The 56590-nt window shown below is 68.4% G+C and carries 54 protein-coding genes, 3 tRNA genes and 1 pseudogene (1 of these 58 cut by a window edge); 31 read left to right on the top strand and 27 right to left on the bottom strand.

Features of this window, described 5'->3' with window-relative positions; translation table 11 throughout:
* Together C469_RS01045 and C469_RS01040 are read right to left on the bottom strand one after the other, a co-directional pair.
* A protein-coding gene (locus C469_RS01045) for an NADP-dependent malic enzyme (RefSeq protein WP_008003051.1) crosses the window boundary here: on the bottom strand, positions 1-1345 show its 5' portion. 908 nt of this gene lie to the left of the window's left edge; 1345 of the gene's 2253 nt are visible here — the first part of the coding sequence; its start codon is at positions 1343-1345; its stop codon lies off the left edge, out of view.
* A gap of 164 nt (positions 1346-1509) precedes the next feature.
* Positions 1510-2661, bottom strand: coding sequence for a DUF7544 domain-containing protein (locus C469_RS01040; protein ID WP_008003049.1), 1152 nt, complete (start codon positions 2659-2661; stop codon positions 1510-1512).
* Between the two features lie 132 nt (positions 2662-2793).
* Here C469_RS01040 and C469_RS01035 point away from each other — a divergent pair, with 132 nt between their 5' ends.
* Both C469_RS01035 and C469_RS01030 read left to right on the top strand, forming a co-directional pair.
* Positions 2794-3624, top strand: coding sequence for a DUF7117 family protein (locus C469_RS01035; protein ID WP_008003047.1), 831 nt, complete (start codon positions 2794-2796; stop codon positions 3622-3624).
* Positions 3625-3694: 70 nt separating this feature from the next.
* Positions 3695-3922, top strand: coding sequence for a DUF7385 family protein (locus C469_RS01030; RefSeq protein WP_008003046.1), 228 nt, complete (start codon positions 3695-3697; stop codon positions 3920-3922).
* A gap of 107 nt (positions 3923-4029) precedes the next feature.
* On the opposite strand, the gene C469_RS01025 is transcribed toward C469_RS01030, so the two are convergent.
* On the bottom strand, positions 4030-5748 hold the full coding sequence (locus C469_RS01025) for an MATE family efflux transporter (protein ID WP_008003044.1): 1719 nt from the start codon (positions 5746-5748) through the stop codon (positions 4030-4032).
* Between the two features lie 80 nt (positions 5749-5828).
* Positions 5829-6950: a mechanosensitive ion channel domain-containing protein gene (locus C469_RS01020; protein WP_049910888.1), complete on the bottom strand. Its 1122-nt coding sequence runs from the start codon at positions 6948-6950 to the stop codon at positions 5829-5831.
* Between the two features lie 173 nt (positions 6951-7123).
* Between C469_RS01020 and C469_RS01015 the strand changes: the two genes are divergently transcribed.
* From C469_RS01015 to C469_RS00995, 5 genes are all read left to right on the top strand, one after another.
* A complete protein-coding gene (locus tag C469_RS01015) occupies positions 7124-7864 on the top strand; it encodes a proteasome assembly chaperone family protein (protein WP_008003042.1) in 741 nt (246 codons plus the stop codon).
* 73 nt (positions 7865-7937) lie between these two features.
* Complete coding sequence (trmB, locus tag C469_RS01010; protein WP_008003041.1) at positions 7938-8990, top strand: HTH-type sugar sensing transcriptional regulator TrmB; 1053 nt, start codon at positions 7938-7940, stop codon at positions 8988-8990.
* Positions 8991-9067: 77 nt separating this feature from the next.
* On the top strand, positions 9068-10036 hold the full coding sequence (locus C469_RS01005) for an aldo/keto reductase (protein ID WP_008003040.1): 969 nt from the start codon (positions 9068-9070) through the stop codon (positions 10034-10036).
* A gap of 100 nt (positions 10037-10136) precedes the next feature.
* Positions 10137-10859, top strand: a complete 723-nt coding sequence (locus tag C469_RS01000) for a hypothetical protein (protein WP_008003039.1) — start codon at positions 10137-10139, stop codon at positions 10857-10859.
* A 61-nt stretch (positions 10860-10920) separates the two neighbouring features.
* The gene (locus C469_RS00995; protein ID WP_008003038.1) at positions 10921-12861 is read left to right on the top strand and encodes a DEAD/DEAH box helicase; all 1941 of its coding nucleotides are present in this window, start codon (positions 10921-10923) and stop codon (positions 12859-12861) included.
* Positions 12862-12886: 25 nt separating this feature from the next.
* On the opposite strand, the gene C469_RS00990 is transcribed toward C469_RS00995, so the two are convergent.
* Positions 12887-13651 carry a sugar phosphate isomerase/epimerase family protein gene (locus C469_RS00990; RefSeq protein ID WP_008003037.1) on the bottom strand — a complete coding sequence of 255 codons (765 nt, stop codon included), beginning with the start codon at positions 13649-13651 and terminating at the stop codon, positions 12887-12889.
* A gap of 130 nt (positions 13652-13781) precedes the next feature.
* Between C469_RS00990 and C469_RS00985 the strand changes: the two genes are divergently transcribed.
* The 3 genes from C469_RS00985 to C469_RS00975 all read left to right on the top strand — a co-directional run bounded on the left by C469_RS00985 (position 13782) and on the right by C469_RS00975 (position 17978).
* Entirely contained in the window at positions 13782-15524 is a 1743-nt protein-coding gene (locus C469_RS00985; RefSeq protein ID WP_008003036.1) for a thiamine pyrophosphate-binding protein, read from the top strand.
* Positions 15525-15622: 98 nt separating this feature from the next.
* Entirely contained in the window at positions 15623-16693 is a 1071-nt protein-coding gene (locus C469_RS00980) for a Gfo/Idh/MocA family protein (RefSeq protein ID WP_008003035.1), read from the top strand.
* Positions 16694-16775: 82 nt separating this feature from the next.
* Complete coding sequence (locus C469_RS00975; protein WP_008003032.1) at positions 16776-17978, top strand: DUF418 domain-containing protein; 1203 nt, start codon at positions 16776-16778, stop codon at positions 17976-17978.
* A gap of 101 nt (positions 17979-18079) precedes the next feature.
* Here the strand turns inward: C469_RS00975 and C469_RS00970 are convergent, their stop codons facing one another.
* The 3 genes from C469_RS00970 to C469_RS00960 form a co-directional block, all read right to left on the bottom strand.
* Positions 18080-19858, bottom strand: a complete 1779-nt coding sequence (locus tag C469_RS00970) for an ABC transporter ATP-binding protein (RefSeq protein ID WP_008003030.1) — start codon at positions 19856-19858, stop codon at positions 18080-18082.
* 60 nt (positions 19859-19918) lie between these two features.
* Entirely contained in the window at positions 19919-20848 is a 930-nt protein-coding gene (locus C469_RS00965) for a glycosyltransferase family 2 protein (protein ID WP_008003028.1), read from the bottom strand.
* A 65-nt stretch (positions 20849-20913) separates the two neighbouring features.
* Positions 20914-21822: an aldo/keto reductase gene (locus C469_RS00960; RefSeq protein WP_008003027.1), complete on the bottom strand. Its 909-nt coding sequence runs from the start codon at positions 21820-21822 to the stop codon at positions 20914-20916.
* Positions 21823-22490: 668 nt separating this feature from the next.
* Between C469_RS00960 and C469_RS00955 the strand changes: the two genes are divergently transcribed.
* On the top strand, positions 22491-23384 hold the full coding sequence (locus C469_RS00955; RefSeq protein WP_008003024.1) for a hypothetical protein: 894 nt from the start codon (positions 22491-22493) through the stop codon (positions 23382-23384).
* A gap of 125 nt (positions 23385-23509) precedes the next feature.
* Complete coding sequence (locus C469_RS00950) at positions 23510-24955, top strand: glycosyltransferase family 2 protein (RefSeq protein WP_049910885.1); 1446 nt, start codon at positions 23510-23512, stop codon at positions 24953-24955.
* Positions 24956-25010: 55 nt separating this feature from the next.
* Here C469_RS00950 and C469_RS00945 read toward each other — a convergent pair whose 3' ends face one another.
* The 4 genes from C469_RS00945 to C469_RS00930 form a co-directional block, all read right to left on the bottom strand.
* Entirely contained in the window at positions 25011-25730 is a 720-nt protein-coding gene (locus C469_RS00945) for a fumarylacetoacetate hydrolase family protein (RefSeq protein ID WP_008003019.1), read from the bottom strand.
* A gap of 123 nt (positions 25731-25853) precedes the next feature.
* The gene (locus tag C469_RS00940) at positions 25854-26279 is read right to left on the bottom strand and encodes a hypothetical protein (protein ID WP_008003017.1); all 426 of its coding nucleotides are present in this window, start codon (positions 26277-26279) and stop codon (positions 25854-25856) included.
* Complete coding sequence (locus C469_RS00935) at positions 26279-26620, bottom strand: hypothetical protein (RefSeq protein WP_008003015.1); 342 nt, start codon at positions 26618-26620, stop codon at positions 26279-26281. The genes C469_RS00940 and C469_RS00935 overlap by 1 nt, the downstream gene beginning before the upstream one ends.
* Positions 26617-26898, bottom strand: a complete 282-nt coding sequence (locus C469_RS00930) for a ubiquitin-like small modifier protein 1 (protein WP_008003013.1) — start codon at positions 26896-26898, stop codon at positions 26617-26619. The genes C469_RS00935 and C469_RS00930 overlap by 4 nt, the downstream gene beginning before the upstream one ends.
* A 118-nt stretch (positions 26899-27016) precedes the next feature.
* Between C469_RS00930 and C469_RS00925 the strand changes: the two genes are divergently transcribed.
* Positions 27017-28546, top strand: coding sequence for a GMC family oxidoreductase (locus C469_RS00925; RefSeq protein ID WP_008003011.1), 1530 nt, complete (start codon positions 27017-27019; stop codon positions 28544-28546).
* A gap of 55 nt (positions 28547-28601) precedes the next feature.
* Here the strand turns inward: C469_RS00925 and C469_RS00920 are convergent, their stop codons facing one another.
* The 4 genes from C469_RS00920 to C469_RS00905 form a co-directional block, all read right to left on the bottom strand.
* Entirely contained in the window at positions 28602-28985 is a 384-nt protein-coding gene (locus C469_RS00920) for a hypothetical protein (RefSeq protein WP_008003008.1), read from the bottom strand.
* 36 nt (positions 28986-29021) lie between these two features.
* Positions 29022-29786: an alpha/beta hydrolase gene (locus C469_RS00915; RefSeq protein WP_008003005.1), complete on the bottom strand. Its 765-nt coding sequence runs from the start codon at positions 29784-29786 to the stop codon at positions 29022-29024.
* Positions 29783-30781, bottom strand: coding sequence for a phosphate signaling complex PhoU family protein (locus C469_RS00910; RefSeq protein ID WP_008003002.1), 999 nt, complete (start codon positions 30779-30781; stop codon positions 29783-29785). Before C469_RS00910 ends, C469_RS00915 begins: the two co-directional genes overlap by 4 nt.
* A gap of 275 nt (positions 30782-31056) precedes the next feature.
* Positions 31057-31272, bottom strand: coding sequence for a hypothetical protein (locus C469_RS00905; RefSeq protein WP_008003000.1), 216 nt, complete (start codon positions 31270-31272; stop codon positions 31057-31059).
* A 272-nt stretch (positions 31273-31544) separates the two neighbouring features.
* Here C469_RS00905 and C469_RS00900 point away from each other — a divergent pair.
* From C469_RS00900 to C469_RS00890, 3 genes are all read left to right on the top strand, one after another.
* Positions 31545-31655 (top strand) — tRNA-Glu (locus C469_RS00900).
* A gap of 102 nt (positions 31656-31757) precedes the next feature.
* Positions 31758-32966, top strand: coding sequence for a cystathionine gamma-synthase (locus C469_RS00895; RefSeq protein WP_008002995.1), 1209 nt, complete (start codon positions 31758-31760; stop codon positions 32964-32966).
* Between the two features lie 96 nt (positions 32967-33062).
* Positions 33063-34010: a D-2-hydroxyacid dehydrogenase gene (locus tag C469_RS00890; protein ID WP_008002994.1), complete on the top strand. Its 948-nt coding sequence runs from the start codon at positions 33063-33065 to the stop codon at positions 34008-34010.
* Positions 34011-34052: 42 nt separating this feature from the next.
* Here C469_RS00890 and C469_RS00885 read toward each other — a convergent pair whose 3' ends face one another.
* Both C469_RS00885 and C469_RS00880 read right to left on the bottom strand, forming a co-directional pair.
* Positions 34053-34937: a ferritin-like domain-containing protein gene (locus C469_RS00885; protein ID WP_147587222.1), complete on the bottom strand. Its 885-nt coding sequence runs from the start codon at positions 34935-34937 to the stop codon at positions 34053-34055.
* Positions 34938-35161: 224 nt separating this feature from the next.
* Positions 35162-35728, bottom strand: a complete 567-nt coding sequence (locus C469_RS00880) for a peptidylprolyl isomerase (RefSeq protein ID WP_008002990.1) — start codon at positions 35726-35728, stop codon at positions 35162-35164.
* A gap of 134 nt (positions 35729-35862) precedes the next feature.
* Between C469_RS00880 and C469_RS00875 the strand changes: the two genes are divergently transcribed.
* The 3 genes from C469_RS00875 to truA all read left to right on the top strand — a co-directional run bounded on the left by C469_RS00875 (position 35863) and on the right by truA (position 37495).
* A complete protein-coding gene (locus C469_RS00875) occupies positions 35863-36063 on the top strand; it encodes a XapX domain-containing protein (protein ID WP_008002988.1) in 201 nt (66 codons plus the stop codon).
* Between the two features lie 77 nt (positions 36064-36140).
* Positions 36141-36620, top strand: a complete 480-nt coding sequence (locus C469_RS00870; protein ID WP_049910881.1) for a universal stress protein — start codon at positions 36141-36143, stop codon at positions 36618-36620.
* Positions 36617-37495, top strand: coding sequence for a tRNA pseudouridine(38-40) synthase TruA (gene truA / locus C469_RS00865; protein WP_008002986.1), 879 nt, complete (start codon positions 36617-36619; stop codon positions 37493-37495). Before C469_RS00870 ends, truA begins: the two co-directional genes overlap by 4 nt.
* 7 nt (positions 37496-37502) lie before the next feature.
* Here the strand turns inward: truA and C469_RS00860 are convergent, their stop codons facing one another.
* Positions 37503-38036, bottom strand: coding sequence for an Rrf2 family transcriptional regulator (locus tag C469_RS00860; RefSeq protein WP_008002985.1), 534 nt, complete (start codon positions 38034-38036; stop codon positions 37503-37505).
* A gap of 452 nt (positions 38037-38488) precedes the next feature.
* Between C469_RS00860 and C469_RS00855 the strand changes: the two genes are divergently transcribed.
* The gene (locus C469_RS00855; RefSeq protein WP_008002984.1) at positions 38489-39406 is read left to right on the top strand and encodes an NAD+ synthase; all 918 of its coding nucleotides are present in this window, start codon (positions 38489-38491) and stop codon (positions 39404-39406) included.
* Here the strand turns inward: C469_RS00855 and C469_RS00850 are convergent.
* Positions 39403-40866, bottom strand: coding sequence for a M28 family metallopeptidase (locus tag C469_RS00850; RefSeq protein ID WP_008002983.1), 1464 nt, complete (start codon positions 40864-40866; stop codon positions 39403-39405). The two genes, C469_RS00855 and C469_RS00850, sit on opposite strands and share 4 nt — an antisense overlap.
* A 91-nt stretch (positions 40867-40957) precedes the next feature.
* Between C469_RS00850 and C469_RS00845 the strand changes: the two genes are divergently transcribed.
* Positions 40958-41028 (top strand) — tRNA-Gly (locus C469_RS00845).
* Between the two features lie 333 nt (positions 41029-41361).
* Here the strand turns inward: C469_RS00845 and C469_RS00840 are convergent.
* Entirely contained in the window at positions 41362-41781 is a 420-nt protein-coding gene (locus C469_RS00840; protein ID WP_008002982.1) for a hypothetical protein, read from the bottom strand.
* Positions 41782-42276: 495 nt separating this feature from the next.
* Between C469_RS00840 and C469_RS16590 the strand changes: the two genes are divergently transcribed.
* Positions 42277-42882 (top strand): hypothetical protein, encoded by a 606-nt coding sequence (locus tag C469_RS16590; protein WP_147587221.1) that lies wholly within the window; start codon positions 42277-42279, stop codon positions 42880-42882.
* 322 nt (positions 42883-43204) lie between these two features.
* A complete protein-coding gene (locus tag C469_RS16585) occupies positions 43205-44017 on the top strand; it encodes a hypothetical protein (protein ID WP_147587220.1) in 813 nt (270 codons plus the stop codon).
* 197 nt (positions 44018-44214) lie between these two features.
* Here C469_RS16585 and C469_RS00830 read toward each other — a convergent pair whose 3' ends face one another.
* A complete protein-coding gene (locus tag C469_RS00830) occupies positions 44215-45675 on the bottom strand; it encodes a KaiC domain-containing protein (RefSeq protein ID WP_008002979.1) in 1461 nt (486 codons plus the stop codon).
* Between the two features lie 121 nt (positions 45676-45796).
* Here C469_RS00830 and C469_RS00825 point away from each other — a divergent pair, with 121 nt between their 5' ends.
* The 3 genes from C469_RS00825 (at position 45797) to C469_RS00815 (ending at position 47981) form a co-directional block, all read left to right on the top strand.
* Positions 45797-46624, top strand: a complete 828-nt coding sequence (locus C469_RS00825) for an NAD(+)/NADH kinase (protein ID WP_008002978.1) — start codon at positions 45797-45799, stop codon at positions 46622-46624.
* Positions 46625-46714: 90 nt separating this feature from the next.
* On the top strand, positions 46715-47242 hold the full coding sequence (locus C469_RS00820) for a hypothetical protein (RefSeq protein ID WP_008002977.1): 528 nt from the start codon (positions 46715-46717) through the stop codon (positions 47240-47242).
* Between the two features lie 61 nt (positions 47243-47303).
* Entirely contained in the window at positions 47304-47981 is a 678-nt protein-coding gene (locus C469_RS00815; RefSeq protein WP_008002976.1) for a TVP38/TMEM64 family protein, read from the top strand.
* Positions 47982-48223: 242 nt separating this feature from the next.
* On the opposite strand, the gene C469_RS00810 is transcribed toward C469_RS00815, so the two are convergent.
* The 3 genes from C469_RS00810 to aspS form a co-directional block, all read right to left on the bottom strand.
* Positions 48224-48925, bottom strand: a complete 702-nt coding sequence (locus C469_RS00810; RefSeq protein ID WP_008002975.1) for a DUF4382 domain-containing protein — start codon at positions 48923-48925, stop codon at positions 48224-48226.
* Position 48926: 1 nt separating this feature from the next.
* On the bottom strand, positions 48927-49241 hold the full coding sequence (locus C469_RS00805; RefSeq protein WP_008002974.1) for a hypothetical protein: 315 nt from the start codon (positions 49239-49241) through the stop codon (positions 48927-48929).
* Between the two features lie 307 nt (positions 49242-49548).
* Positions 49549-50853, bottom strand: a complete 1305-nt coding sequence (gene aspS, locus C469_RS00800) for an aspartate--tRNA(Asn) ligase (protein WP_008002973.1) — start codon at positions 50851-50853, stop codon at positions 49549-49551.
* A 538-nt stretch (positions 50854-51391) separates the two neighbouring features.
* On the opposite strand from aspS, the gene C469_RS00795 reads away from it, so the two are divergent.
* A complete protein-coding gene (locus tag C469_RS00795) occupies positions 51392-51703 on the top strand; it encodes a hypothetical protein (protein WP_008002971.1) in 312 nt (103 codons plus the stop codon).
* Between the two features lie 21 nt (positions 51704-51724).
* Here the strand turns inward: C469_RS00795 and larC are convergent, their stop codons facing one another.
* Positions 51725-53107 carry a nickel pincer cofactor biosynthesis protein LarC gene (gene larC / locus C469_RS00790; RefSeq protein ID WP_008002970.1) on the bottom strand — a complete coding sequence of 461 codons (1383 nt, stop codon included), beginning with the start codon at positions 53105-53107 and terminating at the stop codon, positions 51725-51727.
* A 180-nt stretch (positions 53108-53287) separates the two neighbouring features.
* Between larC and C469_RS00785 the strand changes: the two genes are divergently transcribed.
* Entirely contained in the window at positions 53288-54454 is a 1167-nt protein-coding gene (locus C469_RS00785; RefSeq protein WP_008002968.1) for an inorganic phosphate transporter, read from the top strand.
* Positions 54455-54495: 41 nt separating this feature from the next.
* Here C469_RS00785 and C469_RS00780 read toward each other — a convergent pair whose 3' ends face one another.
* Positions 54496-55194 carry an undecaprenyl diphosphate synthase family protein gene (locus C469_RS00780; RefSeq protein WP_008002966.1) on the bottom strand — a complete coding sequence of 233 codons (699 nt, stop codon included), beginning with the start codon at positions 55192-55194 and terminating at the stop codon, positions 54496-54498.
* Positions 55195-55343: 149 nt separating this feature from the next.
* Between C469_RS00780 and C469_RS00775 the strand changes: the two genes are divergently transcribed.
* From C469_RS00775 to C469_RS00765, 3 genes and pseudogenes are all read left to right on the top strand, one after another.
* Entirely contained in the window at positions 55344-55874 is a 531-nt protein-coding gene (locus C469_RS00775) for a hypothetical protein (protein WP_008002964.1), read from the top strand.
* 26 nt (positions 55875-55900) lie between these two features.
* Positions 55901-55984: transfer RNA gene (locus C469_RS00770), tRNA-Ser, on the top strand.
* Between the two features lie 247 nt (positions 55985-56231).
* Positions 56232-56590, top strand: a pseudogene (locus tag C469_RS00765) (superoxide dismutase); the annotation flags it as partial.

Below are 56590 nucleotides of genomic sequence, written 5' to 3'. Positions count from 1 at the left end.
CTTCGGCCAACGCGATACGCTTCGGGTCGCTCTTCGCCTTGTTCAACACGACGCGCATCATCTCGCGGGACTTACCCAGCCGCGCCTCCAGCTGCTCTCGGTACTGCTCGAGATCGATCTCGGTCCGTGCGCAACCCGACTCCATCGCCGCCTTCGCGACGCTCGGGGCGACCTCGAAGAGCACGCGCGGGTCGAGGGGCTTCGGGATCACGTAGTCGGGCCCGAACTGAAGCGGATCGTCGCCGTACGCCTTCACCACCGCGTCCGGCACGTCCTTGCGAGCCAGCTCCGCGAGCGCCTCCGCGGCCGCCCGCTTCATCTCCTCGTTGATCTCCGTCGCGCGCACGTCGAGCGCACCGCGGAACAGGAACGGGAACCCGAGCACGTTGTTCACCATGTTCGGGTAGTCGGACCGGCCCGTCGCCATGATCACCGTGTCGTCGCGGGCGTCCTTCGCGTCCTCGTAGGTGATCTCCGGATCGGGGTTCGCCATCGCGAAGATGATCGGGTCCGCCGCCATCGACTGAACCATCTCCTGCGAGACGATTCCGCCGACCGAGAGGCCGACGAACACGTCTGCGCCCTCCATCGCGTCGGCGAGATCGCCGCCCGGCCCCTCGCTAGCGAACTGACTCTTGTACTCGTTGACGTCGCCGTTCGCGACGCGATCCTCGGTGATGATGCCGGAGGAATCGCACATGGTGATGTTCTCCTTGCGCGCGCCGAGTTCGACGTAGAATCGAGCGGTGGCGATCGCGGACGCGCCGGCCCCCGAGAACACGATATCGATCTCGGAGAGGTCCTTCCCGGAAATCTCCGTCGCGTTCATCAGCGCCGCGCCGGAGATGATCGCGGTCCCGTGCTGGTCGTCGTGGAACACGGGGACGTCCATCTCCTCGCGGAGCCGCTCCTCGATCTTGAAACACTCGGGCGCCTTGATGTCCTCGAGGTTCACGCCGCCGAAGGTCGGTTCCATCGCCTTCACCGCCTCGCAGAACGGGTCGACCTCGTCGATGTCGAGCTCGATGTCAAACACGTCGATGTCGGCGAAGCGCTTGAACAGCACGCCTTTCCCCTCCATGACGGGCTTCGACGCCGACGCGCCGATGTCACCGAGCCCGAGCACGGCGGAGCCGTTCGAGACGACCGCGACGAGGTTCCCCTTCGCCGTGTACTCGAACACCGACTCCGGATCCGCTGCGATGTCTCGACACGGCGCCGCGACTCCCGGGGAGTACGCGAGCGAGAGGTCTCGCTGCGTGTTCGTCGGCTTGGTCGTCTCGATCTCGATTTTTCCCGGCGGCTCCCGCCGGTGGTACTCTCTCGCGTCGTCGTCCAGTCCCATGTCTCCCCCAATTCGGTAACGGAGTAAAAAGGTATGTGAACCCGTCGAATAATAGTTCGACATTCGACGATCCTCAGGGTGGCCCTCAGCGGCGATTCTCGGCAGCGATCCTCGGCAGCGATTCTTAATGGGGATCCTCGACGACGATTCCCCCCCAAACCGAATCAGTTGCGGTCGACGGAGGCCGGATCGTCGTCGTCGTCGGGCCCCGGATCGGGATCAGCGGACCCCGGATCGATATCCGGATGGAACAGCAACAGTTCCGGGTCGATCCCGCCGAGCGTGGCGGCCTCGTACGCGATCTGGTACGTTCTCGTGACGACGCTGACGGGGAGCGTTAGCGCCACCAGCGCCAGTACGGCGATGACCACGACGGTCGCGACGGTCGCGACTCCGGCGGTCGTGCTCACCAACGCACCGAGACCGCCGAGGGCAACGGCCGCGAGCAGAAGCACGCTCCCGGAGACCACGGTCACTGCCGAGCCGACGAGCACGAACGCGATCCCCTCGACGATCGCGGTTCCAAGGCCGACGAAAAAGTGAACCGCGAGGTAGACGACCAGTTCCGGCCACGCTCCGCGTACCGCGCGCCAGACCCGCTGCCAGCCGGCGAGCACGCCGGTCCCCTCGACCACCATCGCGGGGACGACGAGCTCGTAGGTGAACCGGAGCGCGAGCGTCGCGAACAGGACGACGACGGCCCCGAGGAGGCCGACGGCGATCGCGGGACCGATCGAGAGCGACCCCACCGCCGCCGCGAACGAGTCAATCGGCTCCCACCCGATCGGCGTCTCTGCCGCGGCGGCCACGAGCACGGCCAACGCGATCGGGCCGGCGGCGAACGACCAGAGGACCGTGGAAGCGACGAACAGTCCGACCGACTGCCGGAGCCGTCCAAGGAACGGCCGCCACAGCCGGACCTCGTTCGTCCGAAGCGCGTCGTAAAAGACCAACCGAAGCGACAGCGAGACCACCGAGAGCCCGACGATCACAACGACTGCGGCGATCGCGGCGACCGCGACGGCGGCGACCTGCCAGTCGATCGGCACACCAGCAGAGAGATCCGATATCACGGCGTCCGACGCCTCGGCGACGGATTCAGTCCCCGTGCCGGTGCCCCAACTTCCGGAGAATCCCGAAACCCCGCCGACCCGGGCGTCGGGAGCCGCGGAGACCGAGGCGCCGGCGTTCGCGCCGCCGCCCATCAGGAGGACGAGGAGAGCGAGTTTCGCCCAGCGAACGAGACCGAACGGGAACAGGAACCGGCGAGTAGCCTCGACGGCGTCGTCCACGGCCTCGACGGCGTGCCAGCTCATATCCCCGATTCACCGGGAACGCATATATAATGTGACGGGCGCAAGAGAGCCTCCCCAGTCCGACCGGATCGGCTGCCCGGTCGGCCAGCCGCGACCACAGCCCTTTACGCCGAACGCGCCGAAGTGGATCGCATGAAGGTCCGCGGCGAACGGGAGTGCCGGGAGTGCGGCGCGCGCTGGTCGTACTACGAGACGGGGTCCGTCGAGTGTCCCGACTGCGGAGGCCTCAGGAGCGTCGGCGTCGACGACAGGACCGCTCACACCGACGCCCCGGCGACCCTCGACCTCAGCGCGCACCGCGCCCGGTTCGGCGACGCGCGCGGGACGCTCCCCGAGGAGGGCGTCGACGACCTCAAGACCGACCTCCGCGCGTACGCCCGCAAGCGGGGGTTCATTCGCGGCGGCGAACTGCTTCCGCTGGACGACACCTACCTCGCCGCCCGCGAACTGCTGGAGGCGGTCGACATCTACGACCGATTACGCGACCCGACCGACCGCGACCGGGAGTACCTCCTCGCGCTGCTCGCCGGCGCCGACGACGGCGACCGACCGGCGACCGAAGCCGTCCCCGATCCGCTCCGCGAGGCGCGCGGGATGGCCGCCGTCCGCGCGGTGGGCGAGTACCGGACCGACCTCCTCGCGTTCCTCGACGAGCTCGCCGGCACGGAGGGGGTTGAGGGAGCGAACGAGGGCGAAGAGGGCGTTGACGCCGACGCGTCCGGACGCAGCGTCTCCGTCGCCGGTACCGAGCCCCGCTCGCGGATCGATCCCGTTCGCGCGCTCCTCGAACGCCTCCGCGACCGCACGAAACGCGTCGAGGCGCTCACGGGCGACGTGCCGCCGGAAGACGCCGACGCGCTCGTCGACGCCGCTGACGCTCTCGGCGAGTACGTCAGAACCGGCGACGAGACCGCCCTCGACCGCGCTCGCGCTCGGCTCGCGGACGATCCGGACCGGCAGTAGTCTCCCGGACGGAATCACCGCTGATACTCGCGGGGTCACCTTCAACTGTCGACCCGCGGACCCTCGACGCATGCCGCGTTTCGACGTGCACGACCACCGTCACGCGCTGAAACAGCTCAAGGACACGGGCGCGACGAGCCTCTGGGAGAACCGGAAGGACCTCGCCTGTCCGGTGTGTGACGCCCCGTTCGACCGGCTGTTCACCACGCGAGAGACGGGGGCCACGTTCCCGGAGAACGACGGCGCGCGCTTCTGTCTCCTCCGCGACGAGGACGCGATCCACCTGTTCCGTCACTGATTCTCCTCCCGCTTCGCCCGATTCCACTCACGGCCTCCCGCTCCCGACCCCTGACTCGATTCCACTCACGGCCTCCCGCTCCCGACCCCTGACTCCCGCTCCCGACCTCAGTCGTCGCCCGCGGGGTCGATATCCGGCGCCGGGTCGTCGATGTACCGCTCCGTCCACGTCCCGCGCGCGAACCACGCGACGGCGACGGTCGCGCCCAGGATGTTCCCGAGCGCCATCCCGACCCAGATCCCCGTCTCGCCCCACCCGGCGATGAAGACGAGATAGCCCACGCTGGCGACCCGTCCGACCCAGAGGGTGAGGATCGAGATCACCATGGCGGTCTTCGTGTTGCCGGCCCCCCGGAACGCGCCGAGGATGACCTGCGAGACCCCGATGAACGCGAACTCGACGGATCGGATCCGCACGTACTCGACCGCGTACCCGACGGTCGCGGGCGCGTCGGGCACGTCGCCGAGGAAGGCGCCGACGATCGGCTCCGTGAACGTGACGGCGACGACCGCGACGAGGAACATCACTCCGGCACCGGTCGAGGCCGCGAGCTTGACCGAGCGCGCGGCGCGGTCCGCCCGGTTCGCCCCGAGGTTCTGCCCGACCATCGTGTCTATCGCGCGCCCGAGCCCCATCGCGGGGAGGAAGACGAGCGAGATCAGCCGGTTGCCGAGGCCGTAGGCCGCGACGACCGGCGGCGAGAACGTGACGATCATCGCGGTGAGGGTGATCATCGCCAGCGCGCTCGTCGTCTGCTCGACGCTGGAGGGGAGCCCGAGCCGGAAGATGTCCTCGATGAACCCGAGGTCCGGTGCGAGGTGACTCACCGAGACCGCGGGACCGAGCGCCGTGGCGAACAGCAGCCAGAGTCCGATCGCGGTGGCGACCCCTCGCGAGAAGATCGTCGCCATCGCGGCCCCCTCTATCCCGTAGCCGGTGAATCCGGTGGCCGAAAGCAACGCGGCCTCTACCCCGACGGGATCGAGCGCCGCGACGAGCGGCACCGCCGCCAGCCACTCGAACAGCGGATTCGCCGAGAACCCGAAGATGAGGAAGGGGTCGAGCAGCACGTTCAGGAACACCGAGACGATCATCACCGCCATCGGCGTCCGGGTGTCGCCGTACCCGCGCATCAGCGCGGAGAACACGAAGAAGCCGAACATCAGCGGGATGCCGGCGAAGATGACCTCCATGTAGTCGGCCGCCAGCGGGATCACCGTCGCTGCCGTGTCGGGGTCGCTCGGAAGGATCTCGAGCGCCGGCCGCGTGTAGAAGTACCCGCCGACCCCGATGAGTACCGAGAGCACGGCGACGCTGAAGATGGTCTGGCCGGCGACGAGTCCCGCGGACCGGTCCCCGTCGGCGCCGGTGTACTGCGCCACGAGGATAGCGCCCGCGGTCGTGAAACCGCCGGCGACCGCGATAAGCAGGAAGATCAGGGGGAACGCGAGGCTGATCGCGCCGACCGCCTCGGCCGACAGCCGCCCGAGGTACAGCGTGTCGACGACGTTGTACATCACCTGTAACAGCTGGATGACGACGATCGGCCACGCGAGGTGGAACAGCGGCCGGATCAGGCTCCCCTCGGTGATCGACTCCTCCGAGACCCGGTCGTCGGAGCCATCGCCGGAACCGCGGCTGCGGGTATCGCCGGAACCGCCGCCGGCGCCGTCGTCCTCGTCGCTACTGGGCGTTCCGTCGATCGGTCTGTCGTCGTCACCCGTGTCGTCGTCACCCGTATCGCCGTCACCGGCGCCGTCGTCGGGATCGGCGCCGCCGAACTCCGAAGGCGACGCCGGCGGGTCTTCGGAGGGCTCGTCGCTCACTGACTTATAAGCGGGCGCCTCGGTCTATCAGGCTTCCGGTTCCTTGGGAGCGCCCCACAGGGCGTGTCAGACTGGAACAGTCACCGCTCGCCGTCGGACTCGGTGCCGGCCGGGTCACCGGCGCCGCCGGCGTCAATGTCGTCCGCTCCTGTCGGTGAGCCGGCTTCGCTCGGCGTCGCGTCCGCGGTCTCGCTTTCCTCGTTTCCGTCCGTTCGTCCCCCGCCTCTTCCCCGCCCCTCCGGGTCGGGCTTGTCGCCGGCCCGTTCTCCCTCGGGTCGACCGTCCTCCGGACCGCCGACGCGCGCGATCCCGGAGGTGTCGTCGAAGACGAGGTGGCGGTGCGGGTACGCCATCTCCACGTCGGCGTCCGTGAGCCGCTCGCGGATCTGGGTGTTCACGTCGGATTGAACCTTCGCGAGCTTATACGGCTTCTTCACCCAGTACCGGAGGCGGAGGAGAATGCCGTCGTCCCCGAACTCGTGGAGCCGGCAGTCCGGGCTGGCGGTGTAGCGCGCGACGCCGACCCGGATGTCCGGGCCGCCGTCGATCACCGCGTCGCAGTCCCGCGCCGCGCGCTCGATGAGCCGCCGCGCCTCGGAGATGTCGCTCTCGTACGTGACGAGCACCTCGATCGTCCGGCGGGTCCGCTCGTCCTCGGCGGAGTAGTTGGTCACGTCGCGCTCGCGCATCGCGCCGTTCGGCACGACGAGAAACGTGTTGTCGAGCGTGAATATCTTCGTGTACCGGATCGTGATGTCCTCGACGAACCCCGTCGTCCCGTTCTCCAACTCGATCATGTCGCCGATCTCGAACGGCTGGTCCGCGAGGATGAACACGCCGTTGATGAAGTTCCCGACGAGCGGCGCGAGGATGATCCCGATCACGGCGGAGAAGACGGCGGTCCCCACGAGCAGGTCGGTAAAGCGGAATCCGGTCGCCCAGAGACCGACGAGCAGCGAGAGCGTGACCGTCCCGACGCGGACCCCTCTGACGATCGTCTGCGCGACGCTCTGTCTCGACACGCGGCGCGCGACGGGGCGACCGATGAGGCGCACGAGGAACTTCGAGGCGAGGACGCCGGCCGCGACCGAGAGAATCACGAACAGCACCCGTCCGACGGCGGAGCCCGCGAACGCGCCGAACGCGTCCGCGAGCCGCGTGAGCCGCCCCCCGATCGAGGCGAGGACCTCGGGCCGTACCATAGCGAACCCGCCGTCGCCCACCCGAAAAAGCGTTTCTCCCGGCGGCCGAGAGCGCGCCGTCGTCCCAAGTGACCGAGAGCGCGCCGTTTCCCCCCTCTCGACGTATTCGATCCCCGGAGCTGCGAGCCGCCCTCTTGGGCAACCACTAACACCCGTCCCGGCGAAGCGGGCGTATGCCCGAACTCCCACGCGACCGCCCGTCTTTCAGCGTCACACACGACTCCGACCCGAGCGACGTGCTCATTGCGGGATTCTCGTCGTTCGGGCTCGCCGGGCTGACCGCGGTCGACTACCTCGTCAAGAACCTCGACCTCGAGCAGACGGGGCACGTCCGGCCCGAGGGACTCCCGTCGATCACGCCGTTCGAGAAGGGGCGACCGCGGCGCCCGATCCGCCTGTACTCGGACGAGGACCTCGACGTCACCGTGCTCGTGGCCGAACAGTTCGTCCCGCCCGTCCTCGGCGAGCGACTCGCGACGGCGGTCCTCGACTGGACCGAGTCGGCGGGCGTCTCGGAGATCGCGGTCCTCTCGGGAGTCCCGATTCCGCACGGGCCGGACGCGCACCGGACCTTTCACGTCGCGACGGAGGACTACCACGAGCGGCGCCTCGACGACGAGCGGGTCCCGCCGATGGAGTCGGGGTTCCTCGACGGGACGAACGGGTCCCTGCTCGAACGGGGGATCGACTCGCCGCTCGGCGTCGGGGTGTTCGTCACGCCCGTCCACGCGCAGGCGCCCGACGCCGACGCCGCGGTGCGGCTCGTGGACACGATCGACGAGACGTACGAGTTGGGCGTCGACTCCGAGCCGCTCGCCTCGTTCGCCGACGACGTCCGCCGCCACTACGAGGACCTCGCCGAGCGGATCGAGGAGCGCGAGCCGGACGGGACCTACGACCGGATGTACATGTAGGACGCGGCTCTGAAAACGCGTGCTACTCGACCCATAGTAAAAACCTATATCGGAGGGCCGCCTCGTCACGTCCATGACCGACGACCTCCGCGGCACGCTCGATCGCGTCGGGGACCGATTCAACCTCGGCGAGTACGAGATCGACGCGTACCTGGCCGTCCTGGAACACGGCGAGCTGACGGCGAGCGACATCGCCGACCGGACCGACATCCCGCAGCCCCGCGTGTACGACACGGTCCGGAGCCTCTCGGACCGGGGTCTCGTCGAGCTCCGCGAGTCGCGACCGATGAAGATCGTCGCCGTCGACCCCGAGGACGCGTTCGGCGACCTCCGGTCGTCGTTCGCGGAGATGGTCGACGAGCTGGAGGCTCGCTACACCGCGCCCACCCGCGAGACCGAGGCGGTGTCGCTGGTGAAGTCGCGGTCGACGATCCTCCGGTACCTCGAGGAGGTGATCGCCGGCGCCGAGTACGAGCTGGCCCTCTCGCTCACGCCGGGGCTGCTCCGCCGCTTCCGCGACGAGCTCGCCGCGAAGGTACAGGAGGGCGTCAGCGTCGAGCTCCTCGTCACGCCGGCGTCCCGGGCGCCGAATCCCGAGGAGTTCGACTACCTGGAGGTCGCGACCATCGCCCGCGCGCGCCGGGGGATCACCACGCCGATCCTCGCCGTCGGCGACGGCGAGTACTCCGTGTACGCCACGCAGGACGCGCTCCGCGACGACCGCGAGCGGTACGGCGTCATCTTCAACCGGTCCGCGCTCGGGTTCCTCGTCTCCGGCTTCTTCGGCACCGTGCTGTGGACGACCGCCGAGACGCTCGCCGCGGACGGGGCCGCCCGGCCGTTCCCGCGCCGTTACGCCTCGATCCGCCGCGCGGTCAAGGACGTCCGCGAGTTCGGAGACGAGGAGTTCTACGCGACCGTCGAGGGGCGCGACATCGAGACGGGCGACGCGGTGACCGTGCGGGGACGCGTCGTCGACCTCGCGTTCGAGGACACCGAGGAGGTGGCGTCGCTCACCGTCGAGACCGAGACCGGCCGGGTCGACATCGGCGGTCGCGTGGCCGCCCTCGAAGACGTCGAGGGACAGGAGATCGTCATCGGCCGCGACGAGCCGCCGGCGCTGTAGGCGACTCGCGCCCCTTGGGTCGCTCTCGACGAGCCGCTCGCGCCGTGATTTTTAACCCCCGAGGCCGCCCGATACGTATGGAGTACACGACGCTGGGCGACACGGGCGCGACGGTGAGCCGGCTCGCGCTCGGCTGCATGAGCTTCGGGAGCGAACACGAGTGGATGCTCGACGAGGAAGAGGGCAGGGAGCTGATCGAGCGCGCCATCGATCTGGGGATCACGTTCTTCGACACCGCGAACGTCTACTCGAACGGGGAGAGCGAGGAGATCCTCGGCGACGTGCTCGGCGAGTACGACCGCGACCGGTTCACCGTCGCCACCAAGGTGTACGGCGAGATGGACGAGTCGAACCCGAACTCGGGCGGGCTCTCGCGGAAGGCGATCGAACAGGAGTTGGAGAACAGCCTCGACCGGCTCGGCATGGAGACGATCGACCTGTATCAGATCCACCGGTGGGACGACGACACGCCGATCGAGGAGACGCTGGCCGCCCTCGACGACGCGGTGCGACGCGGCAAGGTGCGGTATCTCGGCGCCTCCTCGATGTGGGCCCACCAGTTCGCCGAGGCCCTCCACACCAGCGAGCGAGAGGGGTACGAGCGGTTCGTCACCATGCAGAACCTCTACAACCTCGCGTACCGCGAGGAGGAGCGCGAGATGGTCCCGCTCTGTCAGAAGGAGGGGATCGGGATGGTCCCGTGGAGTCCCGTCGGCGCCGGCTACCTCGCGCGCCCCTACGAGCAGGACGACGCGACGACCCGCGGGGAGCACGAGACGGCGCTCGGACGCCCGTATCGCGAGGGGGGCGGCGAGGAGATCAACCGTCGGATCGAGGAGTTGGCCGAGGAAAAGGGCGTGAAGATGGCCCAGATCGCGCTCCGATGGGTGGCCGGCAAGGAGGTCGTCGACGCTCCCATCGTCGGCACCTCCAGCGTCGAGCACCTCGAGGACGCCGTCGAGGCGCTCGACGTCGACCTCTCGGACTCCGACGTCGAGTGGGTAGAGGAGCCGTACGAGCCGGTCCGCGTCTCCGGCCACGAGTAGCGCGCGACCGCCGTCACTCGCCCAGTCACCCCCGGGACCGCGCGACCGCACCCCTGTGTCGCCGTAACACACTTAAGACCCCGCTCTATACTCACACTCAGTGGCTTCCCGACAGGGCGGGCCGGGGGACGCCGAGTCACCCCGCCCCGGATCGACGGAGCGTCGGACCGCGTCCACGACCGCCCCGGCGGGGGCTCGCCGGCGGGCGTCGGCGAGATCGGATCCCCTCCCGCACGGCCCCGACTCCGGTCCCTCCCGAGGCCGGTCATCGACGGCGGGGAAGCACTCGTCGGCCGGCCGAACCGCCGAGGATCCCCCCGTCCGCGATCCCGGGCTCTACGCCCTCACTGATCACTTCCGCGAGCGGCTGGAACAGCCCGGCCGATACGTCTCGACTCGGACCGTCAGCGAGGCGATTCGACGGGGCCAGCTCCGCTGGAACCGGACCGACGGCTGGCGGTTCGCCCTCGTCGACGGCGGGATACGGTTCGTCGTCGTCGTGAGCGACACCGAGACGAACTCCCCGGTCGTCGTCACCGGGTGGACCGAGGTGGCCGACCGCGAGTCGGCCCTCGACGCCCCGCGCTGGGACCCGGTCGACGTCGACACCATCGCCGTGCGGACGGCGCTGAGCGAGTCCGCCTCGACGCCGATTCCCGATCGGATCCGCCCCCGAACCGTGACGCGCCCGTTCGTCGTCGGCGACCACCGGCTCGAAACCGAGCCCGGCGAACCGTTCGTCCGCTGTACGGCCTGCGGCTGCCGGTTCCGCTCGAAGGACGCGATCACCGGGCGCGGCTGTCACGGTCGCTCCGGTCGCTGAGGCCCCGACACCCGCGAGTCCGGACGCTACCCATTTCACCCTCGCGACCGAATCGGAGGTAATGACCGACGATTCCGGCGACCTTCCCGGCGGCGACGACACCGGTCCCGCCGCCGGCGACGACTCCGGTGGGGGTCCCGATTCTCCGGACGACACCGCCGGCGAAGAGCTCTCGCTCGACCGCTTCCACGAGGCGTTAGAGGCGGAGGAGCGACCGGTCGCCACCGCGAGCGAGGTCGCGCGCCGACTCGGGTCCACGCAGGCGGCCGCGCGCGACGCCCTCGCCGCGCTCGTCGACCGCGGCGACGTGGACCGGCTCGACGTGGAGAGCGACCCCGTCGTCTTCTACCCGACCGACTGGGGACGGCTGGCGACCCGCGAGCGCGTCGTCGCGTTCCCGGACCGCCGGGAGATCGTGGTCGACCGTCCGACGCAGTTCACCCGCGCCCGGCTCTCGCAGTTCGCGCACCTCGTCGACACCACCGGCACCGAACCCGGCACGCGCGGGTACCTCTACCGGATCAGACAGGAGGACGTGTGGGCCGCGCCGTTCGAGGACGCCGACGGCCTCATCGCGAGCCTCCGCTCGGTGCTCCCCCGGCGGTTCGACCACCTCGAGGAGTGGGTCCGCGACCAGTGGCGCCGCGCGCACCGCTTCCGGTTATACACCCACGAGGACGGCTACGTCGTCCTCCGAGCCGCCTCCGAGAGCCTGATGGGCAACGTCGCGGACCAGCACCTCGACGACGACCACCTCCGTGCGCCCATCTCCGAGACCGAGGCGTGGGTCAACGAGGACGCCGTCGCCGCGGTCAAGCGCGCCCTCTACGACGCCGGCTACCCGGTCGAGGACGACCGCGACCTCGACGTGGGCGACCCGGTCGACGTCGACCTGACGACCGACCTCCGGCCGTATCAGGAGACGTGGGTCGAGACGTTCCTCGACGCGCGCTCCGGGGTGTACGTCGGCCCGCCCGGCTCCGGTAAGACCGTCGCCGCCATCGCGACCATCGCGGCGGTCGGCGGCGAGACGCTGATTCTGGTTCCCTCCCGCGAGCTCGCCGGCCAGTGGCGCGAGGAGCTGCTCGAGCACTCCACGATCGATCCGGCCGACATCGGGCTGTACCACGGCGGACAGAAGGAGATCCGGCCGGTCACGATCGCGACCTACCAGATCGCCGGAATGGACCGCCACCGGGCCCTGTTCGACTCCCGGAAGTGGGGGTTGATCTGCTTCGACGAGGCCCATCACATCACAGCCCCAATATTTTCACAATCTGCAGAGTTGCAAGCAAAGCACCGCCTCGGCCTCTCGGCCACGCCGGTCCGCGAGACCGGCAGCGAGGAGGAGATATACACCCTGATCGGGCGGCCGATCGGCGCGGACTGGGACGCCCTCTTCGAGGCCGGCTTCGTCCAGGAGCCGGAAGTCGAGATCCGGTACGTCCCGTGGCGCGACGAGATGGCCCGCAACGAGTACGCCAGCGCCGACGGGCGGGAGCGGCGCCGGCTCGCGGCCGAGAACCCCGCGAAGATCGAGGAGATCCGGTACCTGCTGGCCGCCCACCGCGACAAGAAGGCGCTCGTGTTCATCGAGTACCTCGACCAGGGCGAGGCGATCGCCGACGCGCTCGGCGTCCCGTTTATAAGCGGCGAGACGCCGCACCGCGATCGGAGGGAGTTCTTCCGGCGGTTCCGCGAGGATGGAGACGGACCCTCCGCCGACCGCGACCGCGACGACGTCGACACCCTCGTCGTCTCTCGCGTCGGCGACGAGGGGATCGACCTCCCCAACGCCGAGCTCGCGATCGTCGCCAGCGGGCTCGGCGGCTCGCGCAGACAGGGGTCTCAGCGCGCGGGCCGCACCATGCGACCGGCCGGCTCCGCGCTCGTGTACGTCCTCGCGACTCGCGGGTCGAGCGAGGAGGAGTTCGCCCAGCGGCAGATGCGACACCTCGCGCGCAAGGGGATCCGGGTGCGGGAGACGAACGTCGCGGAGTAGCGGGGAGGTGACGATCAGTCCCGAATCACTCCAGCGCGTCCCGCAGCACCTTCGCCCCCTGCTCGACCGACGCGATCGGGTCCGCGGGGTCGTCGTGCTCGTAGACGAGCCACTCGCAGTCGGCGTTCCGCGCGCTCGCGACGACCGCGTCGAGGTCCACGTCGCCCTCGCCGAGCGCGACCGACTCGCCGCGGTCGACGTCGGCGTCGGCGGCGTGGACGTGCGTGACCCGGTCGGTGCGTCGGTCGATCAGCGCGGCGGGGTCCGACCCGCCGACGAGCGCCCACCCCGCGTCGATCTCGAACCCGACGCGGTCGTCGGTTCGGTCGATCAGCCGCTCTAACGCGGGCGCGTCGCCGACGGTCGCGAACTCCTGATCGTGGTTGTGGTACGCGAGCCGGACGCCCGCCGCGTCGAGAGCGGCCGCGATGTCGTCGAGCCGCGCCGCGGCCGCGTCGACCGCGGCCGCGCTCTCGAAGTGTTCCGCGTCGAGCCACGGGACGACGAGCGTGTCGACGCCGAGCCGGTCGTAGAAGTCGACGGTCTCGTCGAACTCGTCTTCCAACGCCTCGGCCGGAGCGTCTTCCAGCGCCTCGATCGGGACGTGCGCGGACGCGGCGTCCAGGTCGTTCCGCTCGAGGGCGGCGAGCACGTCCTCGACCGGCGACTCGCGGACCCGATAGGCGAACTCCACCCCGTCGTAGCCGGCCTCCCCCACGCGGTCGAGGAGCTCCGGGAGCGAGGCGTCGAGCGAGCGTAGCGTGTACAGCTGAACCGCGATGTCGACCATGTCCGGTCTCTCTCGGCCAGCGACGTATCGGTTCGGGTGTCTCGCGGTCGCGACGGTGGCGTCCGCTCCGAGGGCGCCCCGAATCCCGCGCCGTCGAAGGTTTCAACATCCGGTCCGTCGACCTCGCGGTATGGACACCGACGAGTCCCCGACCGGCACGGATCCGGGCGCGGTCGACGCTCCGACCGTCGCCGAGGCCGTCGTCGACTGCATGCTCGACCGCGGGATCGACGTCGCCTTCGGGATTCCCGGCAAGCAGACCCTCCCGCTGAACCGGGCGCTCGGAGAGCGAGACGCCCGCTTCGTCGTCGCGCGCCACGAGACGGCCGTGACCCACCAGGCGTGGGGGTACGCGGAGACGAGCGACCCCGGCGCGATGGCGGCGTCGATCGTCGTCCCCGGTCCCGGCGACATGAACGCGATGAACGGGCTGAAAAACGCCCTGAACGACTGCGTCCCCCTCCTCCACCTCGCGGTCGAGACCGAGCGGGAGGTCCGCGGCGGCGACGGCATCCACGAGACGCCGCCCGAGACGTACGACACGGTCGTCAAGGAGAACGTCCTCGTCGACTCGCCGGCCGGGGCGGTCCCAGCCGTCGCAGAGGCGATCCGGGTCGCCCGCGAGCACCCGCAGGGTCCGGTCCGCGTCGGGATCCCGAAGGACGTGCTCGCGAGCCGCACGCCACAGCCGGCGATCGGGGAGCGCGAGCCGGCGGCCCCGCCCGCTCCGCCCGCGGAGGCGATCGACCGCGCGACCGGTCTGCTCACCGAGGCCGACGCGCCGGTGATCCTCGCGGGCGGCGGCGTCCGGCGCGCGGGCGCGAGCGACTCGCTCCGGGCGGTCGCGGAGCGCCTCGACGCCCCGGTCGTCACGACGTACAAGGGGAAGGGGACGCTCCCCGAGACGCATCCCCTCTCCGCGGGCGTGCTCTGTGGCGGGTCGAGCGCGGAGCTCCGCGAACTCCTCGCCGACGCCGAGGTCGGTCTCGTCGTCGGCTCCGACCTCGACGCGGTCGCGACCGCCTCGTGGTCGGTGTCGCTGCCCGAGACGTTGGTCCACGTCACGCTCGACGGCGACGACATCGGGTTCGGCTACGAGGCCGACCTCGGGATCGTCGCGGACGCCGATCGGTTCCTCCGCGCGCTCGGGGACCGGCTCGGGGACGAGGGGGAGGCGGTGTCGGCGGACGAGCCGTCGGAATCGTCCCCTCGCTCGACCGGCCCCGAACGGGCCGACGCGGTTCGGTCCGCGGACCGGGAGCGATTCGCCGCGCTCGCCGCCGAGCGCGATCCCGGCGACGCGCTCAGCTCCGTCGAAGCCCTCCGAGAGGTTCGCGAGGCGCTCCCGTCGGAGGCCGTCGTCACCGCCGACGCGGGCGGGTCCCGCCAGTGGGCCCTCGTCTCGTTCCCCGCGGCCGGCCCCGCGCGGTACGTGAACCCCGGGTCGTGGGCGACGATGGGGACCGCGCTCCCGTCGGCGATCGGCGCCCGACTCGCGAACCCCGACCGCGACGCGGTGGCGCTCACCGGCGACGGCGGGCTCATGATGTGCGTCCACGAGCTGCACACGCTGGCCGCGGAGGGGATCGACGTGACCGTCGTCGCGTTCACCAACGACGACTACGCGATCATCAGCGAGGCGGCGTCGCGGACGTACGACCTCCCGGGAGGCGCGTACGGCTGGGCGGAGACCGGGATCGACCTCGTCGCCGTCGCCGAGGGGATGGGCGTCCGCGCCGATCGGGTGACCGAACGGGACGGGATCGGCGACGCGCTCGCGTCGGCGCTGGCTCACGACGGGCCCGCCCTGATCGAGATCGCCACCGACCCGGACGAACCCCAGGCGAGCGAGTGGATGACGCGGGATCAGTGAGAACGAGAAGGAATCGGCGATGAGACGTCGATTCGCGCCGGTATCGCGCTCACGAATCGGAGCGTGAACCTTAACAACTTTCGTTGTGAATTCCGTCCATGACTCACGCGAACGACGTGGCCGTCGGCATCGTCGGTCTCGGCGGAATCGGTCACCACCACGCGAGCAAGCTCGTCGACCGCGGCGCCACCCTCGTCGGCGGGATGGACATCGACGCGGACGCGCGCCGGCGATTCCACGAGGAGTTCGACGTTCACGCCTACGAGGACGAGTCAGAACTCTACGAGGACTGCGACGCCGTCCTGATCACAACGCCCAACCGGTTCCACGAGGAGTACGCCGTCTCGGCGCTCGAAGCGGGGCTCGACGTGCTCTTGGAGAAGCCGCTGGCGCACACCGTCGAGAGCGCGGAGCGCATCGCCGAGGCCGCCCGCGACGCCGAGGGGTTCTGTATGGTCGGATTCAACAACCGCTTCGCGGAGCCGGTGCAGGTGCTCAAAGGGTATCAGGCCGAGGGCCGGTTCGGCGAGACGACCCACGTCGAGGCCAACTACGTCCGCCGACGCGGCGTCCCCGGTCGCGGTTCGTGGTTCACGTCAAACGACGTTGCCGGCGGCGGCGCGCTCATCGACATCGGGGTCCACGCCATCGACCTCGCGCTATACTTCCTCGGTCACCCCGAGGTCGTCGAGGTGTCGGGCGAGACGCGCTCGGAGTTCGGGAGCCGCGACGACTACGCGTTCGTCCACATGTGGGGCGAGGACAACGGGGCCGACGGGTTCGACGTCGAGGACTCCGCGTCGGCGTTCATCCGCGACGCCGACGGCAACACCGTCTCGCTGGAGGTCGCGTGGGCGACGAACCGCCCGACCAACGACGAGTTCATTATCCGCGGGACGGAGGCGGGCGCGACGTTCGACCGCGGCAGCGACGAGCTCACGCTCCACGAGGCGGCCGCCTTCGACGACGACCACCACCACTTCTCGGACGCCGAGATCGAGACGCGGGAGACCGACAGCCACGCCGCCGAGCAGGCGACGTTCCTCGACGCGGTCGCCGCGGGCGAGGCGCCCGACATCAACACGATCGAGGAGGCGCTGTCCGTCCAGCGCGTCATCGACGCGATCTACCGGTCCTCGGAGCGCGGCGAGGCGGTTCGGCTGGACTGATCGGTCCGCGGCGCTCCCGGTGTCGCCGATCGGCCGCTATCCGAACCTATTCGGTCCTGCGTTCCCTTTTGCGAGCCAACTCGTGACCCGCGACGCCGGCCCGACGCCGCCCTCTGACCGAATCGTCGCCCTCGACGCGCTCAGGGGCGTCGCCCTGCTCGGTATTCTCCTGATCAACGTCTGGTCGTTCTCGATGCCCGAGCAGACGCTCCTGAATCCGACCATCTACGGCGACTTCACGGGCGCGAACTACTGGGCGTGGGCGGTGAGCCACGTGTTCGCACAGAACAAGTTCATCACGCTGTTCTCGGCGCTGTTCGGCGCGGGGGTTCTGCTGTTCATCGACAGCAAGAACGAGAAGGGGCAGGACGCGGTTCGGCTCCACTACCGGCGGACCGCGATCCTCATCGCGATCGGACTCATGCACGCCTACCTACTGTGGTACGGCGACATCCTCGTCGCGTACGGGGTGACCGCGCTGATCGTCGTCGCGTTCCGCGACTTCGACGCCCGGCAGCTCGCCGGAGTCGGCGCGGTCTTCGTGCTGTTACTCCCCGCGCTCGAGCTGTTCGCGGCGGTCACCCTCGGCGGCGACGCGATCGCGGCGCAGTGGGCGCCGGCGGAGGCCGCGATCCGGCAGGAGGTCGCGACGTACCGCGGCGGCTGGCTCGAACAGCTCGACCACCGAGTCTCCTCCTCGTTCGGCCGGCAGACGAGCGGCTACATCAACGGGCCGTTCTGGCAGGTCGGCGGCACCATGCTCCTCGGGATGGCGCTGTACCGCTGGGGCGTGCTGACCGGCGAGCGGTCGGCGGCCCTGTACCGCCGGCTGGTCGCGCTCGGCGTCGTCGGCCTCGCGATCACCGTCGCCGGCGTCGTCTACATCGAGGCCAACGACTGGAGCGCCGACGCCGCGCTCTACTGGCGACAGTTCATTTACCTCGGCAGCTTCCCCCTCGCCGGCGGCTACCTCGGGCTCGTGATGCTGTACGCCCGCCGGCGCCCGAACGGCCCCGTGACTCGCGGCCTCGCCGCGGTCGGCCGGACGGCGTTCACGAACTACCTGCTGCAGACGGTGATCGCGACCACCGTCTTCTACGGTCACGGGCTCGGGCTGTTCGGCTCCGTCACCCGCGTCGAACAGCTGGGGTTCGTCGTCGCCGTCTGGGCCGTCCAGATCGCCCTGTCGGTGCTGTGGCTTCGATACTTCCGGTTCGGTCCCGTCGAGTGGGTGTGGCGGACCCTCACGTACGGGGAGAGACAGCCGATGCGGAACCCGGAGTGACGTCCGTCCCCCCGCCGGGACCGTTCATGGGGTCCCCCGCTGAGCGAGGCGAGCGCCTCGGGGCCTGACCCCGGAGAGACTCACGAGCGTCCGAATTCGCGTCACTGCGCGGAGTAGAGCTTCGCGTACTGGCCGTCGTTCTCGATGAGCGATCCGTGTTCGCCCCGTTCGACGATCGTCCCGTCGCTGACCGTGTAGATCCGGTCGGCGTCGCTGATGGTCGAGAGGCGGTGCGCGATGGCGAGGATCATGAAGTCGCGGTCCATCGACTCGATACCGGCCTGGACCTGCGTCTCGATGCTCGTGTCCAGGTCGCTCGTCGCCTCGTCGAGGACGAGGACGTCCGCGTCTTCTAAGAGCGCGCGAGCGAGCGCGACGCGCTGTCGTTGCCCGCCCGAGAGTCGGACCCCGTCGTCCCCGAGCTCCGTCTCGTACCCGTCTGCCAGATCGCCGACGAACTCGGTGACCTGAGCGATCTCACAGACGCGCTCTATCTCCTGCCGGCTCGCGTCCTGGTTCGCGACGAGGAGGTTCTCCTCGAGCGTCGTGTTGAAGATGAACGGGTTCTGTTGCACGTACGCCACCCGCGAGCGCCACTCGCCGACGTCGTATTCCTCGACGGGGCGTCCAGACGCCGTTATGCGCCCGGAGTCCGGCGTGTACAGTCTCGCGAGGAGCGACGCGATGGTCGACTTGCCCGCCCCGGACTCGCCGACGAAGGCGACGAACTCGCCGTGGTCCATCCGGAAGGAGACGTCGTTGAGTACCTCCTCGCTTTTGTCGTACGAGAAGGAGACGTCCTCGAACGCGATCGGAGAGGGGTCGTCCGGAAGCGGTTCCTCGCCCCCCTCGATCTCCGGGTTCCGCTGCAGGTTGTCGATGAACTCCTCGGTGCGGACGAGGTGCGGGAGCATCCCCTCGAGCTGGTAGAACCGCTGGTTCGTGCCGCTCACCGCCGGGCCGAGCTTGAACATGACGAACAGGAACGCCCCGAGCGCACCGAACGACATGGTCGTGAACGTGAGCGCAGCGTAGATCAGTCCGAATATCACCAACGCGATCGAGAGGTTGTACACGTTTCCGATCAGCGCCTCGTTGCGTTTCACCCGGATCGAGGATCCGATGTACTGCTCCATCGCGGCGGCGAAATCGTCGCGCAACTCGGCGCCGTACCCGAGCGTCTTCACCTCGCGAATGCCCTGCGTGCCGGCCTGGACGACCCGCTGTATCTGCTCGTTGGCCTCGGCGACGCGGTCGCCGATGGTGTAGGCGGACTCGACGGTGTTCCGCAGCCCGAAGGTCAAGACCCCGACGAAACCCGCCGAAACGACCGTCAAGACCGGGGCGAGGTACAGCGCGATCGCGAGGTACATCAGGATGAGCATGCTCCGCTGGAACACCCGAATGAACGCCTCTATGGCCTCGCCGGCCTTCTGTGCCTGCGTGACGATCGCGTTGAGAATGTCGTCCGACCCCTCGCGGTCGAAGTAGGCGATCCGAGCGTCTAGGGTGTTCTCGAACCCGCGAGACTGGAGGTCGGCGACGTAGTTGGTCCGCAGATATACGCGCGCCCACTGGGCCAGGAACGTGAACGTGTACCGCACGGTGAGCACCACGCCGACGCCGAGGACGATGGAGCCGAGCGTGAACGGGAGTCCGAGGAACTGATAGATGCGTGCGAATCCGCCGGCGATACCGCCCTCGGGCGGCGCTCCGGACGACTGAGCGACCTCGACCAGCGGGACGATCAGCGTCACGCCGATCCCCTCGAGCAGCGCAGTCAACACGCTGAACGCGACGATCGCGGCGGTGAACCGTGGTCTGTACGATGCGATCAGATAGAGTCCGTGTAACTTCTCGCGGAGAGGGATATCCGGCATTGTGTTCTGATTTCCGTGGGTAGTAATTGTTAATACGGAGTTACCGCCTCCTCCGCGCCGTCAGCCGTGGGTGACGGAGTTCCGGACCGCCCAGGCGACGTTCCAACCCGGCCGCCCGAGCAGGGACGTCGCGGCTCCGGCGCCGCATTTCAACGTACTACCGAGTCCGTTCGCGTAATAGGCGGCTCGCAGGAAGTGAGACACCGCTTCGGCGGACCACGCCTTCTCCTCGAGCCAGTATCGCGCCTGCCGCTGATGCCAACTCGCGAGGAGCTCCCGGCGGATCGACGGATACTGGTCGTACAGCTCGCGCCGGTGTTCGACGTTCTGTTTCACCTTCTGGAACCGCCGGGGGCCGGTCCATTTCCCGTTCGTGTCCTGCCGATACATGGCGAGGCACTCGTCGACGTAGTCGGTCTCGGTCCGCAGAGCCAGTTCGATCTTCAGGTCGGTGTCGCCCAACTCGATCTCGAGGTCGTCGTCTTCGCCCATGCCCGCGAGCGGCAGGCAGTCGAGCAAGACGTCGCGCTCCATCAGCATCGATCCCGTCCACATCGGGAAGGTATGGAAGGCCAGCGCCTCCTCTAAGAAGTCGCCCGAAACCGCCGGTTTCGGGTGGTTTCGCTCTCCGTTTCTGATGACGCCGCAGTACGAGACCCCGACGTCAGGGTTCGCCCGGAGCACCTCGGCCGTCTTCGTCAACTTGCCCGCGAGGAGTTCGTCGTCGTCGTCGAGGAACTGAACGTACTCGCCCGTCGACGCCTCTATCCCCGTCGCGTAGGCCCCGTTCCAGTCGCGGTTCTCCTCGTGGACGATGCCCCGGACCTCATCGTACCGCCGTATCACGGGCTCCGCGTGTCCCTCCCCGGAGTCGTCGACGACGATCAACTCGATCGGTTCGTACTCCTGGTCGAGGACGCTCTCGATCGCCTTTGGAAGGAGGTCGTTCCGATAATAGGTCGGAATAATGACGGATATTTTTGGAGGCATACACAATTGATCCTTTCCGCGCGGGCGTATTGTTAAGACGATACAAACGGTGAACCGCGAAATACTCACGGGATCATGTCTCGGACCGCCTTCGGCACGTACGGGCCGACAGCGGACCGAAACCGAGTCACGGCTCCCCGGTCGTTGGTCAGCCGGAACGAGAGCGGCCCCTCGAGGTCGTGGATCCGCTCCATCTCGCCGCTCGTGAGTTCGAAGTCGAACAGGTCGAGGTTCTCCCGCAGCCGGTCCGAATTCGTCGTTTTCGGGATCGTGACCACGCCGTCCTGCTGGACGAGCCACCTGAGAGCGACCTGTGCGGTCGACTTCCCGTATCGCTCTCCGATCCGTGAGAGCGTCTCGTCGCCGACGACGGTGCCGGCGGCGAGGGGGCTGTACGCCGTCAGTAGCACGCCGTGCTCCCGACAGAACGCGAGCATCTCGTCCTGATGGAAGTACGGGTTGTACTGGACCTGGTTGGTCGCTATCGGGACCTCGGAGGCGTCTATCGCCCGTGCGAGTTGCTCGGTCGAGAAGTTGCTGACCCCGACGTGGGTTATCTTTCCATCCTCCGCGAGATCGGAGAACGCGCCGAACACCTCCTCCATGTCTCCGTCGGAGTTCCACCAGTGAAGCAACACGAGGTCGATTCGGTCCATTCCGAGCCGCTCGAGCGACCCCTCGACCGCCTCGGTCAGTCGCTCGCGGTCCAAGAAGTCCGCGTATCCCTTCACCTTCGTCGTGACGAACACGTCCTCGCGATCGACCGGCGAGGTCTCGATCGCGCGGCCGACGACGGCCTCGTTCTCGTACGCCATCGCGGTATCGACGTGACGGTACCCGACCTCGAGTGCCTCTGAAACCGCGTTATAACACTTGTACCCCCCGGTTCGGTACGTGCCGAGTCCGATAGGCGGGACCGCCGTCAGCTTACCGTCCAACTCGTTAACGGGTTCGGCCACCGTCTCGCCTTTCATATTCGGTTCCATGGCGGCTCACACCGCGCGAGCCGCTCTCCGACCGGGAGCGGACTGCGATCGAAACACACCTTCGGGCGCGGGCGATCGCGCCTTCAAGAGTCTGTTCTCCGATACCCCCTCCACGGGATCGACTTGGATCGTCGAACTCGGACGAGTCATTACGTTCGGATGGAAACCGTGGTCACATATTGTTAATAAGATAATAAGAACGCGGTCCGGCCTCCTCTGACGGACGTCTGTCGAGACCAAAGAGACACGAGACGACCGACGGGGACGCCGCCCGGTCTCGACGGCGCCTCACCGCTGATTTGACATCCTCCCCGCGCTGAAGCGCGAGGATTCCACGGCGCTGCACCGCTGGTTTGGGATGGGTATCAGCGATGTTTTCGTTACCCACACCCAAAACGCCGAGACAGAGAAGAGCGCTTTCTGCGTGGAATCTGGCTCCCCGATATCGTCCGATTAGTCGGGCGGGCAGACCGCCTCGGTTGCCTCGTGGTACGTATCTCGGTACTTAAATACAGCCGTTCAACACCGCCAACGCGGTTAGGGTACGGTTTGTCTGATTCGTCCTCCCGTGAACGGCAGGGATGTCTCTTCGAAAGTTCTGTACCCCCCGTTAAGCCGGGTACTAACAATACGTCTCGTAGGCCACGTATCGGGAGATGCTTGGAGCGATCGCCGACGTGTACGCGGATCGGGGTGTCGAGGGAACCGCTCGTCTCGGATCGGAGTACGTCCTCCTTCGAAGTCCGCTCGCGTCGCCGCTGACGAAGTCGGCCTACTGGTCTGTCGCTCCGTCCTACTACCGGCGACAGTACCCGACCGATTTCGACGAGAGCGCGGCGGCGCCGGACCCGTTCAAGATCGGCTCGGCCTCTCCGTCCCGGATACGTCGGTTCACGCGGCGGTGTTACCCGCCGTGGAGGAACCGGGACCAGTTGTTCGGGACCGTGAGAGACGGCGACTGGGACAGGCGTCCGCACGAGGCGGCACCGACCTACGGCGGGCCGCCGGAGGAGCTCTTCCACGCCGACACCATCGCGGAGAGTCCGCTGTACCGGGCGCTTCGCGCCCGCTTTCTCGACGGCCGACAGTGGACCGAAACGCGGTTTATCGGAGAGGTCATCTCCCGCCTCGAAGACGGTGCCGAGTACGTCTGGCACGACTGTCGGACCCGGGCCGACGTCCTCGACCGGTGTGAGAAACTGGAGCAGATCCATCGGAGCATGAAGCGGCACGGCTGTCTGAGTTATCGGGAACGGACCGCGCCCCGCGATCGCGACGGGAACTTCATCGACGCGCTCGAGCGCGAGATCGTCGTCGACGTCGGACGAGACGGCGAACTGCTGCTCACCAGCGGGAAACACCGGCTCTGTATCGCCAAGCTGCTCGAACTCGACGCGGTGCCCGTGGCCTTCCTCGTGCGCCACGCGGATTGGATGCGGACCCGTCGCGCCGTGGCCGACGGTGATCGCCCCGGTACCGACCACCCGGACCTGCGAGACATCTCTGCTCGGCCCGCAGACGGCGTTTCGCGACACAAAGCCATCGCATGAACAAGAAAACCCGCCGTCGAATCCGGCCTCTCGGTATCGACTATCTCCCCCGTCCGGTCGGGATCGGGACCCAACTGGCGATGAAGACGTACTTTTCGTGGCGAACGCCCCCGGGCTGTGACGTCATGGCCGAGGAGTGGGACCTGCTCGTCGTCTTGGACGGCTGTCGGTTCGATATGTTCGAACGACAGAACTGGATCGACGGCGACCTGTCCGCCCGAACTTCGGTCGCGACCGCGACACCGGAGTTTCTGGAACGGACGTTCGGAGGGAAGACCTACGACGACGCGGTCTACGTGACCGCGAACCCGATGCACCGGATCGACGACTGGTGTTCCGTCGATCTCGACGACGTCTTTCACGACGTCATCGACGTCTGGGAGACCGATTGGGACGACGACCTCGGGACGCTCCCACCGGCGGCGATGGCCGCCGCGACCGAAGCGGCGCGTGATCGGTACCCCGACCGGCGGATCATCACGCACTTCGTGCAGCCGCACTACCCGTTTATCGGTCCGCTCGGCAAGCGTCTCGATCACGGGCGGATGAGAGGGAAACAACGGGCGAAAGGCGAGAACTCCGACGAGGAGGAGAAACCGATCTGGGACGCGCTCCGCGACGGGACCTACTCGGCCGAGCCCGTTCGGCAGGCGTACGAGGAGAACCTGTGGCTCGTGCTGCCCTACGTGCGGGAACTCGTCGACGCGTTGGACGAGACGATCGTCGTCACCTCCGACCACGGGAACCACATCGGCGAAGTCGTCACTCCGTTCCCGGTGAGGCTATTCGGTCATCCGCCGGGGATCCGGACGCCGGCTCTCGTGAACGTCCCGTGGCTGACGGTGACCGGCGACCGGACGAAACCGCACCCGCCCGAGAGGGAATCAGCTTCGCACCCGCCCGAGGAGGCGCCTGCTTCGGGTACCGATGGAGGCGTCCGTGAGACCCCGCGGAGTGGCGACGCGGAACCCTCCGACTCGCGCGTCCGATCGGGACCGCTCGTGTCGGTCGTTATCCCGACGGACCACCGGAACGAACGGCTCGCTACGGCCATCGAGAGCGTTCTGGATCAGCGCTACGCGCCGGTCGAGATCATCGTCGTCGACGACTCCGGGACCGGAAACGCGCGCGCGGTCGCCGAGAGATACGACGCGGAATACGTCGAGCATCCCGAACGACGCGGCGCAGACCGGGCGCGAACGAGCGGCATCGAGGTCGCCGACGGAAAGTACGTCCAACTGCTCGACGACGACGACCGGCTGCATCCCGAAAAGCTCTCGTCGCAGGTTCCGCTGCTCGAACGGGACCCCGACGTCGGCGTCGCGTTCTGCGGGTACGCGTCCGACGAGGGCGCCCGACTTCCGGACCCGGCCGCTCGGGGCGACGCACTCCGGTTCGGACCGACGGACCGCCCGATCTCGACGATGCTGATCTCGGCGTCGGTTCTCGACGATCTGCTGCCGCTACGGGACCGAACGGGTGCCGACGACGGCGGCCTCCGCATCGAACCGGACACGGGATGCGAGTTCGATTCGCTCGCCGACGCGCTCGTTTATAAGGGGGACGCCTGAGACCAGGCGGGCGCTCGTCGGCGCCCAACCCACATGTTCAAAAAAGCGATCTCGCTTACTCCCCGTCGACGACCGGGTTCGACAGCGTTCCGACGCCCTCGTAGGTGATCTCGACGCGCTCGCCCGGCTCGACGAGTCCGGGGTTCGCCGGGCTCCCGAAGGCGACGCAGTCGCCGGGTTCGAAGGTGAACCGCTTCGAGAGGTACGAGACGATCTCGCGGGGCCCGAACAGCATCAGCTCGGTGTTGGCGTCCTGCCGCTGCTCCCCGCCGACCGTCGTCGAGACGTCGAGGCTCGTCGGGTCGACGTCGGTCTCGATCCACGGGCCGAGCGGCGCGGAGCCGTCGAACGCCTTGCGCGCGGTCCGGCCCTGCTGGTCGAGCGCGTCCACGTCGTTCATGACGGTGTAGCCGCGGACGACCTCGGGCACGTCGGCGGGCTCGACATCGCGGCACCGCTCGTCGATGACGGCGACGAGCTCGCCGGCGTACGTCAGCTCGTCGGTCCACTCGGGGTACCGGATCGGCTCGCCGTGCGCAAGCAGGCTCGCGGGCGGTTTGATGAAGAAGTCCGGCTCCTCGGGGCGCTCGTACTCCATCTGGTCGAGCGTCTCCGCGTAGTTCCGGCCGACGCAGTAGAGCGCGCTCGGGTCGCACGGCGGGAGGAGCCGACCGTCGCGGCCGACCTCGTAGCGGCCGTCGTCGGCGACGATCGTCCCGTCTTCGTAGCGTCCGGAGACCGGTCCGTCCGGCGTGAGCAGGCGAGCGAGTCGCATACCGACACGTCCCGCGCGGGGCGTCGAAAAGGCGTCGGTGGACGCAACCGGGCGTCACTCCGCGCCGGAGCGGGCCGTTACTTCGCGCCGGAGCGGGCCGTTACTTCGCGCCGGAGTGCCCCGTCACTCCGCGCTCGAGTCGTCGGACACGCCGATCACGACGCCCGACCGGATCTCCAGGGCGGTCTCGAACTCCGCGCGGCGGTCGCTCCCGCCGGCGCGCTCGACGGCGGCCTCGTGGGCGCGGGCGACGGCGTCGCGCTCGCGGTCCGAGAGGCCGAGTCGCTCCCCGACGCCCTCCCAGTGGTCGGTCTCGACGAGGAACGTCTCGCGGTCCGACTCCGCCGCGATGCGCTCGTACCGCCGGCGGTACTCGTCGAGCCGCGGACCGAGGTCGGCCTGCACCCGCGCGAGCAGTTCGGGGAGACGCTCGGCGGGGACGCTCGCGAGCGCCGCCGTCTTCACGAGCGCCGTCCCCTCGATCGGGTAGTCGCCGGCCGGTGAGGGCGGCTCCGACCCCGGTCCCGGCGGCCCCTCCTCCCCGGCCATCACCCGCCGGCGCGCATCGCCTTCTGCCGGTACTTCGGGAGGAGCTCCGCGAGCGCCTCCGGGTCGCCGACGAACTCCGCGGTCACCTCGGTGAGCGTGATGGCGGCCGCGGCCGTCACCGTCTCGGCCCTGAGCGCGACCCGCCACCCGTCACCGTCTACGCGGGTCGCCTCCGCCGGGTCGTCAGTGCCGACGAGCTCGCCGCCGAGGTTGACGAGGTAATGGGCCGCGAGCCGCCGCGAAATGCCGCGATACGCGATCGTCTTCCGCTCCCACCCCTCCTCCGCGGACGGGAGGTCGACTCCGGCCTCGCCTCCGCCCGCGTCGCCGTCGGCGGTCATGTGCCGCCCGCCACCGGCGGGAACACCGAGAGCCGGTCGCCGTCTTCCAAGGACGTCTCCAACCCCTCGAGGTGGAGCACCTCCCGACCGTTCTTCAGCACGTTGATCTGGGGAGCGAGGTCGCCGTCGACGATCAGCCGACCGCTCATGCCCTCGTAGTCGGTCTCCAGCTCTCGCAACACGTCCCCGACGCTCGATCCGTCGGCGAACTCCGCCTCGACGATCTTCCCGCCGGCGGCCTCGCGAAACGTCGCGAAGAACCGCAGTTCCAGTTCCATGTGCCCACGATCGGTCCGGACCAACATAAAACGGTCCCGCAGCGGGGATCGGAACCGCCTCTCCGTGTGGTGTGGTACCAGAGCGTTTAGGTGGGGTCGGTCCGTCGAGGCGATCGAAATGACAGGAGAGACGTACGACTACGCGGTCGTCGGCGCGGGGTCGGCCGGTTGTGTGGTCGCTCGCCGCCTCGTCGAACAGGGGGCCGACGTGGTCCTGCTCGAAGCGGGCGCCCCCGACGAGGAGCACGAAGAGGTTATCTCCACGCCGGCTCGGTTCCCCGAGCTCTTCCGGACCGAGACCGACTGGGAGTACTACACCGAGCCACAGCCGGAGATGAACGACCGGCGGCTCTACCACCCGCGCGGGAAGACGCTCGGCGGGTCGAGTTCGCTCAACGCGATGATATACAACCGCGGCGTCCCGTGGGACTACGACAACTGGGCGGCGATGGGGAACGAGGGGTGGGACCACGACGCGATGCTCGACGCGTTCAAGCGGAGCGAGGACTTCGTCGGCACCGGCGACGAGGAGTTCCACGGCGAGGGCGGGCCGTTGACCGTGGCCGACCTGTCCGACCCGCATCCGACCTCCGAGGCGTTCGTCGAGGCCGCCGTCGAGTGCGGCATGGAGCGGAACGTCGATATCAACGGACGGAGCCAGACCGGCGCCGGACTGTACCACGTGACGCAACGCGACGGGAAGCGCTGCAGCAGCGCCGCGGCGTTCATCAAGCCGGTGCTGGACCACGAGGGCCTGACCGTCGAGACCCGAGCGCACGTCACCGATATCCGGTTCGACGACGCGAACCGCGCCGTGGGCGTCGACTACGAGATCGACGGGGAAACCCACCGAGTCGACGTCGCGGACGAGGTGGTGCTCAGCGCGGGCGCCTACGACTCGCCCCAGCTGCTGATGTGCTCCGGCGTGGGCCCGGCGGACCACCTGCGCGAGCACGGCATCGACGTGGTCGCCGACTCCCCGGGCGTCGGCCGAAACCTCCAGGACCACCTGTTCGCGTTCGTCGTGTACGACCGGACGGACGACGAGCCGCCGGCGCCGACGTCGAACATCGGCGAGGGCGCCGGGTACACCTACGTCGACGACGGCGAGCCCGCCCCGGACCTCCAGTTCCACTTCTGTCCCACGTACTACATGAACCACGGCTTCGACAACCCCGAGGGCCTCGGCTTCTCGATCGGATCGACGCAGCTCCGCCCCGAGAGCCGGGGACGGGTGGCGCTCGCCTCGGCCGACCCGACCGACGACCCCGTCATCGATCCGCGGTACCTCTCGGCCGAGCCCGACCTCGAAGTCCTGCGCGAGGGTATCAAGCGAGCCCGGGAGATCGCGCAGTCGGAGGCGCTCGACTCGGTCCGCGGCGAGGAGGTCTGGCCGGGCGAGGACGTCCAGACCGACGCGGAGATCGAGGAACACGTGCGCGAGACCGCGCACACCGTGTACCATCCGGTCGGCACGTGTCGGATGGGCGACGACGAGTCGGCGGTCGTCGACGACCGACTCCGCGTCCGCGGCGTCGACGGCGTCCGGGTCGCCGACACGTCCGTGATGCCGAACATTCCGAGCGGGAACACCAACGCGCCCGCGATCGCCGTCGGCGAGCGGGCGGCGTCGATGATCGGGGACTGACGGACGGTGCCGAGTCAGCCGTGATACGGCGCCGACCGATCGCCCGTGAGGGCGTTTACAAGTCCGACAGCCGGATCCCGTCCTCGACGAGCCGGAAGTTGCGCTCGCGCCCGAGCTCGTCGCCGAGCCACTCGTGCTCGTACAGCTGGCCGATGAGCTCCACGTAGAGGTTCCGCCACGCGATGGCGTAGATCGGCGACTGCCCCCACGCGCGCAGCTCCGGGACGAACTCGTGGTACGTGCTCGCCTGCGCCTCCATGCGCTCGACCGCGTCGGCGACGACCTCGGCCGCCTCCGCGGGCTCCGCGCCCGCGATCTCGTCGTTCAGCCGGGACTGGATCCCGGCGATCGCTCGCCGCATGTCCTGTTCGGCGGTGCCGTCCTCCTCGGGAAGCGACTCGACGACCCCTCTCGGCACGCCGAGTTCGATCTCTGGCATACCGATCAGTCCGCCGGCGACGCTCAAAAAACCCGCTCACCCGGCCAGCCACGCGCCGGTGACGTTGCCGACGCGCTCGCGCATCGCGGCCGGATCGGTGGGAACCGACTCGTCGCCGCGCTGCGGGCCGTACGCGCCGAACCCGGCGTGGTTGACTCCGTCGAGCTCGACGACCCGCGCGTCCGGCGGGAGGTTCGCGCGGCTCTCGCGCTCGCGCTCGGCGTCGAGCACGCCGTCGGCCGCGCCCAACACCGAGAGGACGCGGAGCCCGCTCTCGGAGACGTCCCGGTCGCAGTACGAGGCGTGGAGCACGAGCCCGTCGAACTCGTCGGCGTTGTCCGCGGCGTATCGACAGGCCATCGCGCCCCCCAGCGAGTGGCCGCCGACGGCCCACGACTCGATCGCCGGGAGCGCCTCCCGGGCGTCGTCGGCGCGGTTCGGTCCCAGCACGGCTAGGTTCAGCGGCATATCGACGATCACGACCGCCACGTCTCTCCCCGCGACCGCCTCCGCGGCGGTCGGGACGTAGCTCTCGGCGTTCACTCGAGCGCCGGGGTAGTAGACGAGCCCTCGCGTCTCCGCCGTCACCGGGCCGCTCCGGACCACCGTCGCCCCGTCGAGCCGGTCGACCGTCACGTCGCCCGAGGACTCCACCGCGTCGAGGGCGGCCTCGTCGGGACCCAGCCCGACCGCGAAGTAGGCCCCCGCCCCGACGGCGACGACCGCGCCAACGAGGAGCAGCGCCGCGAGCGCGACGCCGACGGTTCGGCGGTCGGGAACGTTCTCGCGACCGAGAGTCACGGCGTCGGCGCGGCCTTCTGGAGCGCCGTCTCGGCGACGTTACCGCCGTAATCGGCCGAGCGGAGCACGGAGTCGACCACCAGTCCGAGCAGCTGCGCGCGGGTGGGGTCCAGATCGCGGAGCAGCTCGTCGATCGCGCGCACCCGCTCATCGATGGCTCGGACGCCGGTGCGCGCCTCGTTCGCGAGGCGGGTCGCCTCCTCGCTGTCGTCCGCGAACAGCGCGTCCATCGCGGTGTCGATCACCTCGACCGCGTCGCCGTGGAGCTCGTTGACCGCCTCGACCACGTCGTCGGGGAGCGGTTCGTCGATGTTGAGCGTCAGGTGGGCGATCTTCGTCGCGTGGTCGCCGATCCGCTCCAGCTGGCGGGCGCTGGAGTGGTAGTCGAAGCACTCTTCGCGGGGGAGCCCGAGCTCCTCGGCCGCCTTCGGGGTCCGGAGCGTCGCCCGGAAGATCCGCGAGACGACGAGCCAGAGCCGGTCGAGGTCGTCGTCCCTCCCGATCACGTCGCTGGCGAGGTCGTGGTCGCGCTCGGAGAGCGCCGCGATGGCGTCTTCGAGCATCGACAGCGAGATCAGCCGCATCCGCGTGACCGCGTTGTGGATCGACAGCTCCGAGGAGTCGAGCAGGTCCTGCACGACCACCCGGTCGCGGGTCTCCTCTAACACCTCTAACCCGACGAGACTCTGAACCGCCTCGCGGACCGTCGACCGCTGCTCGGTGGTGATCTCGGCGCCCTCGAGTTCGATCACGTCGAACCCGCTGACGTACATCGTCGTCACCGCGCGGGTGAGCGCCTGTCCCGCTAGGTCCGAGATATCGAGCGTCCCCCGAGTGCGCTCCTCCTCGGAGCGCGGCGTGAGGAACAGCGAATCTCCGTCCGGGTGGAACTCGATCTCGGTTCCCGCCTCGACGTCGTTGTCGGTCGCCCACGTCTTCGGAATCGAGACCGTGTACGTCGACCCGCCGGTGACTTGCACCTTCCTCGTCTCCATATTCTGGTATGACACCCGAGCTCCCTTAAAGCTGTCCAGAATATATACCCGCGTGAAAAGGGCTCTACGCCGCGATATTGTCTCTATTTAAATACGCACTCGGATGGCGGCGGCCACAACTCAATGTGAATCTGCCGAAACGACCAAAATATATAGGTTTATATAGTTCTCTAGCCGCGGCCGGGGCTTCCGGTGTTCGAGGCTTCCGGTGTTCAAGGGCGACCGGATCCGGGCGCCCACCGAAACGGACAACTGTTCACGGGAAACGCGGTGTCTCACTCCTCTCGGTGATTCGGATCGAACCAGTAGTTGAACGCGGTCAGCGACAGACCGATGCCGACAGCGAAAATGTAGTCGGGCGCACCGAGCGCCAGGCTAACCGCGAACGAACTGAGCGCGGCCGCGACGCCGACGAGGAGGGCGTATCCGCCGCGAGAGAACCCCGAGACCCACTCGTCGAGGCGTCTGTACGTCCGTCTCGGACCGTCCATAGCCGTTCTCCTCGTCGAAGTCGAAAATACGTGTCGGATATGTGATCGAAGCCGATCTCGAAGCGCCACGCTCGATCCGCCCGCTTATAAACGGGCCGACCGTGCCACCGGAGGGTCGTCGCCGCTCGTATATCCCCGCTCTCGGCGGCGAGGAAGGGGACGAGGTCGTCGACGGCGAGTCGGACGAATCCGGCGACCCGACCCTGGCGACCGCTCCCACGGTGCCGCGAGTTAAGAAGAGTTAAATCGGATGCGGCACAACCCGGAATTGCGCTCGGTTGGTGTAGTCCGGCCAATCATGTTGGCCTTTCGGCAGACGCGGCGCGACGGCGCGCCGGTTTGGAAGACAGCCGACGACCAGGGTTCAAATCCCTGACCGAGCACTTCTCACACTCCTAGTCGCAGCTGTAGCGGTCGCTGTCGCCGTTCGCTCTCCGCCGTCTCGGAAGGGGAAGAATCACCTCTCTCGGCGACGACCGTCGGGTATGAGCGACCGATCCGACGCCGCCGATGGCGGCGACTCCCGCGACGGCGACGCCGACGACCGCCGCTTCGAGACGCGCGCGATTCACGCCGGGCAGGAGCCCGACGCGGAGACCGGCGCGCTGATGACTCCGATCCACGCGAACTCCACGTATAAACAGGACGCGCCCGGCGAGCACCGGGGGTACGAGTACAGCCGGACCGGGAACCCGACCCGGACCGACCTCGAGGCCAACCTCGCCTCGCTGGAGTCGGGGAGCCACGCGCGCTGTTTCTCCTCCGGGATGGGCGCGATAAACACCGTCCTGAACCTGCTGTCCGCGGGCGACCACGTGGTCGCCGGCGACGACGTGTACGGCGGGACCCACCGCATCCTCACGCAGGTGTACGACGAGTACGACATCGAGACCTCCTTCGTCGACACGACGGACCACGACGCGGTCCGGGCGGCGATGCGCGAGGAGACGGAGTTGGTGTGGGTGGAGACGCCGACGAACCCCCTCATGAACGTCAACGACATCGGCGCGATCGCGGATATCGCGCACGAGCACGACGCCCTCTGCGCGGTCGACAACACGTTCGCGACCCCGTACCTCCAGCGCCCGCTCGAACACGGCGCCGACATCGTCTCCCAGTCGCTGACGAAGTACCTCGGGGGCCACTCCGACACGATCGGCGGCGCGCTGATCGTCGACGACGCCGACCTCGACGAGCGGCTCGGCTTCTACCAGAACTCGGTGGGCGCGACGCCCGGCCCGTTCGACTCCTTCCTCGTGTTACGCGGGACGAAGACGCTCCCGGTGCGGATGGACCGCCACTGCGAGAACGCGATGGAACTGGCCGAGTGGCTGGCGGACCACGAGGACGTGAGCCGGGTCTACTACCCCGGACTGGAGAGCCACCCGGACCACGAGCTCGCGGCCGAGCAGATGGACGCGTTCGGCGGCATGCTCTCCTTCGAGTTCGACGGCACCCTCGATCAGGCCTCGACGGTCGTCAGCGAGACCGAGGTGTTCACGCTCGCGGAGTCGCTCGGCGGCGTCGAGAGCCTGATCGAGCAGCCCGCGGCGATGACCCACGCCGCGATTCCCCGCGAGGAGCGGCTCGCGGCCGGGCTCACCGACGGGCTCATCCGAGTCTCCGTCGGGATCGAGCACGTCGACGACATGAAAGCCGACTTCCGGCGGGCGTTCGACGCGGCGCTGCAGTAGGCGAATCGACGGACGGACGCCGGCGAACGGCGGTCGAATCCGGCACCGGTCGCCGGACGGGCATCCTTTTTATCCGTTGCGCCGAGTCTCCCCGCCATGAGCGACCCAGACGTCGTCGTGTTGCGACAGACGATTCACGGCTCGGACGGGGCCGAACTGGCCGCGGCGATCCGGGAACGACTCCCGGACCGCTCCGTCGTGCTGGCGCGGACGCCGGCCGAGGAGCGCGAGTTGCTCGAGACCGCGCGGATCGCGGTCGGGCTCGACATCGACGAGGAGCTGCTGGCGGCCGCCGAGAACCTGGAGCTGTTCGCGTGCGTGTTCGCCGGTACCGGGCATCTCCCCCGGGAGGCGCTCGCGGACCACGGCGTCGCCCTGACGAACGCCTCGGGGGTGCACAAGCCGAACATCGCCGAACACGTCCTCGGGTCGATGATCACCCACGCCCGCCAGTGGACGCGCGCGCACCGCCAGCAGGAGCGTCGGGAGTGGCGGAGCTACGAGACGACCGAGGTGTACGGGTCGACCGTCGCGGTCGTCGGCCTCGGCGCGATCGGCTCCGCCGTCGTCGACCGCCTGGAGCCGTTCGACGTGGACACGGTCGGTGTCCGGTACTCGCCCGAGAAGGGCGGCCCGACCGACGCGGTCTACGGGTTCGACGAGTTCCACGACGCGGTCGCGGACGCGGAGTACGTGGTGCTCGCGTGCCCGCTCACGGAGGCGACCCGCGGGCTCGTCGACGACGACGCGCTCCGCACGATGCGGGCCGACGCGATCCTGATAAATATCGCCCGCGGTCCGGTCGTCGACACCGACGCGCTCGTCTCGGCGCTCCGGAACAGCCGCATCCGCGGCGCCGCGCTGGACGTGACCGACCCCGAGCCGCTCCCCGAGGACCACCCACTGTGGGGGCTCGGCAGCGTCACGATCACCCCGCACAACGCCGGTCACACCCCGCACTACTACGAGCGCGTCGCCGACATCCTCGCGAGAAACGTCGACCGGCTCGACGGCGGCGAGGAACTCGAAAATCGGGTCGCGTGAGCGGACGCCCCGAGGCGCCGAGGGTATTGCTGTCAGTCGCTCCTACTCGTCGTCGTCATCGCCGCCGTCGTCGCCGTCGCTACCGCCATCCTCGCCGTCGCCGTCGCTGCCGCCATCTTCGCCGTCGCCATCCTCGCCGTCGTCCTCGTCATCGTCGTCACCCTCCCCCTCTGACACAATAAACGGGCCGACGGCGTCGAGAACGGCCTGCTGGGAGAGGGCCGAGTCGAACGCGTTCGGGAAGGGAGACTCGCCGTTGAGGTGGTTGAGGAACGCGGCGTGACGCGCCTCGACGCTGTGGATCGACAGCGCGGCGCTCTGGAGGTCCGGGCTCTCGATGAACGGTGCCGCACCGGCGTAGGCCGCGACTCCCGTGTTCTCGAACACTTGCGCAGTCGCCAGGAATCCCTCCACCGTTTCGAGTCCGAAATCGTAGTCGGCCTCGGGGTTGGGGTCACCGCCGAGCAGCGTGATCGCCTCACCGAGGACCTCGACGTGGACCGCCTCGTGTTCGCCGATCACCTCGACGTGGTCGTACATCATTCCCTGAAGCTCTTCGGCGGTCCCCCCGCTGAGACCCTGGAAGTCCCATTGGAAGTCCGCCTGCGCGAAGTCCTCCATGCTGAACATCTCTAACCCCTCGCGATAGAACGCGTTCTCGAGGTTCTCCAGCGTGAGCGCGTAGTTCAACACGTCGAGGTCGGTCCCCGCCACGTCGTCGAAGTTCGCCATCATCTCGTCCGGGGCGCTGTCCTCGTCCTGGCCCATCGCGAGACCCGTGCCACCGCCGAGCGCGAGTAACGCCCCTCCGGCCAGCACTGAGCGGCTCAAAAACTTTCGACGGGAACCACCGGTGTCCTCTGCCTGTTCTTTCACCGATTCCGCGATCCGTTCCGCGTACGCCTCTGGGTCGTCTATATCTGTCATAGCTGTTGAACTGGGTGAAACCCCAGCGTTCCCACAATGGAGTATATGATTGATAGTTATAGACCGCTCCGAAATAGTATCGCTGGCTTATCGATTACGCGGAAATACTATCGCTGAATTATTGTCGTTTGATCAACCGTTATGATCGGAACAACGGCCTCCGAGGATGACGCTCCTTCGGACGTCTCACCGGCCAAAAAGCGATAACGCCGCGGATCTCCGTCTTACTCGTCGACGGTAACGCCTTCGATCTCGACGGTGTCGCGGGGTTCGTCGCGCCGGTCGGTCGGGAGGGCGCCGATCTCCTCGACGGCGTCCATCCCGTCGATGACCTGCCCGAAGACGGCGTGCTTGCCGTCGAGGTGCGGCGTGGCGTCCAGCGTGATGAAGAACTGCGAGCCGTTCGTGTTCGGGCCGGAGTTCGCCATCGAGAGGATGCCCGGACCGTCGTGGGTGAGGTCGTCGTGGAACTCGTCGTCGAACTGGTAGCCGGGGCCACCGCGGCCGCTCTCCTGCGGGTCGCCGCCTTGGATCATGAAGCCCTCGATGACGCGGTGGAAGACGTTCCCCTCGTACAGGGAGTCGCCCCGAACTTCGCCGGTCTCCGGGTCCTCCCACGTGTTCGTGTCGCGCGCGGGGTCGGCGTCGGCGGCGGGGTCGTGACGCGCCAGTCCGAGGAAGTTCTCGACCGTCTTCGGCGCGCGGTCGGCGAACAGCTCGACGACGACGTCGCCGTGGTTCGTCTGGAGCGTCACCTGCGGGTTGTCGGGGTTGGTAACCTCTCGTGCCATGCCTCAACGGTGGAGCGCCCGTCTGAAAACCCTGCCCATCCGCGGCGCGGACGGGAGTCGGTAGGCCGGACAGCGATCTCCCGGCACCGACCGCGAACGCCGCCCTTATCAACGGACGCCGACGAATCGCCGACATGAGTTCCACGCCCGTGGTGACGATCGCGGCCCTCGTCGTCGGCCTGACGGTCGGCGCGCTGTTCGCCTTCCTCCGCGTCCCGATCCCCGCTCCGCCCGAACTGCCGGGCGTGGTGGCGATCGTGGGGATCTACCTCGGTTTCAAGCTCGTCGGCTACGCCGGCGTCGGCTTCGACCTCCTCGAGGCGCTCGGGCTGTAGCGACTTCCCTCCGAAGACCGGTGGTCCTCGCCGCGACGGCCGGTACCGTTTTGCACCCGGCGGGCGGACGCTCGGGTATGTACGACGCGATCCTCCTCCCCGTGGCGCCGGGCGGCGAGGCGAACGACGCGATCCCGCACGCGAAGAGCCTCGCGGAGCGGTACGACGCCACCGTGTACGTCGTCTCCGCGATCGACACGGTCGCGCAGACGCTTCGCGGCCCCCAGGCCGGCGCGTTCGCCGAGCGCGTCGAGGACGCGGCCGAGGAACGCGTCGAGGAGGTGACGGCGGAGCTGGAGTCCGCGGGCGTCGACGTGGTCGGCAACGTCGTCCGCGGCGAGCCCGTCGACGTCATCGAGAACGCCATCGGCGACGTGGGCGCCGACATCGTCGTGATGCCGAGCCACACCCGCTCCGGGATCCAACGCGTCCTCCTCGGGAGCGTCACCGAGAAGGTCGTGCGGGTCTCCGCCGTTCCGGTCGTCACGGTGCCGATGGCCGACCGAGACGAGGAAGCGGAGGCCGCAGACGCGGGCGACGGCCCCGACGCGGAGTGACCGAGGCCTCGGAGGCGGCGACCCGCGCGTTCCGGGTCGCGTACGACGGCCGCGAGTACGCCGGCTTCCAGCGCCAGCCCCACGCGACGACGGTCGAGGGGACCCTCCTTCGGGCGCTCGCCGAACACGGGATCCTCGACCGGGGCGACGGGCCGACGCACGCGACGCCGCCGGGATACGCCGCCGCGGGCCGGACCGACGCCGGCGTCTCCGCGGTCGCGCAGACGGTCGCGTTCGCGGCGCCCGACTGGCTCACCCCGCGGGCGTTCAACGGCCACCTCCCCGGCTCGGTGCGCGTGTGGGCGGCCGCCGACGTGCCCGACGGGTTCCACGCGACCCACGACGCGACCCGACGGACCTACCGATACCACCTGTACGCGCCCGCTCGCGGGGACGGCGCGGACCGCGACCACGCCGTCGACGACGAGCGCGTCCGCGACGCGCTCGCCCGGTTCTCGGGCGAGCACGACTTCCACAACCTGACGAGCGACGAGCACGGGACCGTCCGCGACCTCACCGCGAGCGCGACCCGAGAGGACGACCTCCTCGTCGTCGAGGTGTCCGCCGGGGGGTTCCCGCGAGCGCTCGTGCGCCGGCTCGTGGCCGCGGTCCGCGCGGTCGGCCGGAGCGCGGCCGACCCGTCCCTGATCGACCGTCTGCTCGCTCTCGAGCCGGTCCCCGGCGAACTCGGCGTCGGTCCCGCGCCGCCGGAGCCGCTGGTGCTCTGGGACGTGGCGTACGAAGATGTCGCGTTCGCGGTCGATCCCGAGGCGGCCGAGAGCGCGCGCGTGGCCTTCGGAGAGCGGTACCGCGACGCTCGGCACGCCGCCGCGGCGACGGGCGCGATCCGGGACCGGATCGCGGGACCCGACTGACCGCGACCTACGCGGCCGACCCCCGGCCCGGCGTCTCCATCCCTTCGACGCGGACCAACAGGGTGTTGCCGTCGACGTGGGTCGCGTCGACGACGCCCGAGAGGCGGAGCCCCGCCCCCGGCGTCGGACCGACGGTCACGCGGTCGCCGGCGTCGAAAGAGCCGACCGGTCCGCGGATCACGAGCTCCGCCCGGCACAGCTCGGGGTTGGTAACGCTGGAGAGGTCGATCTCCTCGACGTTCACGCCCTCCACCGGGTCGCCCTCGCGCTCGACGGGCGTGCTCGCGGCGTCGTCCATCCGCTCGACGCCGAGCGTCTCGTAGGCGGCATCGGTCGGGACGTAGCCGCCCTGCGGTCCGGCGACGCCCTCGACTAACCCGATGTCGCGCAGGCTCTGCATCCGGTTTCGGACCGTCCCGGGGTTGCGGTCGATCGACTCGGCGATGGTCCGGCCGGACACCGGTCGATCCGCGTTCTCCGCGAGGTTTACGAGCGCGGTGAGCACCCGTTTCTGACTGCTCGTGAGCTGTATCGTCGACATGGTCGTATTCAACAAATATTGATGTATAAATGTTCGGTTATTTCCACCTTATATTGTTGTTAGCTAGCTATATTCCCGAGATCATTTGGTTTCTAGTACTATTTCACGTGTTCGTTCGCTATTCGTCTCATCCCATACCTTCGATGACCGAATATCTGATTTTCGCAAATATCTCGCGTGTCAGTTGACAAAATTGATGGAAAAATAAGTAGAATAGATCTTACACTGCGTAATATGGGTATATCCTTAAACAAACTCCACCGTGAGTATTTACCCGTCCGTTCGGAATCGATGGGTGAACATGAGCTTTCGAACCGACGCCCGCGCGTGCCTGCGGCGCACAGGGGTCACGAGGGTCGCTCGAATCGCTCGAATCGCTCGAGGGTCGCGCGCCTCGAGCGAGCGAACCCGTGACGAACCGGTCCCGAACCCGGCGTTCCGAGGGCGCACCGATGGGTGACCCGCGGTCAACCGCGTTCGAGTCGGGGACGGCGCCAGACCGCTCCGCGGCCTCGACATCGAGCGAGGAGGACCCGCCGATCCGCGACGCCCCCGACGACGCCGTCGGCCCGTTCGACGCCCCCGACCCGGTCGCGGAGCGCGAGCGGATCCGGGCGTTCATCGACGACCGAGTCGCGGCCGCGAACGCGGACGGAGTGGTCGTCAACATGAGCGGCGGGCTCGACTCCACGGTGACGGCGGCGCTGGCGGTCGAGGCGCTCGGCGCAGGCCGCGTGTACGGGCTGATCCTCCCCTGCAACAAGATCGGGGCGCCACACGCCCGCGACGCCGAGGCGCTCGCGGACGCGCTCGGGATCGAGCACGACACGGTCCACCTCCAGCCGCTGTTCGCGCAGTTCGGCGCGGTCGCGCCCGACCGGTTCGACCTCCACGACGAGCCGGTCCGCTCCGGGAACGCGATCGCGCGCCTCCGGATGACGCTCGCGTACCTCGCCGCCAACGCGACGAACCGGCTCGTCTGCGGGACGACCAACCGGAGCGAGCACCTGCTCGGCTACGTCACGAAACACGGCGACGGCGCCGCCGACCTGCTCCCGCTCGGCCACCTGTACAAGACCGACGTCCGCGCGCTGGCCGACGAGCTCGACGTGCCCGAGTTCGTCGTCGAGAAGCCGCCCACCGCGGGCTTTCTCCCCGGACAGCGCGACGCCGACGACCTCGGGGCCCCCTACGAGGTGATCGACGCCGTGTTGCGGCTCGGCGTCGACCGCGCGCTCGACGCCGAGGCGATCGCCGAGCGAGTGTCGGACGGCGCGGACGAGGAGACGGTCGCCGACCTGCTCGCGCGCCACCGCGCCTCGGCGCACAAGCGCACACTACCGCCGATGCCGACGGGGAGGGGCAACTAATCCCACCCGGTCGGCCAGAGGTCGGCCGCGCGCATCCCCGTCTCGAAGTCGGCCCCCCTGAGCGCCGCGATCAGGTCGTCGCGGTCGAGCCGGGGGGACTCGCGCTCGGGGGCCGCGAACTCGGCGACGAGCAGCGCGGTGAGCATCGCGTGCTCCCGGACGTTTCGGTCGTCGACCTTGTCGCGGGTGTCCGCGTGGGTGTGGCCCCAGCCGCGCCCGCGGTCGCCGGAGTCGCTGTGGAGCTGGAGCGCCGGCACCCCGCGCCGGACGAAGGGCCACTGGTCGGAGAACGGGTGCGGCTCCGCGTCCACCGCGATCGGCTGGGCGGTCCCGAGCGACACCGCCTCGGCGACCGACGCCGCCGTCTCGGACGCGTGCGCCAGCGCCATGAGGTCGCGGAACCGCCCCGCGCCGTCGACGTTGATGACCCCCTTCACCCGGTCGAGGTCGACTCGCTCCGCCAACCGCTCCGAACCGAGGAGCCCGACCTCCTCCGCCCCGACCCCGACCACGTCGACGCCGATCGGGAGGTCGGCCTCGGTCAGCACTCCCGCGGCGGTCGCGACCGTCGCGATCCCGCAGCCGTTGTCGAGCGCGCCCTCCGCGATGTCGTGCGCGTCGTAGTGCGCGAGCAGGAGGAGCCGCTCGTCGGTGTCCGGGCCCGCGCGACCGACCACGTTCCGGCTCTCGCCCGGCTCGGTCGACGCCTCGACCGACAGCTCGGCGGTCGCTCGGGTCGGCTCGGACTCCCCCGCACCGCGCCCGACCGCCCCGGCGCGCTCGCTTTCCCCGCCGACCGCGTACTCCCGGAGCCACGCGCCGGTCTCCTTCGAGACGCCGACCGCGACCGCGTCGGCCTCCGCGCCGAAGGTCAGCGACCCGGTGGGGGGAAGCTGGCCGTCGAGGTGGTTGACGAAGACGAAGCCGACCGCGCCCGCGTCGATCGCGTACCCGAACTTCTCCATCCGGTGGACGAACCGGCCGCCCTCCGGGGTCGTCGTCGACGCGACCGCGATCCGTCCCTCGACCTCCCGCTCGTCGATCTCGGCGGGGGTGCCGTACCCCACGTCGACGAGGTCGCCCGCGACGCTCCCGGCCGGCGAGTAGGGGAGCGCGAGCGCCTCGAACTCGCGGGTCGCCGCCGCGCCGTCGCGTCCGGGGACGGTCAGGCGGAGCGTCGCGTCCCCGCGCTCCCACGCCGCCATCTCGAACGGTCTCGTCTCGACCCCGGAGAGCCCCGCCCGCTCGAACGCGTCGGCGACGACCTCGGCGGCCCGACGCTCGCCCTCGCTGCCGGCCATCCGGCTCCCGATCGCGGTGAGGTCGGTGAGGAAGCGCCGCGGTTCGCCGTCGGTCCACGTGCGGCCGAGCGCCGGCGCGAGCTCGGCGCGTCGCTCGCGGACGCGCTCGACGGCCGCCGGGTCGACCGTCACGTCCGTCGCGTTCGGCTGTGAGTGCATGGGGACGACTCCGTCGGCGGCGGGTTAAGCGTGTGGCTCGCGGCACCCGAAACGCTACGTTCAAGTGGCACGGTTCGGTACGTTCGAGCGAGCACCGTTGGTCCAGTGGTAGGACATTAGCTTCCCAAGCTAATAGCCCGGGTTCAATTCCCGGACGGTGCATTTTCTACCTGACTCCGTCAGGTAGCGTTCGCTTCACTGTGTTCAGCGAACTCTCGAACGCAGTGAGAGAAATCATCGGACGGAATTGAACCCTATCAGTCGCGCGCAGCGAACGCAGTGAGCGAGCACGTCTGATTCCGGTTCGATTCCCGGACGGTGCATTTTCTACCTGACTCCGTCAGTCGACGTTTGCCTCGCTTCGCTCGGCAAACTCACTTCGTTCGTGCACCCTCCGTACCCCCGCTCGCAAGCTCGCGGGGGTCCCGGACGGTGCGGTTCTGCGTGGAGCAACACCGCGAGTCGCGGGCCTATTTTTAAGTGGACTACGCTCGCTCACTCGCGTCGCGCGTTCGCCACCCGACGGACGCCGTACTCCGCGCCGCCCGCGACCAGCGCCGCCCCGAGCACGGCGACCCACCCGATCAGGTACCAGCCGAACGGCGTCGGGTCCACCGGGGTGGGAGTCGCGACCGGCGCGACGTACACGGACCACGTCCCGTACGCCGACGCGACGAACGCGACGCCGACGACGATCGACGGGGCGACGAGCCGAGTCTCGACCAGCACCGCGACCGGGACCGCTCCGAGCGACAGGCCGCCGAGGGCGACGTACCCCAAAAAAGGGGTGACGCCGATCGAGAACCCGAACCACTCGGCGAGCGCGCCGGCGACGGCCAGGTGAGCGAGACCGGCGAGCAGACCGGTCCCGAGCGCTCGACGGGAAGGGAGGAGGGTCTCGTTCGCGGGGGACACGGAGATCCGTTGCGTGATGCGGCTTATAAAACCGACTCTGTTGAAATACTCACTTGTTGACGTGTTCTTGGAACCGTGCTGAATACGGAGCGCGTATCTTACACAGAGAACTTGAACAAGAGCGCCGATCTGGATCAGTCAATACTAGAACCTTGGCCAGTCAGTACTGGCCGTATGGCATTCGATGTCGGAATGAGCCAGAAAGATCCTCACAAGATACTTAGGAAGTGATTTTAAACCTACATTATGTCTTCTTATTCCCGACGTACGGTGCTAGCAACTCTTACTGGCATAGGCCTCACCGGTTGTATGACTCGCAGTGACTCAGAGTCACCGAATGAAGGCGATCGTAGTGACTCGGAGTCACCGAGTGGGGACGGACAACCAACAATGAGAGAAATTGAAGCTAGATTGCCGGACGAGTGCTCAAAGTCGCTCGAGCTCGACGTACAGTGGCCGCAAGAGCTTGATACGGACACGGTCGGTGGATTCGTTATGGACTACGAGGAGGCGTATCTGGTTGAAGAATACACCGACACACGATTCCATTCTCTTGATTTCTCCGTAGAGTTGGAGCAAACTCCAAATAAGCTTGCCCGTGGATTTCACTTGACTGTTAAATCTGCTGGAGCAGGAAGCGTTGATGACTACCTGCATATACAAGCATCCGAGGTTGACTCTAATGGCATCCCAGAAGCTGAACAGAATATGCGTATCGATGAGAGTGTAGTGCCCGAGGAACCTGAGTACATATCGATCGATGAGGTTGAAGATCAAATACTACACGCCGTATTACAATTAGCCGCAGATACGGGCTATGAAAATCACAGAACCGCCTTTACACCTCAATACGAAGAGTCGCTTGACAATCTTTCGCCGAATGCTTCACTCAATGATCGGCGGATGGGGGCATATTTCGATGTCAACGGCACATATGTTCTGCTCATTATAGATAGGCAAGGTGGTAACTCAATAGATGAGATTGATGTGGGACCTATTCAGTATTATGTCACGGAGTACGTTATTCGGCGAACCGACGAGGAAAACGAGTCACCAGAGGATGGTACCGTGGTTGAATGTCGCATCCCAGACGGAATTTAACTCCCTATTGTAGCGGTAAATCCGTATGGTCAACGAACGAGTGGTTCATCCGATTCGACGCGAAATAAGCGAGACAGCTGTGCTGACTTCGTCCTCAATATCCTGTACGCTTTTTTAACGGTTTCTTGAGAGGATAATCTGTGAGTGCTGAATACAGGGAGCGCAGTTCACACAGGAGGTTTAGGGAGCCAACTTCTTCGCATTGCTCGATACAGGTACAGTACGGACCGGCCGGTACAGATTGTACGCCACCCAGCATTAGGAACAATTAAAGAGAAATAATTGGACAAGACACTTACCAATTGCCGAACTTCTTCTGGTAGTGAGTTCTCATCCCCGCCGTGCGGTACTGGCGACTCTCGCCAGTGTCGGCCTTGCTGGCTGTGCAAGTTCTGATGACTCGGACCCACCAAGTGAAGACGAATTACCGGCTCAGTGCCCTACATCTGCTAATCTTGATGTAACGTGGCCGCGAGATATCTACACACGTTCGATAAAGGGGTTCATTACACGATACGAATCCGTAGCAGAGTTTGTCAAGACCTACGAAGAGGCATATCTGGTGGAAGAAAACACTGACCACCGGTTCGAATCATATAGTTTCAGTGCAGAACTGGATCAAACCCCAAATAAGCTTGCCGATGGATTCCACGTGACGGTCACATCTGGAGGAGCGGGATCCGTTGACATTTACCTAGATGTGGAGGCATTCGAACTGGGGCCTGATGGCGTCCCAAAAAATGGACGTGAAATAGATCTGGATGAGGGTGAAGTACCTGACAACCCCGAGTACATACCGGTTGATGAGATTGAAGATCAAACACTACAAGCCGTATTAAAATTAGCCGCAGATTCGGGCTATAAAGAATATAGAGCCGCTCATACAACTCAGTATGAAGAATTCATTGAAGATCTCCCTCCAAATGCCTCACTCAATGGTCGACAGAAGGGGGTCTATATCGATGTTAATGGGACACCAGTTCTGCTCATTATAGATGAAACCGGTGGGGCTGCAGAAGATTTTGGACAAATTTTCGCCCAATATTATGTCACGGAGTACGTTATTAGGCGGACCGGGGAAAAAGACAAATCACCCCGGGATGGGAGAGTGGTTGAATGCCGTCTCCCAGAGTGATTCGAATGACAGGTTAATCTCCTGTATATTTAGTAAACCTGCTCTCTAAGTAGCATATTTACCTCATCTGATCGAAGACGGAATGAAGATGAATTCCGCGCTGCATCCATCCTCTGTATCTCGCACGCCGATCCTATCTGTTCTTAAGGATTTCAACAGAGCGATAAAATCCACCTCGCCGAGCGCGTTCGCGGCCGTCAGAAGATGTTCGCCTGCCCGTACACCGAGATGCCGGTGTCGGTGATCTCGTACGGCTTCGACTGCCGGGAGTGGTTCGCGTCGCGGATCTTCTGGATCTCGACGGCGAGTTGCGTCTCGCGGAAGTCGCTGCCGCGGATGTACTGCAGCACGAACACCGCGTCGGTGAGGTACTCCACGATCCCGTGGCGGGAGGCGTAGGGGTTCTCCTCGCTCGCCTCCGAGGTGAGCAGGGTCGTGACTCCGGCGTTCTTCAGCGAGCGCGTGAACCCGAACACCTCCGAGCGGCGCTTCGCCGGGTGGTCGTACATCATCTCGAGCAAGGAGACGGAGTCGAGCACCAGCCGGTCGGCGTCGAACTCGGCGATGAGCCGGGTGAGGTCGTTCCGGATGGACGCCAGCGAATTCGCCATCTCGATCGGGTCGATGGCGACCACGGCGAGCCGGTCCTCGTCGGCGTGCTCGCGGAACGACCACCCCTTCTCCTCGGCGGTCGAGAGGATCGACTCGCGGGTCTGTTCGAGGGTGATGTAGATCCCCTTCCGGTCGGACTCGAGGGCCTCGTTGAGGAACTGGAGCGCGAACGTCGTCTTCCCGGTCCCGGCGCCGCCGATGACCGACAGCAGCGAGCGACGCGGAACCCCGCCGAGGATCATCTCGTCGAGCCCCGCGATCCCGATGTCGGTGCGCTCGATCGACGACTCGAACTCGTCGGGGTCGACGTCGAAGCCCGGCGGCGCGTCGACGCCCTCGCCGCCGCCGAACTCGCCGAACCCCGTCTCGCTCGGGTCCCCCGAGCCGCCCCCGGCGGTCCCGCGGTACCCGCCGAAGGGGTCGACCGATCCGCCGCCGGCCGACTCGCCGCCAGCCGATCCGCCGCCGGCCGACTCGCCACCGACCGGGGCGCTACCGAAGGGATCGCCGTCCCCGAACGACCCGCCGCCGAACTCCGCTCCCGGGCCGCTCTGTCCGGGGGCGTCGCCACTCGCTGAGTCGTCGCCGAACGGGTCCCCCTCGCCGAACGATCCGGCGCCGAACGGGTCGTCCCCGTCGAACGATCCGGCGCCGAACGGATCGTCGTCGTCCACGTCGTCGTCATCCGTGTCGCCGTCCCCGGATTGATCCCCGCCGAACCGCACTCCGTCCGCGTCGTCGCTATCGAGCGCGTCACCGGGAGCCGACGACGGATCCCGCTCGCCGTCTCGGATCCCGCCGAACGGGTCGCTTCCGCGCTCGCCCTCGCGTTCGTCCGCCGCGCGGTCGTCGTCACCCTCGAACTCGGACACCGGTCCCGCTCCCCCCTCGTCCGCGTCGTTCGCGGAGTCGGCGTCGTCGCTCTTCTCGTCGGGGTCGGTGTCGACAACGGCGTCGGCGTCGTCGCTCTCCTCGTCGCCGTCGGCGCCGCTGTCGTCGTCGATGTCCCGCAACGCGCGCTCGAACCAGTCGTCGTCCTCGCTCATGGTCCCAGTCGGCCGTGGGGGGTCGACATGATTCTGGCAAGGCGGGCAGGTGGCTTGAAACTTTCCGGAACCGCGGCCCGATGTCCGCATCCTTTTGTCCGGCGGCGAGAATCGGTGGCGCATGGAGGTCGGAATCGTGGCGCGGAAGGGGAGCGATCGTGCGGTCGCCGTCGCCGACGAGCTGCGCGACGCGGTCGTCGACGCCGGGGCGTCCGTCTGGCTCGACGCGGAGACCGCCGACGCGCTCGGCGAGCCGGCGGCCGGTCGCGCGGTCGACGCGCTCGGGGCCTGCGACCTCGCCGTCGCGGTCGGCGGCGACGGGACGTTCCTCTTCGTCGCGCGCAACGCCGGAGAGACCCCGATCGTCGGCGTCAACCTCGGGGAGGTCGGCTTCCTCAACGCCGTCTCCCCGGAAGCGGCCGCGGAGGCAGTCGTCTCGGAGGTCGAGGCATTCGACCGCGGCGAGATGGACGTGCGAGAGGCGCCGCGGCTCGCCGCCCGGGCCGTCGATTGGACCTCCGTCCCCGCGGCCAACGAGATCGTGATCCAAGGCGGCCGGCGCGGTCCCGGCGCCGGGATCGACTACGAGGTCCGCGTGGACGGGAGCCGGTACGCCGGCGGACACGCCGACGGGGTGCTCGTCGCGACGCCGACCGGCTCGACCGCGTACAACCTCTCGGAGGGAGGACCGCTCGTCCACCCCGCAGTGCGGGGGCTCGTCGTCAACGAGATGGCCGCCGACGAGGGGATGCCCCCGCTCGTGGTCGACGCCGACGCGACCGTGACCGTGGCGGTCGAGGGCGTCAACGAGATCGTCGTCGCCAGCGACGGACGGAACGTGACGAGCCTCCCCGCCCCGACCGAGGTGACCGTCGAGCGAACGGCCCCGCCGATGCGGATCGCGGGACCGCCCTCCGACTTCTTCGAGGCGCTCGGGAAGCTCTCGTGAGCGGGCCGACGCGAGGCCGGCAACGTCCCGCTTTCGTTCTCCCTCGCCGACTCGCAAGCTTCAACCGCTCGTCGCCCGCATCTCCCGTCGATGTCGCTTCCGATCGGGCTGGCGCCGTTCGCGAACCAGTCGCGGACCGACCACGCCGCGGTCCTCGTCGGCGGCGCGCTCGCCTGCCTGCTCGGCTACGTCGGCGCCGCCGCCCTCCTGTTCGGGCTCGGTGCCCTCGATCACGGCGCGTCGGACGGTCCCCGGCGAGTCGCGTCCGCGGTCGCGTCGCTGGCTTGTTGGGGGTTCTACGCCGCCGCGTTCGTGCGCGGGAGGGGCGGACCGGTGACGGACGCGTTCGTCTTCCCGGTCGCGACCGTGGCGCTCGTCCCGCCCGCGTTCCGGTGGATCGCGTTCGGACCGGCGTGGGGGGCGTTCCGTGACCGGATCGCCCGCTTCCTCTTCCGACCGGGACTGTTCGTCGACGCCGCCGCGCTGGTCCTCCCCGGACTCGCTTTCGCCGCCGGCCTGCTCGCGCTCTGGGCGAGTCTGCTCGACGAGTCGGCGATCGACGCGTGGCAGCGGGAACACCTCTCGGCGGCGTTCCGACGGGAGTTCATCGAGGAGTAGGGTCAGTAAACGACCGGCGCGCTCCACAAAGCGTTTATCACCCGAGAGAGCACGACCGTTCGTGAATCGCCGAATCGGGGTCGTCGGGTACGTGATCGCGGGCGGCGCGCTGGCGGCGCTCGCGGCGGTCGCGTGGGCCGTCTCTCCCGAGGCCGTGCTCGGGCCGCTGTCGTGGCTCGCCGACGAGCCGATCAGGTTCGGCGCCGCGCTGCTCGCGCTGACGGCGATCAGGCCGTTCCTCGCGTGGCCGACGACGCTGCTCGCGGTCGCGGCCGGCTTCGGATACGGCTGGGCCGGGGTCCCGGTCGGCGTCGCCGCGATGGTCGCCACCGCGCTCCCGCCCTACTGGCTCGCGCGGGCCGGTCGCGTCCGGGCCCGCGAGGGCTCGCAGATCGCCGACCGGCTCTGCGGCGCCGGAGAGCGGCTCGCCGACGCCACCGGCGGGGTCAGGGCCGTCGCCGCGACTCGCCTGCTGCCGGTCCCCTCGGACGCCGTCTCGGTCGCCGCCGGCGGGGCCGGGATCCGGCGCCGGCCGCTGCTCGTCGGCACGGCGCTCGGAGAGCTCCCGTGGGCGGTCGGCGGCGTCGCCGTCGGCGTCTCCGTCGACCGGCTCGCGGACGGCGGCGTCGCCGCTATCGACCCGACCGTGCTGGTCGCGATGGCCGGCCTGGGAACCCTGCTGCTCGCCGGACCGCTGTATCGGACGTTTATAAGAAGTCGCGCGTCGTCGACCGCGTGATCGGTGCGGGAACGGCGCACGTCGTCTCGCGCCGTCATCTCGAACGAATCCCGACCGTCCCGACGCGCCGAACCGCGGCGGGACGATCGAACGGGTCGTGTGCCTCCGACGGGGGACCGATGCGCGCGTGCATTCCCCTGGTCCCCGAATCCCGGGACCGCTCCCAGCCCTGACCCCGAAGCGCGCGGCCGACCGGACCGCGGCTTCAACGGGGGACCGAGGGGAACGCGTTGCGCTGCCGGCTACGCCGTCTCGTTGCCGCTCTCGTCGCTGTCGTCGCTACCCGTCTCCTCGTAGTCGACCTCGATCCCGCTCGGAACCGGGCGCAGGAGGTACCGCCCGTTCCCGCGGCGGACCGGAGCGAAGTCGGCGGTGAACACCGTTCGGGTGTTCTCGCGCACGTCGAACTCCGCGTTGAACGTCAGCGGGGCGTTCCCCGGGAGATCGACCTCGGCCTCGTCGCCGCCCTCCAGGGTGCCCTCGACCTCCGAGACGTCCAGCTGGAGGAACCGGTACGTGGCGACCGAAAGCTCCCGCTCGTCGACGAGTTTCGTCTCGCCGTTCTGTAGCTCGACGAGGTCGGCCGCCTGCGGCTCGTCGAACTCGTGGTACTCGCGGCCGGAGGGCTCGCCGCCGTCGTCGTCGGTCGCGTTCTCGTCGTCTGTCTCGCCGCCGTCGTCGTCGGTCGCGTTCTCGTCGTCGGTCTGGTTCCCGGCCGCGCCGCTCTCGGCGCCCTCTGGGCCGAGCCAGATCCCCTCGATCGTGACCACGAGCGACTCGAAGTCGGCGATGTCGGCGGGCTGGTCGGTGACCGCGGTCGCGAGCGTCCCGGTCGCGCGGCCGACGCAGCCGGCGATCCCGGACACGCCGAGCGCGGCGGCGCCGGTCGCCTGCAGATAGGTCCGCCGGTCGAGCGCGTCGAGGTCGGGCGTGCGGTCCGTCACGTTACGCCTCCTCCCCGTCGCCCGCGTCGGACTCGTCGTCCGCACCGCCTTCGTCGCCCTCGCCGGTTCCGTCGCCCGCCTCGTCGCTCACGTTCTCACCGAGGTCGTCGACGCCGCCGGAGAGGAAGTCGTTCACGCTATCGAGGATCCCGCCGACGAAGTCCGGGACCTGATCCGGCAGGTCGCTCGGCGGCCCCGCGTCGCCCGAGGCGTTGTCCGGTCCGGGCGTCGCCGCGACGGCGCCGGCGGCCGCGCCGGTCCCGATCAGTACTACCGTGGCGAGCGCCACGATCAGCGTCGTTCGGATCGCGTTCATGACGATTCCCGCTCGGGCCGCCGTACCCTTTAATACCCCAAGCCGTTCAGCCGAGTTACGCCCGATTTAACCCGTTTTAACCGCCGGTAGCGGCTCGAAAACGGCGTTTCATCGCGATCGACGGGTCGCTTATAAATAGACGGCTCGAACGATCGGTATCCACGGCGCGGCCGCGGCCCGCGTCAGCGTCGGGGTCGTCGCGCGCGACGGAGCTGGTCGATTCGGATGGAGTCCTGTCCGGGTGGAGTCGGGCTCGAGTTGCGGTCGACTCGGTGAGAATTCCGACTCGACGAGGGTTCCGACTCGCTCAGGGCTCCAGCCGGTTCGGGTCGCGCGGGAACATGATCGCCTCCTTGATGTTGTCGAGGCCGGCGACCTGCTGGACGAGCCGATCGATTCCGAGCCCGTAGCCGCCGTGGGGCGGGGTACCGAAGCTGAGCGCCTCGATGTAGAACTCGAAGTTGGCCGTCTCTACGCCCTCCTCCTCCATGACCTCGACCATGCGGTCGACGTCGTGCTCGCGCTGTCCGCCCGAGGAGAGCTCCTGTCCCTTATAAATGAGGTCGAACTTCCGCGAGGCGATCTCGTCGCCCTCAACGTCTTGCATGTAATAGAACTTCTCGTCGGGGTAGCCGACGACGAAGAACGCGGGGTGACCCCGCTCCTCGAAGTGCTCGCCGAGCAGCTTCTCGCCCTTCGTGTCGAGGTCGGTCGGGTCGTCCGGGAAGTGACCGAACTCGGTCTCGAGAATGTCGAGCGCCTCGTCGAAGGTGATACGCGGGAAGTCGTCTTCTGGCACGTCGAGGTCGACGTCGAGCAGGTCCAGTTCGCGCTCGGCGTTCTCGGCGACCGCGCGCAGCGCGTGACGCAGCGACTGCTCCTGGACGTCCATCACGTCGTCGTGGTCGTCGATGTACGCGAGCTCCACGTCGAACATCGCGATCTCGGAGACGTGTCGCGAGGTCGCGAAGTCCTCGGCGCGGAACGCGGTGCCCGTCTCGTAGACCGCCTCGTAGCCGGAGGCCATCAGCATCTGCTTGTACAGCTGCGGGCTCTGCGACAGGAACGCGTCCTTGTTGTAGTAGAGGATCGGGAAGAGCTCCGCGCCGCCCTCGGCGCCGCCCTTCGAGATGAGCGGGGTCTTGATGTCGACGAACCCCTCGCCGTCGAACCACTCCTCCATCGCCGTCATGAGCTTCGAGCGCAGGGTGAACACCGCGAGCGTCTCCGGCTTGCGGAGGTCGAGGGCGCGGTTGTCGAGCCGGGTCGAGAGGTCGACCTCGATGTCCTTCGAGATCTCCAGGGGGAGCGGGGAGTCGGCCTCGTCGATGACCTCGTACTCGGTCGGGGCGATCTCGACGCCGCCGGGCGCCTGGTCGCTCTCGAGGGGCTTCCCGACGACGCGGACCACGTCCTCGGCGCCGACGTCTTGGACGGCCTCGAACAGCTCCGGTTCGCGCTCCTCTTTAAATACGATCTGGATGAGCCCCTCGCGGTCGCGCACGATGAGGAAGACGAGGCCTCCCAGGTCGCGGATCTCGTGGACGTGGCCGGCGATGGCGACCTCGTCCGCGTCCGGTTCGACGTCCGACGTGTGGATTCGCTCGATCATGACGGTGGCTGCTTACGCGCAACTGGTCGGGCGTTCGTCATAGGCCTGTCGTCTCGCCGTCGCCGGAACCGGGCGATATGGGTCATCTGCGCGGGATTCGCGGCCGCGGTCCGACCGGTCGACCGCCACGTGTAAGAGAACAGTTACCAACTCACACGGCCGCCATAGATTTAATAACTATCCGACATACCGAACCGGTAACGGCGCGTTGCGCCGCCGGAGTCCACGTATGACCCGCTTCCGTTCCACCGCCTCGGCGTCCGCCGCTCCCGTCAGCGGCGCGCTCCTCGGCTGGAACGGCTACGGGACTCCGGAGACACGGTCCGTCCGCCCGACCGCGTGACGCGCGTCGGCTGGGGAGTTCCCCGCGGGACGGACCGCATCTCGACTTCTCCAGCCGCCGCTGTGTCGCCCGCCGATCGCCGGTCACCGGGCGCGACCGTACACCCCTCGCGAGCGCCGGGTTCGGCGTCGACGCCGGACTCGCGTTCGAGGCCGCGGACCGGTCCGCGCCGCGTTCGACTCGCGGCGGGGGGCTATGGCAGCAGCCATCCACTCGCAGACCGTGGAAGCGACCGTGACGGTTCGCGTCTCGCAGGCGACCGCCGGCGACCTCGCCGCCGGCGCCCGCGCGCAGCTGGAGCGAGTCGACGGCGTCGACGTCGAGGATCTGTCGATCGCCGGCCTCCAGCCCGGGCTCAACGACACGACCGTCGAGGCGGTCGCGACCCTCTCGGTCCGAGACGCGGACCGGCCCGCCGAGCGCGTCACCGACCGCGTCGCCGACCGGCTGGCCGAGGGGTTCGGCGTCGAACCGGAGCGGGTCGAACGGGTCGAACCGCCGGGGTGACCGGGAGGGCTCAGTCGGTGTCTACTCCTCGCCGAGCCGATCTCGCACGTCCCGCTCCGCCCGGCGCAGCACGTCCCGGACCGGGAGCCCGGTCGCCTCGGCGACCGCGGCGGCGTCGTCGTACTCGGCGCTCACGTCGTAGGCGTCGCCGTCGGCGGTGGAAGCGACCTTCACCGCCACCTCGTGGTCGTCGCCGTCGACCGAGAGGACCGCCGTCTCGAAGTCGCGCTCGGCGATCCACCGGTGGCTCGCCCCGGACTGACGGACGCCGAGCGTCCCCGTCTCGCGGGCGAGGCGCTCCGCGACCGCCTCGGCGTCCTCGGGCTTGCAGATCGCCTTCACGAGGTGGCCGGGGCGCGACTTCTTCATCGTGGTCGGGACGACCGTCACGTCGCGCGCTCCGGCGCGCTTGAGCGTCTCCTGGAGCCCGCCGAGCACCTCGGGAGCCGCGTCGTCGAGGTTCGTCTCGAGGACCGCGATGTCGTCGCGGACGAGGCCGCGGGCGCTGTCGCCCGTGCGGCGGGCCGCGTCGCCGTGCGCGTGATCGTGGTCGTGAGCGTGACCCTCGGCGTCCGGCTCGCGCCCCTCACCGACCAGCGCCCGGAGCACGTTCGGGTGATCCGGGAAGGTCGCGTCGCCCGCCCCGTAGCCGGCGGCGTCGATCGCGAGGTCGGGGATCGCGTCGGCGCCCTCGGCGACCGCCGCGAGGATCGCGGCGCCCGTGGGCGTGAGCAGTTCGCGGTCGACCGACCCGCCGACCACCGAGAAGTCGGCGCCCGTCGCGATCTCGGTCGTCGCCGGCGCCGGGACCGGATAGACGCCGTGGCTCATCTCGACCTCGCCGCCGCCGGTCGCGACCGGCGTGGTCACGACCCGGTCGGGGTCGAGGTCGTCGAGGAGCAGCGCCGCGCCGACCACGTCGGCGATCGCGTCGTCGGCGCCGACCTCGTGGAAGTGCGTCTCGTCGAGGTCGGTCCCGTGGACAGACGCCTCCGCGCGGCCGAGGCGCTCGAAGGCGTCCAGCGCGGTCGACTCGACCGAGTCGGGGAGACCCATCGACTCGACGAGCGCGACGACCTCGGGGTAGCTGCGGTGGACGCCGGCCCCCTCGGCGTGAGAGTGGTCGGAATCCGCGTGGCTGTGAGAGTGGTCGGAATCCGCGTGGCTGTGAGAGTGGCCGCCGTCGTCGCCGACTCCGTCGCTGCTGTCGTCGTCGCCGTCGAGGAGCACGTCGACCGTCGTCGCCCGGATCCCGTTTTTCGTCGTTTCGCCCACCTCGTACCGGACCGGAAGCCGGTCGGTCACGGGCGCGAGGGCGTCGGGGTCGGCGCCGGCCGCGATCAGCGCGGCGCAGATCATGTCGCCGGCGGCGCCGGTCCGACCGTCGAAGACGAGCGTTCGCATGACCGATCGGAGGCCACCGCGAGACAAATACTCCCGGATCCGACCCGATAGCCGCGGCTCGCTCCGACCCGGTTTTTTAAGTAATTCGTCGGCCAGCGCCGATCGGACGGCTCCGTCGCGCTTCTGTCGGGGCGCCGAAACCTGTTCGTTTAACCCGCCGTGTGTCGTTGTGGAGAGTATATGGTTGAGGTCTTGCTTCTCGTCGGGTTCGTGGTCGCTGCGTTCGTCGGATACAACATCGGCGGCGCGACGACCGGCCCGGCGTTCGGACCGGCGGTCGGCGCGGACGTGATCTCGAAGTCGGGCGCCGCAGCGCTGATGTCGGTGTTCTTCTTCATCGGCGCGGGGACCCTGGGACAGCGCGTCGTCACGACGCTCGGTGAGGACCTCGTCACCGGGGGAAACGTGTTCACGCTGGAGACGAGCATCGTGGTCCTCTTTTTCATCGGCGGCGCGCTGTTCGTCGGGAACTACGCCGGTGTCCCCGCGTCGACCTCGATGACGGCGGTCGGCGCCATCGCCGGGCTCGGACTGGCGACCGGCACCCTCGACCGGGCCGTGATGGGCGAGATCGCCATCTGGTGGATCGTCGCGCCGATCATCGGCTTCTGGGTCTCCGGGGTCGTCGGGCGGTACTTCTACCCCGCGATCGACAGCTGGGTGGCGATCGAGAGCACCGACGGCGCGCTGTTCGTGTTCGATCGGTCGGGGACCGTCCCGAAGCCGGTTCCGGGGCCGAACACGACGCGCCGCGAGCTCGTCGGCGGGTTCGTCGTCATCGCGATCGGGTGTCTGATGGCCTTCTCCTCGGGCACGTCGAACATCGCGAACGCGATCGCGCCGCTCGTCGCGCTCGACAACGTCGAGATGACGCCGATGATCCTCCTCGGGAGCGCCGCCGTCGCCGTCGGAGCGTTCACGATCGCCCGGCGGACGCTCGACACGCTCGGCAACGACATCACCGACCTCCCGCTGACCGCGGCGATCGTCGTCGCCTGCGTCTCCTCCGGGATCGTCATCAGCCTCTCCGCCGTCGGGATCCCGGCGTCGTTCGTCATCATCGCGACGATGTCGATCGTCGGCCTCGGGTGGGGGCGCGCGACCCGGACCGTGACGGTCAAGCAGGGGATCAGCGGCGAGAAGGAGCCGAAGGTCTCCGTCGGTGCACTGAAGGCGGACGAGACGGGCCCGATCGGCGAGGGCGACCCGTCTGACATCCCCTCGGCGTCGGACCTGTTCAACCCGACCACGAGCGCGCGCGTCGTGCTGATGCAGAACGTCGTCCCGCTCCTCTCGACGATCGGCGCGCTCGTCACGTTCACGGTGCTGTTCCGGTTCGTCTGGTGAGGCTCGTCGCCGCGAGCGCGGAAGGGCGTCGACGCCCGCGCTCACCGACCGAACCGGCGCTGTCGGTCCTGAAAGTCGAGGACTGCGCGGAGGTAGTCGCGCTTTCTGAAGTCCCGCCAGTTCACGTCGGTGAAGTAGAGCTCGGCGTACACTGACTGCCAGATGGCGAAGTCGGAGAGCCGCTCGGCGCCGGTCTTGATCACGAGGTCCGGCTCCTCGGGGAACACGAGCCGGTCCGAGACGTCGGCGGCGTCGATCGATTCCGGATCGAGGTCGCCCGCGTCCACGTCGGCCGCGAGCTCCCGGACCGCAGTCGCGAACTCGGCCTTCCCGCCGAGCCCGACCGTGATCCGGATCGGCGCGTCGCCCGGCTCCGCGTCACGCGCTCGCCGTCCGGGGGCGCTCTCGTCACCGTCCTCCTCGTCGCTCTCGGAATCGACCGCGCCCTCGCCCCCGCCGATCGCCGCGTTTTCCGGCCCCCGTACGACGAGCCGCCGGGGGGCGTCGACCTGTCGGAGCTCGCGGACGAGCGTCGGGACGACGGCGGCGTCGAGCACGGACACCGAGACGGTGACGCGCGCCGCGCCGTACTCGAAGGCCCACCCGAGCGCCGCCGACAGCGTGTCGAACGCGCCGTCGACGAGGAGGTCGCGCTCGGTGATGACGATCGCGACGTGTTCGGGCGGATCCCCGTCGTGGAGCCGGTGGCGGACGGCGAGGTACGTGTCGTACAGACCCACGTGGGGAGGTCCAGCCGCGGGCTATAAAAGTTCACGTCACCCGGAGCGCCGCCGCGGTCGGCTCCGAGGCGAAGCGCGCCGACCCCTCCGCTCGGCTCGGTCGCGGCGGCGACGAGGGGTTTAATTCGCCGTCGGCCGTAGCGCCGTCGATGGCAGACAGCTACCGCGGGGTGTTCGGCGCGATCCCCTACGCGATCCGCGAGACGGAGTCGTGGACCATGCGCGTGTACGGCGTGATCGGGGCGCTCGCGGCCGGGCTGATCGCGACGGTGGTCACCCTCGCGCTCGTCGTCTGGATGGCCGAGACCGCGGAGGTACAGAGCGGGACGTTCCTGTTCTCGCGGTCGCTGTACGTGGTTGCCGGGTTCGCCGCCGTCGCGCCGCTGCTCGCGCCCCTGCTGTTCGTCGCCCGGCGGCACCGCCGCGGTGACCCGGTGAAAGCCGGCTACGACCGAAAGCTCGCGTACGGCGGGTTCCTGTTCCTCTGCTCGCTGTACGTCGGGATGGTCATCTCCGCGCCGGCGGAGCTCCGCGAGCCGACCGAGTCGGTCGTCGTCGCGGCCCTCTACGAGCTCCCGCAGATCGCCGGCGTCGTGCCGCCCGTCCTGGCCGCGCTCGCCGTCTTCGCGATCCACTACCGGCTTCGAGGGGACGACGAGAGCGACACCGACACCCCTTAGTCGGACGCTCCCAACGGTCCGGACGGGGTGGGATGGCAGAGCGGCCTATTGCGCCGGTCTTGAAAACCGGTAGCCTCACGGCTTCCTGGGTTCGAATCCCAGTCCCACCGTAAGCGCACGGCGCACTTCGCGCCGCGCGCGTCTCGCGTCGACGTCGAGAAACCGCTTTCAGCCACATCCGCCGGGAGATCGCGAGACGACTCGTTCGCCACCGCGATCCCCCGTCGGCCTGAACCGCGAGCCCAGCGCTCTCGATCCTCGGCGGTCGAGATCTGTCACGTCCGATGACGCGTGGTATCGTGTGCCGCATTATCTTTAACAGGTTTCCGAGCCATGTTGCTGACAGGTGATACAACGATGAGCTACGAACTCGATCCGTTACCGTACGAGTACGACGCGCTGGAGCCGCACATTTCCGAGCAGGTGCTGGAATGGCATCACGACACNTACGAACTCGATCCGTTACCGTACGAGTACGACGCGCTGGAGCCGCACATTTCCGAGCAGGTGCTGGAATGGCATCACGACACGCACCACCAGGGGTACGTGAACGGGTGGAACGCGGCCGAGGAGACGCTCGAGGAGAACCGCGAGGAGCACGACTTCTCGTCGTCGGGCGGGGCGATCCGGAACGTGACGCACAACTCGTCGGGCCACATCCTGCACGACCTGTTCTGGCAGAACATGAGCCCGGAGGGCGGCGAGGAGCCCGAGGG

Source organism: Halorubrum lipolyticum DSM 21995 (genome assembly GCF_000337375.1).
In the GTDB taxonomy this organism is placed as follows: Archaea; Halobacteriota; Halobacteria; order Halobacteriales; family Haloferacaceae; genus Halorubrum; species Halorubrum lipolyticum.
Note: the sequence above shows the minus strand (reverse complement) of the source record. Positions and strands in the feature narration are given on the sequence as shown.

Coding starts and splice junctions, on each gene's coding strand:
- C469_RS00830 (WP_008002979.1), bottom strand. CDS start 45,675: ATGAGCGAGGACGACGACTGGTTCGAGCGCGCGTTGCGGGACATCGAC.
- C469_RS00875 (WP_008002988.1), top strand. CDS start 35,863: ATGAGTTCCACGCCCGTGGTGACGATCGCGGCCCTCGTCGTCGGCCTG.
- C469_RS00950 (WP_049910885.1), top strand. CDS start 23,510: ATGGCCGAGGAGTGGGACCTGCTCGTCGTCTTGGACGGCTGTCGGTTC.
- C469_RS00825 (WP_008002978.1), top strand. CDS start 45,797: ATGGAGGTCGGAATCGTGGCGCGGAAGGGGAGCGATCGTGCGGTCGCC.
- C469_RS00855 (WP_008002984.1), top strand. CDS start 38,489: ATGGGTGACCCGCGGTCAACCGCGTTCGAGTCGGGGACGGCGCCAGAC.
- C469_RS00895 (WP_008002995.1), top strand. CDS start 31,758: ATGAGCGACCGATCCGACGCCGCCGATGGCGGCGACTCCCGCGACGGC.
- larC (WP_008002970.1), bottom strand. CDS start 53,107: ATGCGAACGCTCGTCTTCGACGGTCGGACCGGCGCCGCCGGCGACATG.
- aspS (WP_008002973.1), bottom strand. CDS start 50,853: ATGATCGAGCGAATCCACACGTCGGACGTCGAACCGGACGCGGACGAG.
- C469_RS00980 (WP_008003035.1), top strand. CDS start 15,623: ATGACTCACGCGAACGACGTGGCCGTCGGCATCGTCGGTCTCGGCGGA.
- C469_RS00795 (WP_008002971.1), top strand. CDS start 51,392: ATGGCAGCAGCCATCCACTCGCAGACCGTGGAAGCGACCGTGACGGTT.
- C469_RS01035 (WP_008003047.1), top strand. CDS start 2,794: ATGAAGGTCCGCGGCGAACGGGAGTGCCGGGAGTGCGGCGCGCGCTGG.
- C469_RS01015 (WP_008003042.1), top strand. CDS start 7,124: ATGCCCGAACTCCCACGCGACCGCCCGTCTTTCAGCGTCACACACGAC.
- C469_RS00785 (WP_008002968.1), top strand. CDS start 53,288: ATGGTTGAGGTCTTGCTTCTCGTCGGGTTCGTGGTCGCTGCGTTCGTC.
- trmB (WP_008003041.1), top strand. CDS start 7,938: ATGACCGACGACCTCCGCGGCACGCTCGATCGCGTCGGGGACCGATTC.
- C469_RS00805 (WP_008002974.1), bottom strand. CDS start 49,241: ATGAACGCGATCCGAACGACGCTGATCGTGGCGCTCGCCACGGTAGTA.
- C469_RS00880 (WP_008002990.1), bottom strand. CDS start 35,728: ATGGCACGAGAGGTTACCAACCCCGACAACCCGCAGGTGACGCTCCAG.
- C469_RS00955 (WP_008003024.1), top strand. CDS start 22,491: ATGCTTGGAGCGATCGCCGACGTGTACGCGGATCGGGGTGTCGAGGGA.
- C469_RS00945 (WP_008003019.1), bottom strand. CDS start 25,730: ATGCGACTCGCTCGCCTGCTCACGCCGGACGGACCGGTCTCCGGACGC.
- C469_RS00905 (WP_008003000.1), bottom strand. CDS start 31,272: ATGGACGGTCCGAGACGGACGTACAGACGCCTCGACGAGTGGGTCTCG.
- C469_RS00885 (WP_147587222.1), bottom strand. CDS start 34,937: ATGACAGATATAGACGACCCAGAGGCGTACGCGGAACGGATCGCGGAA.
- C469_RS00775 (WP_008002964.1), top strand. CDS start 55,344: ATGGCAGACAGCTACCGCGGGGTGTTCGGCGCGATCCCCTACGCGATC.
- C469_RS00925 (WP_008003011.1), top strand. CDS start 27,017: ATGACAGGAGAGACGTACGACTACGCGGTCGTCGGCGCGGGGTCGGCC.
- C469_RS00930 (WP_008003013.1), bottom strand. CDS start 26,898: ATGGAACTGGAACTGCGGTTCTTCGCGACGTTTCGCGAGGCCGCCGGC.
- C469_RS00985 (WP_008003036.1), top strand. CDS start 13,782: ATGGACACCGACGAGTCCCCGACCGGCACGGATCCGGGCGCGGTCGAC.
- C469_RS00820 (WP_008002977.1), top strand. CDS start 46,715: ATGTCGCTTCCGATCGGGCTGGCGCCGTTCGCGAACCAGTCGCGGACC.
- C469_RS00935 (WP_008003015.1), bottom strand. CDS start 26,620: ATGACCGCCGACGGCGACGCGGGCGGAGGCGAGGCCGGAGTCGACCTC.
- C469_RS01005 (WP_008003040.1), top strand. CDS start 9,068: ATGGAGTACACGACGCTGGGCGACACGGGCGCGACGGTGAGCCGGCTC.
- C469_RS00860 (WP_008002985.1), bottom strand. CDS start 38,036: ATGTCGACGATACAGCTCACGAGCAGTCAGAAACGGGTGCTCACCGCG.
- C469_RS01030 (WP_008003046.1), top strand. CDS start 3,695: ATGCCGCGTTTCGACGTGCACGACCACCGTCACGCGCTGAAACAGCTC.
- C469_RS00920 (WP_008003008.1), bottom strand. CDS start 28,985: ATGCCAGAGATCGAACTCGGCGTGCCGAGAGGGGTCGTCGAGTCGCTT.
- C469_RS00850 (WP_008002983.1), bottom strand. CDS start 40,866: ATGCACTCACAGCCGAACGCGACGGACGTGACGGTCGACCCGGCGGCC.
- C469_RS00965 (WP_008003028.1), bottom strand. CDS start 20,848: ATGCCTCCAAAAATATCCGTCATTATTCCGACCTATTATCGGAACGAC.
- C469_RS00910 (WP_008003002.1), bottom strand. CDS start 30,781: ATGGAGACGAGGAAGGTGCAAGTCACCGGCGGGTCGACGTACACGGTC.
- C469_RS00870 (WP_049910881.1), top strand. CDS start 36,141: ATGTACGACGCGATCCTCCTCCCCGTGGCGCCGGGCGGCGAGGCGAAC.
- C469_RS01040 (WP_008003049.1), bottom strand. CDS start 2,661: ATGAGCTGGCACGCCGTCGAGGCCGTGGACGACGCCGTCGAGGCTACT.
- C469_RS01020 (WP_049910888.1), bottom strand. CDS start 6,950: ATGGTACGGCCCGAGGTCCTCGCCTCGATCGGGGGGCGGCTCACGCGG.
- C469_RS00890 (WP_008002994.1), top strand. CDS start 33,063: ATGAGCGACCCAGACGTCGTCGTGTTGCGACAGACGATTCACGGCTCG.
- C469_RS00990 (WP_008003037.1), bottom strand. CDS start 13,651: ATGGTCGACATCGCGGTTCAGCTGTACACGCTACGCTCGCTCGACGCC.
- C469_RS16590 (WP_147587221.1), top strand. CDS start 42,277: ATGGACTACGAGGAGGCGTATCTGGTTGAAGAATACACCGACACACGA.
- C469_RS00940 (WP_008003017.1), bottom strand. CDS start 26,279: ATGGCCGGGGAGGAGGGGCCGCCGGGACCGGGGTCGGAGCCGCCCTCA.
- C469_RS00970 (WP_008003030.1), bottom strand. CDS start 19,858: ATGCCGGATATCCCTCTCCGCGAGAAGTTACACGGACTCTATCTGATC.
- C469_RS00995 (WP_008003038.1), top strand. CDS start 10,921: ATGACCGACGATTCCGGCGACCTTCCCGGCGGCGACGACACCGGTCCC.
- C469_RS00960 (WP_008003027.1), bottom strand. CDS start 21,822: ATGAAAGGCGAGACGGTGGCCGAACCCGTTAACGAGTTGGACGGTAAG.